The organism is Streptomyces sp. NPDC107498, from assembly GCF_055582805.1.
On record NZ_JBVJPE010000008.1, the window covers coordinates 1 to 54,614 of the forward strand.

56 protein-coding genes and 1 rRNA gene (1 of these 57 running past the window's edge) are annotated in these 54,614 nt (G+C 71.7%); 33 read left to right on the top strand and 24 right to left on the bottom strand.

All coding sequences use genetic code 11. The annotated features are described in order from the left end of the window. Positions 1-132: 132 nt before the first annotated feature. The 9 genes from rrf to ACZ66Z_RS15945 all read left to right on the top strand — a co-directional run bounded on the left by rrf (position 133) and on the right by ACZ66Z_RS15945 (position 7,192). Positions 133-249 (top strand): 5S ribosomal RNA (rrf, locus tag ACZ66Z_RS15905). A gap of 67 nt (positions 250-316) precedes the next feature. Then, complete coding sequence (locus ACZ66Z_RS15910; RefSeq protein ID WP_469934563.1) at positions 317-964, top strand: HAD family hydrolase; 648 nt, start codon at positions 317-319, stop codon at positions 962-964. Between the two features lie 43 nt (positions 965-1,007). Then, positions 1,008-2,207, top strand: coding sequence for an MFS transporter (locus ACZ66Z_RS15915; RefSeq protein WP_469934564.1), 1,200 nt, complete (start codon positions 1,008-1,010; stop codon positions 2,205-2,207). Then, on the top strand, positions 2,176-3,351 hold the full coding sequence (locus tag ACZ66Z_RS15920; RefSeq protein ID WP_469934565.1) for an acetoin utilization protein AcuC: 1,176 nt from the start codon (positions 2,176-2,178) through the stop codon (positions 3,349-3,351). Before ACZ66Z_RS15915 ends, ACZ66Z_RS15920 begins: the two co-directional genes overlap by 32 nt. Before the next feature lie 95 nt (positions 3,352-3,446). Further along, on the top strand, positions 3,447-4,262 hold the full coding sequence (locus tag ACZ66Z_RS15925; protein ID WP_469934566.1) for a phosphatase: 816 nt from the start codon (positions 3,447-3,449) through the stop codon (positions 4,260-4,262). Positions 4,263-4,389: 127 nt separating this feature from the next. Further along, on the top strand, positions 4,390-4,599 hold the full coding sequence (locus ACZ66Z_RS15930) for a helix-turn-helix domain-containing protein (RefSeq protein ID WP_030223786.1): 210 nt from the start codon (positions 4,390-4,392) through the stop codon (positions 4,597-4,599). A gap of 162 nt (positions 4,600-4,761) precedes the next feature. Then, positions 4,762-4,860: a 30S ribosomal protein bS22 gene (locus ACZ66Z_RS15935; RefSeq protein WP_003948845.1), complete on the top strand. Its 99-nt coding sequence runs from the start codon at positions 4,762-4,764 to the stop codon at positions 4,858-4,860. A 184-nt stretch (positions 4,861-5,044) separates the two neighbouring features. Further along, positions 5,045-6,127: an NAD-dependent epimerase/dehydratase family protein gene (locus tag ACZ66Z_RS15940; protein WP_469934567.1), complete on the top strand. Its 1,083-nt coding sequence runs from the start codon at positions 5,045-5,047 to the stop codon at positions 6,125-6,127. A gap of 15 nt (positions 6,128-6,142) precedes the next feature. Continuing rightward, a complete protein-coding gene (locus tag ACZ66Z_RS15945) occupies positions 6,143-7,192 on the top strand; it encodes a lysophospholipid acyltransferase family protein (protein ID WP_469934568.1) in 1,050 nt (349 codons plus the stop codon). Between the two features lie 63 nt (positions 7,193-7,255). Here the strand turns inward: ACZ66Z_RS15945 and ACZ66Z_RS15950 are convergent, their stop codons facing one another. The 3 genes from ACZ66Z_RS15950 to ACZ66Z_RS15960 form a co-directional block, all read right to left on the bottom strand. Continuing rightward, the gene (locus tag ACZ66Z_RS15950) at positions 7,256-8,503 is read right to left on the bottom strand and encodes a DUF5667 domain-containing protein (protein WP_469934569.1); all 1,248 of its coding nucleotides are present in this window, start codon (positions 8,501-8,503) and stop codon (positions 7,256-7,258) included. 307 nt (positions 8,504-8,810) lie between these two features. Then, the gene (locus ACZ66Z_RS15955; RefSeq protein WP_093875499.1) at positions 8,811-9,596 is read right to left on the bottom strand and encodes an ECF subfamily RNA polymerase sigma factor, BldN family; all 786 of its coding nucleotides are present in this window, start codon (positions 9,594-9,596) and stop codon (positions 8,811-8,813) included. 438 nt (positions 9,597-10,034) lie between these two features. After that, on the bottom strand, positions 10,035-10,982 hold the full coding sequence (locus tag ACZ66Z_RS15960; protein ID WP_469934570.1) for an HAD family hydrolase: 948 nt from the start codon (positions 10,980-10,982) through the stop codon (positions 10,035-10,037). A 105-nt stretch (positions 10,983-11,087) separates the two neighbouring features. Between ACZ66Z_RS15960 and ACZ66Z_RS15965 the strand changes: the two genes are divergently transcribed. From ACZ66Z_RS15965 to hemB, 6 genes are all read left to right on the top strand, one after another. Then, on the top strand, positions 11,088-11,384 hold the full coding sequence (locus ACZ66Z_RS15965) for a glutaredoxin family protein (protein ID WP_469934571.1): 297 nt from the start codon (positions 11,088-11,090) through the stop codon (positions 11,382-11,384). Between the two features lie 272 nt (positions 11,385-11,656). Then, on the top strand, positions 11,657-12,463 hold the full coding sequence (locus tag ACZ66Z_RS15970) for a redox-sensing transcriptional repressor Rex (RefSeq protein WP_469934572.1): 807 nt from the start codon (positions 11,657-11,659) through the stop codon (positions 12,461-12,463). Continuing rightward, on the top strand, positions 12,460-13,815 hold the full coding sequence (locus tag ACZ66Z_RS15975; RefSeq protein ID WP_469934573.1) for a glutamyl-tRNA reductase: 1,356 nt from the start codon (positions 12,460-12,462) through the stop codon (positions 13,813-13,815). The genes ACZ66Z_RS15970 and ACZ66Z_RS15975 overlap by 4 nt, the downstream gene beginning before the upstream one ends. Further along, on the top strand, positions 13,812-14,798 hold the full coding sequence (gene hemC, locus ACZ66Z_RS15980; protein WP_469934574.1) for a hydroxymethylbilane synthase: 987 nt from the start codon (positions 13,812-13,814) through the stop codon (positions 14,796-14,798). Before ACZ66Z_RS15975 ends, hemC begins: the two co-directional genes overlap by 4 nt. Then, positions 14,795-16,465, top strand: a complete 1,671-nt coding sequence (locus ACZ66Z_RS15985; RefSeq protein WP_469934575.1) for a bifunctional uroporphyrinogen-III C-methyltransferase/uroporphyrinogen-III synthase — start codon at positions 14,795-14,797, stop codon at positions 16,463-16,465. Before hemC ends, ACZ66Z_RS15985 begins: the two co-directional genes overlap by 4 nt. 462 nt (positions 16,466-16,927) lie before the next feature. Continuing rightward, positions 16,928-17,932: a porphobilinogen synthase gene (gene hemB, locus ACZ66Z_RS15990; protein ID WP_469934576.1), complete on the top strand. Its 1,005-nt coding sequence runs from the start codon at positions 16,928-16,930 to the stop codon at positions 17,930-17,932. Between the two features lie 6 nt (positions 17,933-17,938). On the opposite strand, the gene ACZ66Z_RS15995 is transcribed toward hemB, so the two are convergent. Next, entirely contained in the window at positions 17,939-18,727 is a 789-nt protein-coding gene (locus ACZ66Z_RS15995; protein ID WP_469934577.1) for a DUF4253 domain-containing protein, read from the bottom strand. Positions 18,728-18,836: 109 nt separating this feature from the next. Here ACZ66Z_RS15995 and ACZ66Z_RS16000 point away from each other — a divergent pair, with 109 nt between their 5' ends. Further along, positions 18,837-19,106 (top strand): DUF1876 domain-containing protein, encoded by a 270-nt coding sequence (locus ACZ66Z_RS16000; protein ID WP_093878787.1) that lies wholly within the window; start codon positions 18,837-18,839, stop codon positions 19,104-19,106. Between the two features lie 68 nt (positions 19,107-19,174). On the opposite strand, the gene argS is transcribed toward ACZ66Z_RS16000, so the two are convergent. Continuing rightward, positions 19,175-20,944, bottom strand: coding sequence for an arginine--tRNA ligase (gene argS, locus ACZ66Z_RS16005; protein ID WP_469934578.1), 1,770 nt, complete (start codon positions 20,942-20,944; stop codon positions 19,175-19,177). Positions 20,945-21,141: 197 nt separating this feature from the next. On the opposite strand from argS, the gene lysS reads away from it, so the two are divergent. After that, the gene (gene lysS / locus ACZ66Z_RS16010; RefSeq protein WP_469934579.1) at positions 21,142-22,863 is read left to right on the top strand and encodes a lysine--tRNA ligase; all 1,722 of its coding nucleotides are present in this window, start codon (positions 21,142-21,144) and stop codon (positions 22,861-22,863) included. A gap of 90 nt (positions 22,864-22,953) precedes the next feature. On the opposite strand, the gene ACZ66Z_RS16015 is transcribed toward lysS, so the two are convergent. The 3 genes from ACZ66Z_RS16015 to ACZ66Z_RS16025 all read right to left on the bottom strand — a co-directional run bounded on the left by ACZ66Z_RS16015 (position 22,954) and on the right by ACZ66Z_RS16025 (position 26,192). Beyond that, complete coding sequence (locus ACZ66Z_RS16015) at positions 22,954-24,252, bottom strand: DUF2637 domain-containing protein (protein WP_469934580.1); 1,299 nt, start codon at positions 24,250-24,252, stop codon at positions 22,954-22,956. Between the two features lie 120 nt (positions 24,253-24,372). Continuing rightward, positions 24,373-25,110: a DUF3558 domain-containing protein gene (locus ACZ66Z_RS16020; RefSeq protein WP_469934581.1), complete on the bottom strand. Its 738-nt coding sequence runs from the start codon at positions 25,108-25,110 to the stop codon at positions 24,373-24,375. A 137-nt stretch (positions 25,111-25,247) separates the two neighbouring features. Beyond that, positions 25,248-26,192 (bottom strand): DUF3558 domain-containing protein, encoded by a 945-nt coding sequence (locus ACZ66Z_RS16025; RefSeq protein WP_469934582.1) that lies wholly within the window; start codon positions 26,190-26,192, stop codon positions 25,248-25,250. A 174-nt stretch (positions 26,193-26,366) separates the two neighbouring features. Here ACZ66Z_RS16025 and ACZ66Z_RS16030 point away from each other — a divergent pair, with 174 nt between their 5' ends. Further along, complete coding sequence (locus ACZ66Z_RS16030; RefSeq protein WP_469934583.1) at positions 26,367-27,560, top strand: RtcB family protein; 1,194 nt, start codon at positions 26,367-26,369, stop codon at positions 27,558-27,560. A 54-nt stretch (positions 27,561-27,614) separates the two neighbouring features. Here ACZ66Z_RS16030 and ACZ66Z_RS16035 read toward each other — a convergent pair whose 3' ends face one another. The 3 genes from ACZ66Z_RS16035 to ACZ66Z_RS16045 all read right to left on the bottom strand — a co-directional run bounded on the left by ACZ66Z_RS16035 (position 27,615) and on the right by ACZ66Z_RS16045 (position 29,792). Next, positions 27,615-28,484 (bottom strand): hypothetical protein, encoded by an 870-nt coding sequence (locus tag ACZ66Z_RS16035; RefSeq protein ID WP_469934584.1) that lies wholly within the window; start codon positions 28,482-28,484, stop codon positions 27,615-27,617. A 142-nt stretch (positions 28,485-28,626) separates the two neighbouring features. Further along, positions 28,627-29,391: an SDR family NAD(P)-dependent oxidoreductase gene (locus tag ACZ66Z_RS16040; RefSeq protein WP_469934585.1), complete on the bottom strand. Its 765-nt coding sequence runs from the start codon at positions 29,389-29,391 to the stop codon at positions 28,627-28,629. A 65-nt stretch (positions 29,392-29,456) separates the two neighbouring features. Continuing rightward, on the bottom strand, positions 29,457-29,792 hold the full coding sequence (locus ACZ66Z_RS16045) for a YnfA family protein (RefSeq protein WP_469934586.1): 336 nt from the start codon (positions 29,790-29,792) through the stop codon (positions 29,457-29,459). Between the two features lie 9 nt (positions 29,793-29,801). On the opposite strand from ACZ66Z_RS16045, the gene ACZ66Z_RS16050 reads away from it, so the two are divergent. Continuing rightward, positions 29,802-30,350, top strand: coding sequence for a hypothetical protein (locus ACZ66Z_RS16050; protein WP_469934587.1), 549 nt, complete (start codon positions 29,802-29,804; stop codon positions 30,348-30,350). 19 nt (positions 30,351-30,369) lie between these two features. Here ACZ66Z_RS16050 and ACZ66Z_RS16055 read toward each other — a convergent pair whose 3' ends face one another. After that, a complete protein-coding gene (locus tag ACZ66Z_RS16055) occupies positions 30,370-31,785 on the bottom strand; it encodes an FAD-dependent oxidoreductase (RefSeq protein ID WP_469934588.1) in 1,416 nt (471 codons plus the stop codon). A gap of 114 nt (positions 31,786-31,899) precedes the next feature. On the opposite strand from ACZ66Z_RS16055, the gene ACZ66Z_RS16060 reads away from it, so the two are divergent. Together ACZ66Z_RS16060 and ACZ66Z_RS16065 are read left to right on the top strand one after the other, a co-directional pair. Next, the gene (locus ACZ66Z_RS16060; protein WP_469934589.1) at positions 31,900-32,460 is read left to right on the top strand and encodes a TetR/AcrR family transcriptional regulator; all 561 of its coding nucleotides are present in this window, start codon (positions 31,900-31,902) and stop codon (positions 32,458-32,460) included. 67 nt (positions 32,461-32,527) lie between these two features. Next, positions 32,528-33,013, top strand: coding sequence for a MarR family winged helix-turn-helix transcriptional regulator (locus tag ACZ66Z_RS16065; RefSeq protein WP_469934590.1), 486 nt, complete (start codon positions 32,528-32,530; stop codon positions 33,011-33,013). Between the two features lie 50 nt (positions 33,014-33,063). Here the strand turns inward: ACZ66Z_RS16065 and ACZ66Z_RS16070 are convergent, their stop codons facing one another. Next, complete coding sequence (locus ACZ66Z_RS16070) at positions 33,064-33,801, bottom strand: Mut7-C RNAse domain-containing protein (RefSeq protein WP_469934591.1); 738 nt, start codon at positions 33,799-33,801, stop codon at positions 33,064-33,066. Positions 33,802-33,901: 100 nt separating this feature from the next. After that, a complete protein-coding gene (locus tag ACZ66Z_RS16075; protein ID WP_469934592.1) occupies positions 33,902-34,753 on the bottom strand; it encodes an NmrA family NAD(P)-binding protein in 852 nt (283 codons plus the stop codon). A gap of 111 nt (positions 34,754-34,864) precedes the next feature. On the opposite strand from ACZ66Z_RS16075, the gene ACZ66Z_RS16080 reads away from it, so the two are divergent. Further along, the gene (locus ACZ66Z_RS16080) at positions 34,865-35,311 is read left to right on the top strand and encodes a GNAT family N-acetyltransferase (protein WP_469934593.1); all 447 of its coding nucleotides are present in this window, start codon (positions 34,865-34,867) and stop codon (positions 35,309-35,311) included. Here the strand turns inward: ACZ66Z_RS16080 and ACZ66Z_RS16085 are convergent. From ACZ66Z_RS16085 to ACZ66Z_RS16095, 3 genes are read right to left on the bottom strand one after another with little or no spacing between them, the layout of a single operon-like run. Continuing rightward, positions 35,308-35,847 (bottom strand): GNAT family N-acetyltransferase, encoded by a 540-nt coding sequence (locus ACZ66Z_RS16085; protein ID WP_469934594.1) that lies wholly within the window; start codon positions 35,845-35,847, stop codon positions 35,308-35,310. The two genes, ACZ66Z_RS16080 and ACZ66Z_RS16085, sit on opposite strands and share 4 nt — an antisense overlap. Positions 35,848-35,861: 14 nt before the next feature. Then, positions 35,862-36,797 carry a DUF6597 domain-containing transcriptional factor gene (locus ACZ66Z_RS16090; protein ID WP_469934595.1) on the bottom strand — a complete coding sequence of 312 codons (936 nt, stop codon included), beginning with the start codon at positions 36,795-36,797 and terminating at the stop codon, positions 35,862-35,864. Between the two features lie 30 nt (positions 36,798-36,827). Continuing rightward, on the bottom strand, positions 36,828-37,076 hold the full coding sequence (locus ACZ66Z_RS16095) for a hypothetical protein (protein WP_469934596.1): 249 nt from the start codon (positions 37,074-37,076) through the stop codon (positions 36,828-36,830). Positions 37,077-37,332: 256 nt separating this feature from the next. Here ACZ66Z_RS16095 and ACZ66Z_RS16100 point away from each other — a divergent pair, with 256 nt between their 5' ends. After that, positions 37,333-38,295: an ABC transporter substrate-binding protein gene (locus ACZ66Z_RS16100; RefSeq protein ID WP_469934597.1), complete on the top strand. Its 963-nt coding sequence runs from the start codon at positions 37,333-37,335 to the stop codon at positions 38,293-38,295. 16 nt (positions 38,296-38,311) lie between these two features. Here ACZ66Z_RS16100 and ACZ66Z_RS16105 read toward each other — a convergent pair whose 3' ends face one another. Continuing rightward, the gene (locus ACZ66Z_RS16105) at positions 38,312-38,716 is read right to left on the bottom strand and encodes a MerR family transcriptional regulator (protein WP_469934835.1); all 405 of its coding nucleotides are present in this window, start codon (positions 38,714-38,716) and stop codon (positions 38,312-38,314) included. Between the two features lie 160 nt (positions 38,717-38,876). Then, positions 38,877-39,479, bottom strand: coding sequence for a hypothetical protein (locus tag ACZ66Z_RS16110; protein ID WP_185094935.1), 603 nt, complete (start codon positions 39,477-39,479; stop codon positions 38,877-38,879). A 231-nt stretch (positions 39,480-39,710) separates the two neighbouring features. Here ACZ66Z_RS16110 and hemL point away from each other — a divergent pair, with 231 nt between their 5' ends. The 8 genes from hemL to ACZ66Z_RS16150 all read left to right on the top strand — a co-directional run bounded on the left by hemL (position 39,711) and on the right by ACZ66Z_RS16150 (position 48,152). After that, positions 39,711-41,057: a glutamate-1-semialdehyde 2,1-aminomutase gene (gene hemL, locus ACZ66Z_RS16115; RefSeq protein WP_469934836.1), complete on the top strand. Its 1,347-nt coding sequence runs from the start codon at positions 39,711-39,713 to the stop codon at positions 41,055-41,057. Next, complete coding sequence (locus ACZ66Z_RS16120; protein WP_469934598.1) at positions 41,054-41,758, top strand: histidine phosphatase family protein; 705 nt, start codon at positions 41,054-41,056, stop codon at positions 41,756-41,758. Before hemL ends, ACZ66Z_RS16120 begins: the two co-directional genes overlap by 4 nt. A gap of 324 nt (positions 41,759-42,082) precedes the next feature. Further along, positions 42,083-43,360 carry a polysaccharide deacetylase family protein gene (locus ACZ66Z_RS16125; RefSeq protein ID WP_469934837.1) on the top strand — a complete coding sequence of 426 codons (1,278 nt, stop codon included), beginning with the start codon at positions 42,083-42,085 and terminating at the stop codon, positions 43,358-43,360. A gap of 77 nt (positions 43,361-43,437) precedes the next feature. Further along, the gene (locus ACZ66Z_RS16130) at positions 43,438-44,055 is read left to right on the top strand and encodes a TlpA family protein disulfide reductase (protein WP_469934599.1); all 618 of its coding nucleotides are present in this window, start codon (positions 43,438-43,440) and stop codon (positions 44,053-44,055) included. 1 nt (position 44,056) lies between these two features. Beyond that, positions 44,057-44,794, top strand: coding sequence for a cytochrome c biogenesis CcdA family protein (locus tag ACZ66Z_RS16135; protein WP_469934600.1), 738 nt, complete (start codon positions 44,057-44,059; stop codon positions 44,792-44,794). Between the two features lie 4 nt (positions 44,795-44,798). Continuing rightward, positions 44,799-46,511 carry a cytochrome c biogenesis protein ResB gene (gene resB, locus ACZ66Z_RS16140; RefSeq protein ID WP_469934601.1) on the top strand — a complete coding sequence of 571 codons (1,713 nt, stop codon included), beginning with the start codon at positions 44,799-44,801 and terminating at the stop codon, positions 46,509-46,511. Continuing rightward, positions 46,508-47,584 carry a c-type cytochrome biogenesis protein CcsB gene (ccsB, locus tag ACZ66Z_RS16145; RefSeq protein ID WP_469934602.1) on the top strand — a complete coding sequence of 359 codons (1,077 nt, stop codon included), beginning with the start codon at positions 46,508-46,510 and terminating at the stop codon, positions 47,582-47,584. Before resB ends, ccsB begins: the two co-directional genes overlap by 4 nt. Before the next feature lie 37 nt (positions 47,585-47,621). After that, complete coding sequence (locus ACZ66Z_RS16150; protein WP_469934603.1) at positions 47,622-48,152, top strand: SRPBCC domain-containing protein; 531 nt, start codon at positions 47,622-47,624, stop codon at positions 48,150-48,152. 13 nt (positions 48,153-48,165) lie between these two features. On the opposite strand, the gene ACZ66Z_RS16155 is transcribed toward ACZ66Z_RS16150, so the two are convergent. From ACZ66Z_RS16155 to ACZ66Z_RS16165, 3 genes are all read right to left on the bottom strand, one after another. Further along, positions 48,166-49,710, bottom strand: coding sequence for an ABC transporter substrate-binding protein (locus ACZ66Z_RS16155; RefSeq protein ID WP_469934604.1), 1,545 nt, complete (start codon positions 49,708-49,710; stop codon positions 48,166-48,168). A 4-nt stretch (positions 49,711-49,714) separates the two neighbouring features. Beyond that, complete coding sequence (locus tag ACZ66Z_RS16160) at positions 49,715-51,778, bottom strand: hypothetical protein (protein ID WP_469934605.1); 2,064 nt, start codon at positions 51,776-51,778, stop codon at positions 49,715-49,717. A 265-nt stretch (positions 51,779-52,043) separates the two neighbouring features. Further along, positions 52,044-52,496 (bottom strand): nucleoside deaminase, encoded by a 453-nt coding sequence (locus tag ACZ66Z_RS16165; protein ID WP_469934606.1) that lies wholly within the window; start codon positions 52,494-52,496, stop codon positions 52,044-52,046. A 193-nt stretch (positions 52,497-52,689) separates the two neighbouring features. On the opposite strand from ACZ66Z_RS16165, the gene ACZ66Z_RS16170 reads away from it, so the two are divergent. Further along, positions 52,690-52,881, top strand: a complete 192-nt coding sequence (locus ACZ66Z_RS16170; protein ID WP_469934607.1) for a hypothetical protein — start codon at positions 52,690-52,692, stop codon at positions 52,879-52,881. A 54-nt stretch (positions 52,882-52,935) separates the two neighbouring features. On the opposite strand, the gene ACZ66Z_RS16175 is transcribed toward ACZ66Z_RS16170, so the two are convergent. Further along, positions 52,936-53,148 (bottom strand): hypothetical protein, encoded by a 213-nt coding sequence (locus ACZ66Z_RS16175; protein ID WP_469934608.1) that lies wholly within the window; start codon positions 53,146-53,148, stop codon positions 52,936-52,938. A gap of 93 nt (positions 53,149-53,241) precedes the next feature. Here ACZ66Z_RS16175 and ACZ66Z_RS16180 point away from each other — a divergent pair, with 93 nt between their 5' ends. Then, positions 53,242-54,165 (top strand): DMT family transporter, encoded by a 924-nt coding sequence (locus ACZ66Z_RS16180; RefSeq protein WP_469934609.1) that lies wholly within the window; start codon positions 53,242-53,244, stop codon positions 54,163-54,165. On the opposite strand, the gene ACZ66Z_RS16185 is transcribed toward ACZ66Z_RS16180, so the two are convergent. After that, positions 54,068-54,614, bottom strand: the 3' portion of a protein-coding gene (locus ACZ66Z_RS16185; protein ID WP_469934610.1) for a LysR family transcriptional regulator. 338 nt of this gene lie beyond the right edge of the window; the window shows 547 of its 885 coding nt (coding positions 339-885); its start codon lies off the right edge, out of view; the stop codon is at positions 54,068-54,070. The two genes, ACZ66Z_RS16180 and ACZ66Z_RS16185, sit on opposite strands and share 98 nt — an antisense overlap.

Sequence of the window (54,614 nt, forward strand, 5' to 3'; positions counted from 1 at the left end):
ATGTGGAAGCCTCGTAAGGGGTGGAGCTGACCGGTACTAATAGGCCGAGGGCTTGTCCTCAGTTGCTCGCGTCCACTGTGTTAGTTCTGAAGCAATGAACTCCCGTGCCGGTTGAGTTCAACTTCATAGAGTTTCGGTGGTCATAGCGTTAGGGAAACGCCCGGTTACATTCCGAACCCGGAAGCTAAGCCTTTCAGCGCCGATGGTACTGCAGGGGGGACCCTGTGGGAGAGTAGGACACCGCCGAACAATTTTTAGCCTCAACCCCCGGACTCCGTCCGGGGGTTGAGGCATTTTTGCGTTCTAGGCTGTGGCCATGGGATACGACCTGGTCATCTTCGACAACGACGGCGTGCTGGTGGACAGCGAGCCGATCTCCAACACCCTGCTGGCCGGCTATCTGACGGAGCTCGGGCACCCCACCACGTACGAGGAGTCCGTACGGGACTACATGGGGTCGGCCATGCACCGCATCCATGAGCTCGTCCAGGAGCGGAGTGGGGAGAGGCTGCCCGAGGACTTCGACGAGACGTTCCACACGCGGGTCTTCGCCGCCTTCCAGGCCGAGTTGGAGGCCGTGGTCGGGGCCGCCGACGTGCTCAAGGGACTGGTCGACGCCGGCGTTCCGTACTGTGTGGCCTCCTCCGGGAGCCATGAGCGGATCCGGGTCGGTCACCGGAAGACCGGGCTCGACGTCTGGTTCCGGGACGAGATCGTGTTCAGCGCCGAGGACGTCGGCCGGGGGAAGCCCTGGCCCGACCTGTTCCTGCACGCCGCCGAGCGGATGGGGGTCGCTCCCGAGCGGTGTGTGGTGATCGAGGACAGCCGTCTCGGGGTGCAGGCGGCCCTGGCGGCCGGGATGGACGTGTACGGGTTCACCGCGATGACGCCGGAGGAGAAGCTCGCCGGGGCCAAGGGCTTCTTCGACAGGATGGACGAGCTTCCCGCGATTTTGGGGACGTGATCCATCTACCCATCGGTAGTCTCCGGCCGTACGCTGTGCCGCCATGACGGATGCGCGGTTGCGGCGTGGGCGGGGATCCCTGACGGTCAGTTTCTTCGTGCAGGGGGTCACCTTCGCCCTGCTCGTGACACGGATACCGGCGATCCAGGACCAGTACGGGATCTCGGACGGGTTGCTGCCGGCCTTCCTCGCCGCCGTGCCGATCCTCGCCGGGGTGGCGAGCGTGGTGACCGAGAAGGTCGTCGCCAGGGTGGGGCCCGCGATGGTCCTCCGGTGGGCGCAGCCCTTCGTGCTGTCGGCCCTCCTCGCGGTGGGGCTCGGTTCCGAGCTCTGGCACGCGGCGGTGGCGCTGGGGCTCTTCGGGATCGCGGTCGGCGCGCTCGACGCCTCCATGAACATGCTGGGGGTGAGCCTCCAGCGGGCGTACGGCCGGAGCATCATGCTCGGCTTCCACGCCTCGTACAGCCTCGGCGGGATCGCGGGGGCCTCGCTGGCCTGGGCGGGGGCGCACTGGCACCTGTCGTTGTTCGTGTCCTACCTGCCGGTGGTGGCCGTGCTGCTGCCCGTCGCGTTCGTCGGCAGCCGGTGGTACGTGGCCGGCGAGGGGGCCGTGCCGGTCGAGGCGGGGGAGGGCAGGGGGAGCGGTGTCGTCTTCAAGGTGCTGCTGCCGCTCTGTCTCGTGATGACCTTCGCGTACATCGGGGACTCGACGGTCTCCAACTGGAGTGCCAAGTACCTCCATGACGTGCTCGGCAGTTCCGAGGAGCTGGCGACCGTGCCGTACAACGCGTACATGGTGACGACGCTGCTCGGGCGGGTCGTCGGGGACTTCGGGGTGCGGCGGCTCGGGGCCGTCGCGGTCGTCCGGGCGGGGGCGGTGCTCGCGGGGCTCGGCTTCGCGCTGGTCGCGGTAGCTCCGGGCGCCTGGGTGGGGATCGCCGCGTTCACGCTGCTCGGGTTCGGGCTGAGCGTGGTCGTGCCGCAGACCTTCGCGGCGGCGGGACGGTTGTTCCCCGGGGCCAGTGACGCGGCGGTCGCGCGGCTCAACGTCTTCAACTACGTCGGGTTCCTCGTCGGGTCTCCCCTGGTGGGGGCGCTCGGGGACGCGTGGAGCTACCGGGGGGCCATGATGGTGCCGATGGTGCTGGTCCTGGTGACGGTGGTGTACGCCACGTCGTTCGGTTCGCGAGAGGCCCGATACGGTGGCGGGCATGAGCGGCCGCGCACTGTTGATGTGGGATGAAGCTGTCACGCAGTACGACTTCGGGTCCGAGCATCCGATGGATCCGGTACGGCTCGCGCTGACGATGTCGCTGGTGCGGGCCTACGGGCTCGACCGGTCGGTGGACGTGGTGGCGGCGAAGCCGGCCGGGGACTCGACGCTGCGGCTCGTGCACCGCGAGGACTACGTGGCGGCGGTGCGGGCGGCTTCGGCGGATCCGCGCCGGGCCGACCAGGCGTACGGGCTCGGCACGGTCGACGATCCGGCGTTCGCCGGGATGCACGAGGTGTCGGCGCTGATCGCCGGGCAGTCGGTGGGGGCGGCGGAGGCGATCTGGCGCGGAGAGGCCGCGCACGCGGTGAACTTCGCGGGCGGGCTGCACCACGCCATGCCGGGGTCCGCTTCGGGGTTCTGCATCTACAACGACGCCTCGCTGGCCATCGCGCGGTTGCTCGAACTGGGCGCCGAGCGGGTCGCGTACGTGGACGTGGACGTGCACCACGGGGACGGGGTGCAGGCGGCGTTCTGGGACGATCCGCGGGTCCTGACGGTCTCGTTGCACGAGCATCCGCGGACGCTGTTCCCGCAGACGGGCTGGCCGGAGGAGACGGGCGCGGCGGGGGCCGGTGAGGGCGGGGCCGTGAACGTGGCGCTGCCGGCCGGGACGGGGGACGCGGGGTGGCTGCGGGCCTTCCACGCGGTCGTGCCGGAGCTGCTCGCGGACTTCCGGCCGCAGGTGCTCGTGACGCAGCACGGGGCGGACACGCACTTCGAGGACCCGCTGGCGCACCTGGCGGTGTCGCTGGACGCGCAGCGGGCGGTGCAGGAGGCCTGTCACGAGCTCGCGCACGCGCACGCGGAGGGGCGCTGGCTGGCCCTGGGCGGCGGCGGGTACGCGGTGGTGGACGTCGTACCGCGGTCGTGGACGCATCTGGTGGGGATCGCGGCGCACGCCCCGGTGGATCCGGAGTCGTTGGTCCCGGCGTCCTGGCGGGACGAGGCGTACGCGCGGACCCGTCAGCCGGGGCCGCTGCGGATGACGGACGGGCGGTGGCCGGTGGGCTTCCGGGACTGGGCCGAGGGGTACGACCCGGCGGACCGGCTCGACCAGGCGGTGCTGGCGACCCGGAAGGCGGCCTTCCCGCTGCGGGGGCTGCTCGCCTAGGCACCCCTAGAACGTTCTCCTGGGTGTTACGCCGACGGTGGGGTGTCCGGGAGGTTCGGATCCCCGGGCGGTGGCGTTCCGGCAGCATCGGACGGGTGTGGAGTACCGGGGCGCTGCGGGCGCATCTGTTGGCGTCGGGGTTGGCCGGCACGGTGGCGACCTCGCGGGAGGAGAACCTGCGGAGCTATCGGCTCTTCGCCGCGCGCGATCCGCGGGTGCTGCTCGGGCTCGATCCCGACTGGGGGTGGGACGAGGCCGGTCTGCTGCGGCTGATGGCCGACAAGTGCGGGGTGTCGGGGGATCCGCGGCACCGGGAGGGGCCGGACGTCATCGATCCGGAGCGTACGGTGCGGGGGCTCGACGCCTTCGCCGCGCGCTTGGGGGCGGCGGCCGCGCGGCGGGTTCCGGTGCTCCTCGGGACGGGTCATCCGCACCGTCTGCTCGGTTTCTACGTCGCCCTCGCAGACGCTTTGTCGGCGGCGGGATGTCTTGTCCTCACACCGGCGCAGGGGAGATGTGTCGACATAACGACCCGGTTCGGCGTACGTACGTACCTCCTCGACTACGTACGCGGGGTCGCGCTGGTACGGGAACCCGGGCCGCCCGTGGACGGGCGCGTGCCGGGGGCGCACTCCCACTCGCCGCTGCCGGTCAGGGCCGCCCTGGAGAGCGCGGCCGAGAGCGGCGGGCCGCTGCCGGAGCTCGTGGTGGGGGACCACGGATGGGTCTGCGGGGCAGGTCAGCTGGGTATCGAGGCCATCGGTCTCGCCGATACGGATGATCCGGCGCTGTTCGTCGGGGAGGCCGAGGGGCAGGTGTCGGTGGCCGTTCCGCTCGATGACGGCGTGCGCTCCGCCTCGTACCTCCCGCTGACGCGCTATGTACTCAATCGAGCGCGTCTGTCACGGTAAACGGCCGATGGCAGCTCCTCTTCCCCACTCGTACCACCCGCCCCTAGTCTGGAGAGTGAGCGCTCGGCGACGAAGAGTCACCGGAGGGGAAGCCGGTGGGCGTCGCGGCGGAAGGTACAGGTGGGTCATGGCTGCTGGCGATCGACCTCTCAACGAGGTCAAGTTTCTGACCGTGGCGGAAGTCGCTTCGGTGATGCGTGTGTCGAAGATGACCGTGTACCGCTTGGTGCACAGCGGTCATCTGCCGGCGATCCGGGTGGGCAGGTCCTTCCGGGTGCCGGAACAGGCCGTTCACGAGTACCTGCGGGAGTCCTTCGTGGGGGTGGGGACCGCGTAGCGAGCGCGCGGGCGTAACGCCGGGAAAGCTCTGTACGGCCCTCGGATTACGAGCGCGGTCCTCGGGACGGTAGGCTAGGCCGACGTAGGTCGTGTGGGCCCAGACGCCCCGCACCGATCCCCGCCGAGGCGGGGATGTTCCGAGAAGTGAGCGAGGGTAGTCGTGGGCTCTGTTATCAAGAAGCGGCGCAAGCGGATGGCGAAGAAGAAGCACCGCAAGCTGCTCAAGCGCACGCGCGTTCAGCGTCGCAACAAGAAGTAAGCGACGGCTGCTTCGCAGCGTTCGTGCGTCAGGCGTGGGCCCCCACCGTTCGCGGTGGGGGGCCACGCCTCTGTGCAGGCCCGTGTCTCCGCGTGGGCCATGCTTTTGTCCCGCGGAAATGTGGAGGCGCTACGGTGTCGACCAACGGAAGCGACCGACGGAAGACCGACGGAAGGCGCTGATCTTGGGCAAGGTCGTGCTCGTCACCGGTGCCGCCCGGCATCTGGGCGGCCGCTTCGTGCGGCGGATCCAGCGGGACCCGGAAGTGGAGCGGGTGATCGCCGTGGACGCGGTCGACCCCGCGCACCAGCTCGGCGCCGCCGAGTTCGTGCGGGCGGACATCCGCCGTCCCGAAATCGCCAAGGTCCTCGCCGAGCACGACGTCGACACGGTGGTCCACCTCGACGTCACCGGCACGGCGCTCGGCGGCGGCGGCCGGACGTCGGTCAAGGAGACCAACGTCATCGGCACGATGCAGCTGCTCGGCGCCTGCCAGAAGTCGCCCCTGATCCGGCGGCTCGTGATCAAGTCCAGTACGAGCGTCTACGGCTCCGCGCCCCGGGACCCGGCCGTCTTCACCGAGACGACGTCCGCGAAGTCCCTGCCGAGCGGCGGCTTCGCGAAGGACGCCGTCGAGGTCGAGGGGTACGTCCGGGGCTTCGCCCGGCGCCGGCCGGACGTGGCGGTGTGCGTGCTGCGGTTCGCGAACATCCTCGGGCCCCGGATCGACTCCCCGCTCACCGAGTACCTGGCGCTGCCGGTGCTGCCCACCGTCCTCGGCTACGACCCGCGGCTGCAGTTCGTCCACGAGGACGACGTGATCGACGTCCTGCGCCTGGGGGCGCACGAGCCCCGCAGGGCGACCCAGAACAGCGGCACGTTCAACGTGGCCGGGGACGGGGTGCTGCTGCTCTCCCAGTGCGCGCGGCGGCTCGGGCGGCCGACGGTGCCGGTGCTGCTGCCCGCGGTCACCTGGGTGGGCACCGCGCTGCGCACGGTCGGGATCACCGACTTCGCACCCGAGCAGATCCGGCTGCTCACGCACGGCCGGGTCGTCTCGACGGTCCAGACGCGCGAGGTCCTCGGCTTCTCGCCGCGCTACTCGACGGCGGAGGCGCTCGCGGACTTCGCGCGCGGCCGGGGGCCGGGGCTGCTGCCGCCCGAGCTGCTCGCCGGCGCGGTGGACCGGCTCGCCGGGCGGCTGGCTCCGTCGGCCGCTCTTCCCACCGAAGCCGCCACGGCTTCCCCCCTTCACCCCGGCGCCTGAGGAGGCCCGACTGCGATGGCGGACGCCAAGGTCATTCCGTTCGACGACGACCGCTCACGGGCACGCCGGCGGCCGCCCAGGGCCGAGGGCGAGGCCGCGGCCGTGCGGGCCCTGCCCGGGCCGCAGCAGGCCCCGGGGGAGCCGCAGAGGGAGCCCGGGCGGGTCTCCGGGTCTCCTGGGCCGGAGGCGGCGGAGCCGGGGCCGGAGCGGGCCGCGGCCGGCGGGAGCGGCTGGGAGCGGCGGCTCGCGAGCGGGCTCGCGTTCCTGCGGCGGCGGGTCACCGGCGAGTACGAGGTCGACGAGTTCGGCTACGACGAGGAGCTCACCGACCAGGTCCTGATGTCGCTGCTGCGCCCGCTGTACGAGAAGTACTTCCGGGTCGAGGTGAAGGGCGTCGAGAACATCCCGGCCGAGGGCGGGGCGCTGATCGTCGCCAACCACTCCGGGACGCTGCCGCTGGACGGGCTGATGATGCAGGTCGCCGTCCACGACCACCATCCGGCCGGGCGGCACCTGCGGCTGCTCGCGGCGGACCTGGTCTTCGTCCTGCCCGTCGTCAACGAGCTGGCCCGCAAGGCGGGGCACACGCTGGCCTGTGCGGAGGACGCGGAGCGGCTGCTGCGCGCCGGCGAGATCGTCGGGGTGATGCCGGAGGGCTTCAAGGGGATCGGGAAGCCCTTCGGGGAGCGGTACAAGCTCCAGCGGTTCGGGCGGGGCGGCTTCGTCTCGACGGCGCTGCGGGCCGGGGTGCCGATCGTGCCCTGCTCGATCGTGGGGGCGGAGGAGATATACCCGATGCTCGGGAACGCCAAGACCCTGGCGCGGGTGCTCGGCTTCCCGTACTTTCCGCTCACCCCGACCTTCCCCTGGCTGGGGCCGCTCGGAGCGCTGCCGCTGCCGACGAAGTGGACGATCCAGTTCGGTGAGCCGATCGAGACGGACTCGTACGCGCCGGAGGCGGCGGAGGACCCGATGCTGATGTTCAACCTGACGGATCAGGTGCGGGAGCAGATCCAGCACACGCTCTACAAGCTGCTGGTGCAGCGGCGGTCGGTGTTCTTCTGACGGAGGGTTCTCCGCAGGCAGGAAGGAGGGGCGCCCCCGCTCGGGGGGCGCCCCTCCTTCCTGCTAGCGAGCGTCCTCGCTGTCGATGCCGAGGCCCGGAAGCAGGCCCGGCAGGATGGGCGGGATGGTCACGTCCGGCACGTCCGGCACCGGCCGGTCGTCCTGGGGGGCCGTCGGCGTGTCCGTCGGGGAGGGCTTGAGCAGTCCGCCGGTGCTGCCGCCGAGGAGGCCGTCGTCCTCGGTCGAGCCGGTGCTGCTGCCCGTGCTCGGGGTGGCTTCCGCGCTGGACCCGGACGGGTGGGGCGAGGCGGAGTGGCTGCCCGGGGGGGACGCCTCCTGGTCGGCCGGCGGCCGGTGGCTGCCCGTGCCCTGGGTGCCCTTCGGAGCGGAGGGGCTGCTGCGCGGTCCTTCGGAGCCGATCGCGCCCTTCTCGGGGGTGCGGGGCAGCACCGACTGGAGCGGCTCGACGTCCTCGTCTATGGCGTCGAAGACGTCCGTCACCTCGGTGCCGACGTCCGCCAGCTGGACGGGGAGCCGGTCGCGGAGGCCGTTCCAGGTGCTCCGGTGGGCCTGGGCGAAGGAGTTGAGCCGGGCCATCGGGCCGATCTCGCCGTCCCGCTCGTACGCCTCGCGGAGCAACCGGTGGCCCTCGGCGGCGTCGTGCTTCATGCCGCCCAGGACGCGGCGGATCTCGGCGAGGGACTCGTGGTCGAGGTCCCCGGCGCGGCCGCGCTCCATGAGCCGACGGGCCTCGCTGAGGCGGGTGGAGGCCTGGTCGAGGTAGATGCCGCCGCGGTCCGCGCCGTCGTCCGCCATGCCCAGTTTGATGTCCTCCATGCCCCGTTTGAGCCCGTAGAGCGAGTCACCGGGGAGGGCGTCGGAGCTGGCGGCGGCCACGCCGCCGAAGGCGCCCGCCGCCACGCCGACCGTGAGGCCGCCGGCGGCGAGGCCCTTGGTCCAGCGGGACCGGGGGCGCAGTTTCCTCAGGGGGGACGCCCGATGGGATCCCTTGCCGGTGGACGTCCGCTGCTCCGGCACCGTAGGGCCCGCGGCGGCGCTCCCCTCCAGGAGCATCGCTTCCATGGCGGCGACGAGCTGGGCTCGCTGCACCACCTTGACCTCGGGGTCGAGCTGTGGCTTGGGCAGCTCGCCGAGGCCGTTCGCCAAGGCCAACAGCCTTCCGCGCTCGGCGGGTTCGGCCGGCTCCGCCGGGGCCTCGGGCTGCTCGGCCGCCGCGTCCTCGGACGCCCGGTCCTCCAGGGCCTGGGCGAAGGCGTTCGCCCGCCTGTGCGCCGATACGTTCGCGATCACTGGCGGCACCTCCTCTCGTCATGACGGTCGACTCCCCGGGGTGTCCGGAAGGTTGCACGCCTTGAGCACGTCCACACGAAAGAGTGAGTGGCCGTGGACATGGCGTGACCACAGGGAGCCTGCATCCCGCACAACGAGCGGCGCGGCACTTGGGTTACGCGCGAAAGATGATCGGACCAGTGCGTCATCGAGGCGTCACCGACTGTCAGTTGGACGGGGATCGTGGGGATGGGGGTGGGGGACGTGCGGGGGACGGGCACGGGGGCGCGTACCGGGACGGGGGGTGCGTGTGGGGGGCGCGGAGCGGTCAGCGGGCGTCGTCCGGGAGGAGGCGGGCCAGGGTGCGGACGGCCCGGTACTGGAGGGTCTTGATCGCACCCTCGTTCTTGCCCATGACCCGGGCGGTCTCGGCGACCGAGAGGCCCTGCAGGAAGCGGAGCGTCACGCACTCCTGCTGCTGGGGGTTGAGGCGGCGGACCGCGTCGAGCAGGGCGGCGTTCGACAGGGACTCCAGGACGGAGTCCTCGGGGCTGCGCTCGACCTCGTTGGCGTCGAGCATCTCGCCGGTGGTGACTTCCAGGCGGAAGCGGCTGGACTTGAAGTGGTCGGCGACCAGGTTCCGGGCGATGGTGACGAGCCACGCGCCGAAGTCGCGGCCCTGCCAGGTGAAGGTGGAGATCCGGCGCAGGGCGCGCAGGAAGGTCTCGCTGGTGAGGTCCTCCGCCGTCGCCTTCCCGCCGACGCGGTAGTAGATGTAGCGGTAGACCGTGTCGCTGTACTGGTCGTACAGGCGGCCGAAGGCCTCGGCCTCGCCGGCCTGGGCGCGCTCGACCAGGTCCATCATGCGGGCGCTGTCGCTGTCCGCGGTGGGGCGCCGGGCGGGGGTCGAGGTTCCGGAACGGGTGCCCCGTCTGCCCACGGCGGCGCCGCCGTCGGCCAGGGCGTAGCAAGGGCCGGCGGGTGCCGGTGCGGCGAAGGCGAAGGCGGGGACGGGGCCGGCGTACGCGGTGGGGACGAAGCCGCGCAAGTGGTCGAGGACCGTTGCGCGCAGCGTAGCCAGGCCCGAGGTGTCAACCCCGACGTGTGGGTACACGGGACTCCCAGAGGCAGAGCTTCCATCACGTGCAGTGCGGGACCGTTCACTCGTCGTGGCGACGCGAGGGGTCCTTTGTGCGTCTGAGGAGAATAACGCTTCGTACAGGCAGCGCTACACCCAGTTGCTCAAATCACCGGTTCCGTCGTATCTGTTACTGCTTGTAGTCGCATCAAGTAGCAGTTCGTGACCGTTTGTTGATCGGTTTGCTTTCGAGTGTGACTGCGCGGGCGATGCGTTGTGCTCAAGTCCGGGACGCGTGAGTGAGCGGGGCCGCTGCGGGGTAAGGAAGCGGGAATGCCCGGGCGTCGACCTGTGCGGTGCTGTTCGACCACGGACGGGTGAGCGCGCCTGGTCCGGGGTTGTCGCAGATGATCGCAGCCGAAACGTATCGGCAGACCGGCCGACGAGCCGGGAGCCCGGCCTCGCGGGGAGCGGTCAGTGACGGCGGCGGTGCAGGGCGACCGCCGCGGCGGTGCCGCCGGCCAGCGCGCCCAGGCCCGCGGCGGCGGGGATGCCGACCTTCGCGGCCTTCCGGCCGGTCCGGTAGTCGCGCAGCCGCCAGTCCCGGTCCTTCGCGTGCTTGCGGAGCTTGGCGTCCGGGTTGATCGCGTACGGATGCCCCACCAGCGACAGCATCGGGATGTCGTTGTGCGAGTCGCTGTACGCGGCGCAGCGGCCCAGGTCGAGGCCCTCGGCGGCGGCGAGGGCCCGCACCGCCTCGGCCTTGGCCGGACCGTGCAGGGGCTCGCCGACCAGCTTGCCCGTGTAGACCCCGTCGATCGACTCGGCGACCGTCCCCAGCGCTCCGGTCAGGCCGAGCCGACGGGCGATGATCGTGGCCGTCTCGACCGGCGCGGCCGTCACCAGCCAGACCTTCTGGCCCGCGTCCAGGTGGGCCTGGGCGAGGGAGCGGGTGCCGGGCCAGATGCGGTCGGCCATGTACTCGTCGTAGATCTCCTCGCCGATCGACATCAGCTCGGACACCCGGTGGCCCTTGACGATGGACAGGGCGCTGTCGCGGGCGTCCTGCATGTGCTCGGGGTCCTCGACGCCGGCGAGCCGGAACCAGGCCTGCTGCCAGGCGAAGCGCGCGAGTTCGCGGCGCTGGAAGAACTTCCGCTTGTACAGGCCGCGGCCGAAGTGGAAGATCGCGGCGCCCTGCATCACGGTGTTGTCGAGGTCGAAGAAGGCCGCCGCGTGCACGTCGCCGACGACCGGGAACTCGGGCTCGGCGGCCTCGGGTCCGGTGGCGGCGGCCTCCTCGCGCTCCTGTTCCAGCTGGAGCGAGGACTTGCGCGCCGCCTCGGCGGCGGCCTCGCCTGCCAGGACGCTGCGCGCGGTGGCGGAGCGCCTACGGGGGGTGAGCCATCCCAGAGCGGCCATGCCGTTGAGCATAGCCAGTCTGTTCGGTACTTCCCGACTTGTGGGGATGCCGGGGCGTGAACAGTCGGCGTCGGCCGTGTCGCCGGGGACGCAGGGCCCCGCAGAATGGACGTCATGTTCGGACGTGCGAAGAAGAAGGACGGCGGGGCGGGGAAGGACGCCGCCTCGCGCGTGGTGACCCTGATCGGCAAGCCGGGGTGTCATCTCTGCGACGACGCCCGCGCGGTGGTCGAGGCCGTCTGCGCGGAGACCGGGGCCTCCTGGGAGGAGAGGGACATCACCCGGGACGAGGAGCTCCACCGGGCGTACTGGGAGCAGATCCCCGTCGTCCTGATCGACGGCGAGCAGCACACCTTCTGGCGCGTGGACGCCGGACGGCTCCGGCGCGAACTGGGTGCGTGACCGGAAGGCGGTTACCATCGGGGACGTTTTGTTGGGTTCCGGGGGCGGCTTCGTGAGGAGAGTGTGCGGCTTTGCCCCCTTCGGGATCTCAACGCTCCGACGCGCTCCGCGGTTCCACGACGAGGAGAACCGGCCGCGTGACCCCGGTCACTTTGGGTGGACAAAACGGACACCATCTTTGTGCACGCGTTCACAAAGACATAGCCTGCATTCGACGGGGCGGTCTTGGGACATATGGCCGCCTGCAGCCCCGCTCATCCCGCAGGAGCACCGTGGCAACTGGCCGAACTCACCGACCGGCGACCCGTAGCCGAGGAATTCCCGAGGCCACCGTCGCCCGGCTTCCGCTGTATCTGCGCGCACTGACCGCGCTCTCGGAGCGCTCCGTACCCACGGTCTCCTCCGAGGAGCTCGCGGCCGCGGCGGGGGTCAACTCCGCGAAGCTGCGCAAGGACTTCAGCTACCTCGGCTCGTACGGCACCCGCGGTGTCGGCTACGACGTCGAGTACCTCGTCTACCAGATCTCCCGCGAGCTGGGCCTCACCCAGGACTGGCCCGTCGTCATCGTCGGCATCGGAAACCTCGGCGCGGCCCTCGCCGGCTACGGCGGCTTCGCCTCCCGGGGCTTCCGCGTCGCCGCGCTCATCGACGCCGACCCCGCCATGACCGGCAGGCCGGTCGCCGGGATCCCCGTCCAGCACAGCGACGACCTCGAGAAGATCATCAACGAGGACGGCGTCTCCATCGGCGTCATCGCGACCCCCGCCGGCGTCGCCCAGCAGGTCTGCGACCGGCTCGTGGCCGCCGGAGTCACCTCCATCCTGAACTTCGCCCCGACCGTGCTCTCCGTGCCCGACGGCGTGGACGTGCGCAAGGTCGACCTCTCCATCGAGCTCCAGATCCTCGCCTTCCACGAGCAGCGCAAGGCCGGCGAGGAGACGAGCGCCGAGGAGGCCCCCGACACGGGCGCCGAACCCGAGGCCGCCGCGGCCGTCGTGCCGCCGGCCCCCCGCGGCGCCACGGCCGACACCGGCCGCAAGGGACCCGACGGGGACGTCCCCGCGGTGATGCCGGCATGAGCCTCCTCGTCGTCGGACTGAGCCACCGCAGCGCCCCGGTCTCCATCCTGGAGCGGGCCTCGCTGTCGGCGGACACCCAGGCCAAGCTCCTCCAGGACACCCTCGCCGCCGAACCGGCCGCCGAGGGCACCGTCCTGGCCACCTGCAACCGCATCGAGCTCTACGCCGACGTGGACAAGTTCCACGCCGGCGTCGCCGAGCTGTCCACGCTCCTCGCGCAGCACAGCGGCGTCGGCCTGGACGAGCTCACCCCCTATCTCTACGTGCACTACGAGGACCGGGCCGTCCACCACCTCTTCTCGGTGGCCTGCGGCCTCGACTCCATGGTCGTCGGCGAGGGCCAGATCCTCGGCCAGATCAAGGACGCCCTCGCCCTCGGCCAGGACCTCCACACCGCCGGCCGGCTCCTCAACGACCTGTTCCAGCAGGCCCTGAGGGTCGGCAAGCGCGCCCACAGCGAGACCGGGATCGACCGGGCCGGACAGTCGCTCGTCACCTTCGGCCTGGAGCAGCTCGCCCAGGACGCGGACGTCGAGACCTGGGCCAAGGGCAAGAAGGCCCTCGTCATCGGCGCCGGCTCGATGTCCTCGCTCGCCGCCGCCACGCTCGCGCGCTCCGGCGTCTCCGAGATCGTCATCGCCAACCGCACCCTGGCCCGCGCCGAACGCCTCGCGCAGATCCTGACCGAGCCCGGCAGCACGGGAGTCGCCGCACACGCGGTCGAGATGGTTGCCGTCGGCGACGAACTGACACGTGCCGACATCGTCGTCTCCTGCACCGGCGCCACCGGACTCGTCCTCACCGGCGAGGCCGTGGAGGACGCGGCACGGGACCGCACGGCCCCGCTGTTCCTGCTCGACCTCGCCATGCCCCGCGACATCGACGCCGCCGCCCACCGCGTCCCCGGCGTCCGCCTCGTCGACATCGAGTCGCTCGCCGAGGCCTCCGCCGACGCACCCATGGCAGCCGACGTCGACCAGGTGCGCGGCATCGTCTCCGACGAGGTCGCCGCCTTCGGCGCCGCCCAGCGCGCCGCCCACATCACCCCGACCGTGGTCGCCCTGCGCACCATGGCCGCCGACGTGGTGGCCAGCGAGGTCGCCCGTCTGGAAGGCCGCCTCCCCGGCCTCGACGACAAGCAGCGCGCCGAGATCACCCAGACCGTGCGCCGCGTCGTCGACAAGCTCCTGCACGCGCCGACCGTGCGGGTCAAGCAGCTGGCCAGCGAGCCCGGCGGCGCCGGGTACGCGGACGCGCTGCGGACACTCTTCGACCTCGACCCGGAGACGGTGGCTTCCGTCAGCCGGGCCGACCTGAATGACGCCGACGTCAAGAACCGAGGGCGAGTATGACCGAGAGGGCACTGAGGCTCGGGACCAGGCGCAGCAAGCTCGCCATGGCCCAGTCCGGGCACGTGGCCGACGCCGTCCGGCAGCTGACCGGCCGGCCCGTCGAGCTCGTGGAGATCACGACGTACGGGGACACCTCACGGGAGCACCTCGCGCAGATCGGCGGCACCGGCGTCTTCGTCGCCGCCCTGCGCGACGCACTGCTCGCCGACGAGGTGGACTTCGCCGTGCACTCCCTGAAGGACCTGCCGACCACCCGGCACCCCGACCTGGTGCTGGCCGCGATCCCCCGCCGCGAGGACCCGCGCGACGTACTGATCGCCCGCGCGGGCCTGACGCTGGACCGGCTGCCCGCGGGCGCCCGGGTCGGCACCGGCTCCCCGCGGCGGATGGCGCAGCTCCACGCCTACGCACGCAACCACGGCCTGGACATCACCTGCGTCCCCATCCGCGGCAACGTCGACACCCGCGTCGGCTACGTCCGCAAGGGCGAGCTGGACGCGGTCGTCCTGGCCGCGGCCGGACTCAACCGCATCGGCGGCACCGACGAACTCCTCGACGGGCTCTCCGCCGAGCCGCTGGCCGTCGACACCGTCCTGCCCGCCCCCGGCCAGGGGGCCCTGGCCGTCGAATGCCCGGCGTCGAACACCGAACTCGTCGCCGCGCTCGCGCCCCTCGACGACCCGCACACGCGGGCCGCCGTGACCGCCGAGCGATCCCTGCTCGCCGCCCTGGAGGCCGGCTGCTCCGCACCCGTGGGTGCGCTGGCCGACCTGCTGGCCGACGACCCCGGTCACGGGCAGGTTGTCACCGAGATGCGCCTGCGCGGCGTCGTCGGCACCACCGACGGCTCGACGCTGGTGCAGCTGTCCACCACCGGACCCGTACCCACCTCGCACGACGAGGCCCTGGCGCTCGGACGCGAACTCGCGGACGAGATGCTCGCCAAGGGTGCGGCCGGTCTTATGGGGGAGCGAGCACTTTGAACCCCACCAGCCCGACCACCAGCCCGCTGTCCCCGGCCCTCGCGGGCCACGGGCACGTCACGTTCCTCGGCGCAGGCCCCGGTGACCCCGGACTGCTGACCCTCAGGGCCGTCGAGGCCCTCGCGGGGGCGGACGTCCTGATCGCCGAGCCCGAAGTGCTCGAGGTCGTTCGCGGCCATGCGCGTGCGGGGGTGAGCACGCCTGAGCTGACGGTCGTTGACGAGGCGTCAACAACCGCCGGAGTCCCCGTGTTGAGGGACGCCGCCAATCTTGTCATGGAGGCCGCGCGGGGCGGCAGGCGGGTCGTCCGTGCGGTGACCGGCGACCCCGGCCTCGACGGGAACGCGGGCGCCGAGATGCTCGCCTGCGCCGCCGAGGGCATCCCCTTCGAGGTCGTGCCCGGCGTCGCCACGGCCGTCGGCGTACCCGCGTACGCCGGTGTGCCGCTGCGCGACGCACAGGGCACCGACGTGCGCTTCGTCGACGCCCGGACCGCCGACGAGCGGTGCTGGACCGAGGTCGGAGCCTCCGACGGGACCGTCGTCGTCTCCACGTCCTTGGACTCGGTCGCCGCCGCGGCCGGTGAACTGGTGGCGGCCGGCCGTAAGCCGGACACCCCGCTCACCGTCACCATCGCCGGTACGACGACGAGGCAGCGCACCTGGAACGCGACCCTCGGCACGATCGCCCAGGTCTTCAAGCAGGGCAAGGTCCTCCCCTCGCCCGAGGGACACCGGCCCGTCATAGCCGTGGTCGGCGAGCGCAGCGCCCCGGCGCAGCGGGACCGGCTGTCGTGGTTCGAGTCGAAGCCGCTCTTCGGGTGGCGGGTCCTCGTGCCGCGCACCAAGGAGCAGGCCGCGTCGCTCTCCGACCAGCTGCGCTCGTACGGCGCCGTGCCGCACGAGGTGCCGACCATCGCCGTCGAGCCGCCGCGCACCCCGCAGCAGATGGAGCGGGCGGTCAAGGGACTCGTCACCGGCCGGTACGAGTGGATCGCCTTCACCTCGGTGAACGCGGTCAAGGCCGTACGGGAGAAGTTCGAGGAGTACGGGCTCGACGCCCGCGCCTTCGCCGGGATCAAGGTCGCGGCGGTGGGCGAGCAGACCGCGGCGGCGCTGGTCGACTTCGGTGTGAAGCCGGACCTCGTGCCGTCGGGCGAGCAGTCCGCCGCGGGCCTGTTGGAGGACTGGCCTCCCTACGACCCCGTCTTCGACCCGATCGACCGCGTCTTCCTGCCGCGCGCCGACATCGCGACCGAGACGCTGGTCGCGGGCCTGATCGAGCTCGGGTGGGAGGTCGACGACGTCACCGCCTACCGGACCGTACGGGCCTCGCCGCCGCCGGCGGACACGCGGGAGGCGATCAAGGGCGGCGGCTTCGACGCCGTGCTCTTCACGTCCTCCTCGACCGTCCGGAACCTCGTCGGGATCGCCGGCAAGCCGCACAACGTGACGGTCATCGCCTGCATCGGGCCCGCCACCGCCAAGACGGCGGAGGAGCACGGCCTGCGGGTCGACGTCCTCTCGCCCGAGCCGTCCGTCCACAAGCTCGCCGAGGCCCTCGCGGACTTCGGCCTCCGGCGCCGGGAGTCCGCGCTGGCGGCGGGAGACCCGGTGACACGGCCGAGCGAGCGGCGGCCGGGGGCGCGGCGACGACGCACGACGTAGCGACGCGGGGCGCGGGGCGCGGGGCGCTTCCGTGCGGGGTGCGGGGTGCGGCTGGGCGGCGCCCGGCCCGCACCCCCGTGTGGGCGCGCGCCCGGCGGGGCGGTGCCGCCCCGCCCCCTGCCCGTGTGGGCAATCGTCCCGCTGGGGCGAAGGGGGTCCCCCCTGCTCGAGCGGAGCCGAGAGCTTGGGGGAGGGCGGGCACACGGGACGGCGCCCCTGGCGGCGCCTCCGCGTTCCGCGCCTGGGCCCGCACCCCGTGTGCGACGCACGTTCCGGTGCGGGTCAGGGCAACGGGAGCCTCGGGCGCCGGCAGGGGCACCGTTCCGTTGTGCCCACCCGTTCCGCCCCAGCGGAACGATTGCCCACAACGGGGGTGATCGAAGCCCGCGGCCGGTGGGGGGTGGGCTTATGCCCACAGTTCGTCGGTAAGGGCACCGCGCGCACGGGCGTAGCCTCGGATTCATGAACTCGTACGGATCCTTTCCCGGGGCGCGGCCGCGGCGGCTGCGGACGACTCCTGCCATGCGCCGGATGGTGGCCGAGACACGGCTGCATCCCGCCGACCTGATCCTGCCCGCGTTCGTGCGCGAGGGGATCACCGAGCCCGTGCCGATCCGGGCCATGCCCGGGGTCGTGCAGCACACCCGGGACACCCTGCGGAAGGCCGCCGTGGAGGCGCTGGAGGCCGGGGTCTCCGGGATCATGCTCTTCGGCGTGCCCGAGGACGCGAAGAAGGACGGCGCCGGGACGGCCGGCACGGACCCCGACGGGATCCTCCAGGTCGCCATCCGGGACGTGAAGGCCGAGGTCGGCGACGACCTCGTCATCATGTCGGACCTGTGCCTCGACGAGTTCACCGACCACGGCCACTGCGGCGTCCTGGACGCCGAGGGCCGCGTCGACAACGACGCCACGCTGGAACGTTACGCCGAGATGGCCCAGGTCCAGGCCGACGCCGGCGTCCACGTCGTCGGCCCCTCCGGAATGATGGACGGCCAGGTCGGAGTCGTCCGCGACGCCCTGGACACCATCGGCAAGGAGGACGTGTCCATCCTCGCGTACACCGCGAAGTACTCCTCCGCCTTCTACGGCCCCTTCCGCGAGGCCGTCGGCTCCTCCCTCAAGGGCGACCGCAAGACCTACCAGCAGGACCCCGCCAACCTCCGCGAGTCGATGCGCGAGCTCGCGCTCGACCTGGAGGAGGGCGCCGACATGGTCATGGTCAAGCCGGCCGGACCCTACCTGGACGTGCTCGCCAAGGTCGCCGCCTCGGTCGACGTACCCGTCGCCGCGTACCAGATCAGCGGCGAGTACTCGATGGTCGAGGCCGCCGCCGAGAAGGGCTGGATCGACCGCGACAAGGCGATCCTGGAGACCCTCACCGGCATCCGCCGCGCCGGCGCGCAGATGATCCTCACCTACTGGGCCACCGAGGCGGCGCAGAACCTGTCCCGCGGGCATCGATAGTCCGGGCTAGTCCCACCAGAAGCTCCACACCGGAGCGTCGAGCAGGGCCTTCCGGGCGTACCCGCGCAGGGTGGCAGTGTCACGGCTCCCCTGCGTGATGTTGTCCGGACAGAAAGCGAAGTGCTCCGCCGCCACCGCCTCGGCCTCCTCCACGGTCCGGGGCGGTGCCGCCACCGACACCACCAGCCGGTCGAAGGTGAGCGCGACGACACGGACGCCGAAACGGTCCTCCCAGGAGCGCAGCACCGCGCACAGGCGGGCCACGTCGTTCTCGTGGTTCAGCGGCCCGCCCCAGCCGATGACCGCCGGTATGTCGGCGCTCCGCCGGGCCGGCACCAGCGCCGGACGCGCGTCCGCCAACCAGAAGCCCGGCTCCGTCAGCAGCTCCGCGACATCGGCCGCCGCCCGGTCCGGGTCCGTGTCCAGCGGCCGCGCCGGAGCCAGGCCCGGCCAGCCGGCGGCGGCCGAAGCCCCGACCTCGTCCGCCGCGTAGTACCCCCAGAACCCGGCGAGCACCTCGTCCGCGTCGTGGTCCGCCGGGTCGCTCATCCGCCCCGGCTCCAGCTCCCACCTCTCCAGGCCCCACCCACCGCCCAACAGCACCGGCAGCAGCCCCGCCGTCCGCGCCGCCGGACGCAGCGCCGCCCAGGCGGCGGGCCCCGCCGCGCCGTGCCCCGACCAGAGGTACGGGGCGTCCGCCGGACCCGTGAGGGCACCGGGCGGCAGGTCGAGGCCGAGGGAACGGCCGGTCGGATCGGACACGAGCCTGGGCAGCTGGTTCGGGATCATCGCCATGACCAGAAGGTAGGGCGAGCCACTGACAACGGGGCGAGTGGTAGGGCGGCACCGGGCGGCGCACCCTGGAGTGGTAGCCGACAGGTCCTCGGTGGAGGTGGTCCTCATGATGCACACGCTCGTCGGATGGCACGTGGAGATGGAGTTCCAGGAAGAGGGCGACCGGACCCGCGCCGCGGCCATGGTCCGGCTCGGCGACGGCACCGAGTTCCGGGCCCACGGCACCGCCAACCGCCACCCCTCCGACCCCGACCAGCTACGGGTGGGCGAGGAGATCGCCGGCGCACGCGCCCTCATGGACCTCGCCTCACAACTCCTCCAGAAGGCCCACAAGGAGATCGACGAGGTGTCCGGCCGGACCTCGCACGAAATCCGCTGACGACCCGGTGACAAGACGACGAAGCCCCCGGCACGGCGCACCGTACCGGGGGCTTCGTACCGGACGTCTCAGAGGCGCTCGGGCGTCCGGATGCCCAGCAGCGCCATGCCCTGGTGCAGCGTGCGGGCCGTCAGGTCGCAGAGGAAGAGACGGTTCTCCGCGACCTCCCGCGCCGGCTCCGGCTTGATGACCGGGCACTGGTCGTAGAACGTCGTGTACAGCGAGGCGAGCTGGTACAGGTACGCCGTGAGCTTGTGCGGCGCGTACTCCTCGGCCGCTTCGAACACCGTCTCGGCGAACCGGTCCAGGTGCAGACCGAGCGCCCGCTCCGCCGGAGCGAGCTCCAGCTCCCGGTGGGCGACGGGAGTGCGGTCGCCCGCCTTGCCGAAGATCGACTTGATGCGGGCGTACGCGTACTGCAGGTACACCGACGTGTCGCCGTTCAGCGACACCATCTGGTCCAGGTCGAACTTGTAGTCACGCGCCGCGGACGTCGACAGGTCGGCGTACTTCACCGCCCCGATGCCGACGTACCGGCCGTTCTCGACGATCTCCGTCTCGGACAGGCCCACCTTCTCGGCCTTCTCGCGGACGACCGCCGTCGCCCGGTCCACGGCCTCGTCCAGCAGGTCCACCAACCGCACCGTCTCGCCCTCGCGGGTCTTGAACGGCTTGCCGTCCTTGCCCAGGACCGTGCCGAAGGCCAACTGGACGGCCTTCACCTCGTCGTTCAGCCAGCCGGCCCGACGGGCCGTCTCGAAGACCATCTTGAAGTGCAGCGACTGGCGGGCGTCCACCACGTACAGCAGGGAGGTCGCCTTCAGGTTCTGCACCCGGTCCCGGATCGCCGACAGATCCGTCGCCGCGTACCCGAAACCACCGTCCGACTTCTGCACGATCAGCGGCGTCGGATTGCCGTCCGGGCCCTTCACGTCGTCGAAGAACACGCACAGCGCACCCTCGGAGCGGACCGCGACGCCCGACTCCTCCAGGATGCGGCAGGTCTCCACCAGCATGTCGTTGTACCCGGACTCGCCGACGACGTCGCCGTCCCGGATGTCCATGTCCAGCTTGTCGAAGACCGAGTAGAAGTAGATCTTCGACTCGTCGACGAACCGCTGCCAGAGCGCGAGCGTCTCCTCGTCCCCGGCCTGCAGGTCCACCACGCGCGCACGGGCCCGCGTCTTGAACTCCTCGTCCGAGTCGAACAGCGCACGCGAGGCCTTGTACAGCCGGTTCAGGTTCGACATGGCCTCCTCACCGGAGACCTCGGCCTCCGACGAGTGGTCCAGCTCGTGCGGATGCTCGATCAGGTACTGGATGAGCATGCCGAACTGGGTGCCCCAGTCGCCGATGTGGTGACGCCGGACCACCGTCTCGCCGGTGAACTCCAGGATCTCGACCATCGCCGCGCCGATCACGGCCGACCGCAGGTGACCGACGTGCATCTCCTTGGCCACGTTCGGCTGCGCGTAGTCGATGACCGTCGTGCCCGCCGACTCGTCGAACGGCACGCCGAGACGCGCGTCCGCCGCACGGGCCGCCAGGGTGTCGACGATCGCCGCGTCCGTCACCGTGATGTTCAGGAAGCCGGGGCCCGAGACCTCGATCTCCTTCAGGACGTCATTGGCCGGGATCGCCTCAACGACCTTCGTCGCCAGCTCGCGCGGATTGCCCTTGAGCCGCTTCGCCAGCGCCAGGATGCCGTTGGCCTGGAAGTCGGCCCGGTCGCTTCGTCGCAGCAGCGGGTCGGCGGACGCGGCGTCCGGCAGAGCCGCCGAGAGGCCGTCCGCGAGACGCTGCTGCACGGTCGAAGCGAGGGAAGGGACCGAGGCCATGAGCTTCCGTTCCTGTAGTGAGGTGTTCGGTGGTCTTTTTCGCTTGTGCAAGTGTCCCATGGGAGAGCAACGTGTTTTCTCCGCCTGTGGACGACCCCGGGCTGTGGACAACCTCCGAGCGCGCCGATCCGTCTGGGACAATGACAGACGTAGAGCTGTAAGGCTTCGAGGCTTTCAGGAAAGAAGGACGTACGACCGTGGCTCAGAGCAGCACCGAGACCGACTGGGTCTCCCGTTTCGCGGACGAGGTCATCGCCGAGTCGGAGCGACGTGCGCCTGGCAAACCGGTCGTCGTCGCCTCCGGGCTCTCCCCGTCCGGCCCGATCCACCTCGGCAACCTCCGCGAGGTCATGACCCCGCACCTGGTCGCCGACGAGATCCGCCGCCGCGGACACGAGGTCCGGCACCTCATCTCCTGGGACGACTACGACCGCTACCGCAAGGTGCCCAACGGCATCGAGGGCATCGACGCCTCCTGGGCCGAGCACATCGGCAAGCCCCTGACCTCCGTCCCGGCCCCCGCCGGCTCGCCCCACCCCAACTGGGCCGAGCACTTCAAGGCCGCCATGGTCGAGTCCCTCGCCGAACTGGGCGTCGAGTACGACCCCATCAGCCAGACCGAGCAGTACACCGCCGGCACCTACCGCGAGCAGATCCTGCACGCGATGAAGCACCGCGGCGACATCGACGCCATCCTCGACCAGTACCGGACGAAGAAGGCCCCGAAGAAGCAGTCCCAGAAGCCCCTCGACGAGGCCGAACTGGAAGCCGAGGAGGGCTCCGGCGCCGCGGGCGAGGACGACGGCTCCGGCGGCGTCTCCGGCTACTTCCCGTACAAGCCCTACTGCGGACAGTGCGAGAAGGACCTCACCACCGTCACCTCGTACGACGACGACACCACCGAGCTCGCCTACACCTGCACGAACTGCGGCTTCGCCGAGACCGTCAAGCTCAGCGAGTTCAACCGCGGCAAGCTGGTCTGGAAGGTCGACTGGCCCATGCGCTGGGCCTACGAGGGCGTCGTCTTCGAGCCCTCCGGCGTCGACCACTCCTCACCCGGCTCCTCCTTCCAGGTCGGCGGCCAGATCGTCCGCATCTTCGACGGCGTCCAGCCCATCGGCCCCATGTACGCCTTCGTCGGCATCAGCGGCATGGCCAAGATGTCCTCCTCCAAGGGCGGCGTGCCCACCGCGGCCGACGCCCTGAAGATCATGGAGCCCCAGCTCCTGCGCTGGCTCTACGCCCGCCGCAGGCCGAACCAGTCCTTCAAGATCGCCTTCGACCAGGAGATCCAGCGGCTCTACGACGAGTGGGACAAGCTGGAGGCCAAGGTCGCCGACGGCACCGTCCTGCCCGCCGACGCCGCCGCCCACTCCCGCGCCGCCCGCACGGCCGCCGGCGAACTGCCCCGCACCCCGCGCCCCCTCCCGTACCGCACCCTCGCCTCCGTCATGGACATCACCGCCGGCCACGACGAGCAGACCCTGCGGATCCTCACCGAACTCGACCCCGAGAACCCCGTCACCTCCCTCGACGAGGTCCGCCCGCGCCTCGACCGCGCCGAGAACTGGATCACCCACCAGGTCCCGGCCGACCAGCGCACCATCGTCCGAGAAGAACCCGACACCGCACTCCTCGGCTCCCTGGACGACGAGGGCCGCGAATCCCTCCGACTCCTCCTGGAAGGCCTCGACACCCACTGGTCGCTCGACGGACTCACCACCCTCGTCTACGGCGTCCCGAAGATCATGGCCGGACTCGACCCCGAGGCCAAGCCGACCCCGGAACTGAAGCTCGCCCAGCGCGCCTTCTTCGCCCTGCTCTACAAGCTCCTCGTCAGCCGCGAGACCGGCCCCCGCCTGCCCACACTGCTGCTCGCCGTGGGCGCCGAACGGGTGCGCAAGCTGCTCGGCGCCTAAGCGCCCGAGCACGTGACCTGAACACGTGAAAAGGGGCCGCCACCCGGAGAGATCCGGGCAGCGGCCCCTTTCACACGCGCACCCCGTGCCCTACGGAGCGTCCACGTCGGCCCTCGCCTGCTGGACCCGCTCCTGCGCACCCGGCACCGCCTGCCGCAGCAGATCGATGTCGGACACCGGAAACTCCGGCATGCCGTACTGCTCGGCCACCAGCTGAGCCAACTCGTCCTCGGCCGGGAACCGCCCGTGCTCCAGCACGTACGACCCCATGACCTTGTAGACGACGTCCTCGAACTCGTTGACCTGCGGCTCCGGCTGCTCCACGTACTCCGGGTACTCCACGAACTCCTCCGGACCCGCCGGAGGCACGTCCTCCGGCCCCTGCGGCACCGGAACCGGCATCGGCTCGAGACCCTCCACGATCTGCGGGTTGTACGTACCCTCGTACGCCTCCGGAGAGACCTGCGACGCGTCGAACCACGGACTCTCGTGATTCACCGGCCCACCCGGCCCCTGCACCGCACCCGGCCCCTGTGCCTGACCCGGCACCTGCACCTGACCCGGCACCTGCGCCTGACCCGGCACCTGCGCCTGCGCCGGAAGCTGAGCCTGCGGCGCCACCGACTGCCCGGGCTGCCCGACCGACACCGCCTGCGCCGAAACCGGCACCGCCTGGGAAGACCCCGGAGGCAACACGGCCGGCTCGATGCCCGCCGCCGCCAACCCCGCCGGAGCCGTCTCCGCCAACGGCACCCCGTACCGGGCCAACCGCAACGGCATCAACGCCTCCACCGGAGCCTTGCGCCGCCAACCCCGCCCGAAACGCGCCTGCAACCGGGCCTGATAGATCAGCCGCTCCTGCTCCAGCTTGATGACCTGCTCGTACGAACGAAGCTCCCACAGCTTCATCCGACGCCACAGCCGGAACGTCGGCACCGGCGAAAGCAACCAGCGGGTGATCCGAACACCCTCCATGTGCTTGTCGGCCGTGATGTCCGCGATCCGACCCACCGCGTGCCGCGCCGCCTCCACGGCCACCACGAACAGCACCGGAATCACCGCGTGCATCCCCACACCCAGCGGATCCGGCCAAGCGGCCGCACCGTTGAAGGCGATCGTCGCGGCCGTCAGCACCCACGCGGTCTGACGCAGCAACGGGAACGGGATCCGCAACCAGGTCAGCAGCAGATCCAGCGCGAGCAGCACACAGATGCCCGCGTCGATGCCGATCGGAAAGAAGTACGAGAAGGTGCCGAAGCCCTTCTGCAGAGCGAGCTCGCGCACGGCGGCGTACGAACCCGCGAAACCGATCCCCGCGATGATCAGCGCACCGCCGATGACGAGGCCGATGAGTATTCGGTGTGTGCGTGTCAGCTGCATCGCGGCCACCCGCGATCCCCTCCCGTCATTCGACATCCCGCGCGCACAGAGTGGCACACGTGAGCGAAGCCCGGCCCCCGGGGGAGGGACGGGCTCCACGCTCACACGACACTCTGCGCTGGTTTGTGACTACTTGTTGGCTGCCGCGACCGCCGCGACAGCCTCCTTGACCGCCTTCACCGCACCATTCGTGACGGTCTTCTCCGACGGAGTGTCCGCACCCGCGTAACCCGCACCGTTGTACGACAACAGGACCAGCACATTGCCCGTACGCGCCACCACCGACGCGTACACGAAGTCCTCGCCCGTCTTGCGCAGCCGGTACGTGACCGTCTTCGCCTCGTCCCCGATGCCCGCAGACGTCACCGTCCGCAACTGCTTCGCACCCGGAGTCGCCTGAACCTTCGCGAGCTCCTTCGCGAGATTCTCCTGCGCCCGCTCCTGACCGCTGCCCAGTGCGGCATCGGACTCGTACCGGTAGAAGGACACGTCCAGCCAGCGGTACTGCGAACCCTCCACACCCTTGTCCTCGAGCCCGTTCCACGAACAGCCGCCACGACTGGTCAGATCACTGGAGGCGGCCGGCGTGCCGTTCTTCGTCTTCGCCTTGGGCACCAGGGACGCCGTCGTCTTCGCGGAGACCGACTTGCACACCACCGGCAGCTTCGCGAACCTCGCCGGCTCGACCGCCTTCGTCGTCTGCGAGGGCGACGGCGTCACGGACGCCGACGCGGACGGCCCGGCCGACCCCTCCGCCTTGCCGGAATCACCGGAGCCCGAAGAGCACCCCGCGGCGACGAGCATCACCGGGACGGCGGCACAGGCGAGTATGCGGGAGAGTCGCGTTCGCGGAGCTGATCGCTGCATGGTTCCTTCAGTCGCTTGTCGTACGGTCCGGCCGACGACCCGCCGGCCGCAGCCACGGGCACACGGCCATGGATACGGCCACGGGTACGCCGACACGTTACGTGGTCGCCACCCGCTCACGGAGCGGATGCGAACGGCTACTCCTCCAGCCGATCGGCGAGCTGCCGAGCCAGATTCCGGGCCTTTTCCTGCAGTTCCGCACTGCCGGGGGCCTCGACGGAACCCGTCGTCTGCACCCGGTACCAGACCGTCACGATCACGTTCGATGTGCGGAAGACCACGCTGACAGCACGCTGATGACTGTTCGCACCGACCGCGCTGGGCACGTCGTCGAGATACGCGACGTCCCCCAGGCCGTCGAGGACACGCGGCTCCAGACCGGTCGCGGACGAATCGACACCCGGGGTGGCGGAGCCGGTGGGGGAGCCCGTGGGAGCACTGGTGGGCGACCCCGTGGGAGTGCCGCCCGCCGACGGCGCCTTGCCCGCCAGGGCGACGGTCCCCACGGACGGCTTGGCCGTACCCGCGGCCGTGGCCGTGGCGGAAGGGGTGCCCGTCGCCGGAACCGCCGGGGTCGTCGTGGCAGTGGGCGGCGGCGTGGGCACCGGGATGCCCGCCGCGAGCTGCTTGCGGACGTACACCTCCTGCGCCCGGTCGTCGTCGCTGACGGCCGCGTCGTACGACACCACCCGCTCGACGTCCAGGGAGAGCCGGTGCGAGGTCTCCGGGGTGTCGGCCTTCCACGTGCAGCCGACGCGCCGGTCGGTGTCGTACGTGACGGCCGCGACGCCCCGGTACGCCTTGTCGCGCTCGGCGTCGGGCAGCGCGGCGGCGCCCGGGAGCAGGTCCTTGAGGGTGGCCTGCGGGACGGCGCCACAGGGCTCGAAGAGGGTGCTGTAGCGGCCGGGGGGCGGGACGGCGGCGGCGGCCTGGCCGGCCTTGGCGTCGACGGCGACGTCGTCCGCGGGGGTTCCGGCGGAGCACGCGGTGAGGCCGGCCCCCAGGCCCAGGCCGAGTGCGAGGGCGACGGCGGTGCGAGCCGTGGGCCCGGTGCGGCCGGGTGCGTACCTCTTTCGCTGCACGGTCCCAGGCTCCCTTCACCCGAAGTCTTTCCCGAAAACTGTTTGCCGCGCGAACCCGGCCGATGGACACAATGTCTATCGCACACGCAGCCGTTGATGTCGCTCCCCTGTCACCTGTACGGGCTTTGGCTCCGGTTTTTGCGTTATCAGACTTTTCGGGGGAATTGAGGAAGTATGTCGTACGTAGAGGTACCGGGCGCGAAGGTGCCGATCAGGATGTGGGCCGACCCCGCCTCGGTCGAGGGCGGCGCCATGCAGCAGCTGCAGAACGTGGCGACGCTGCCGTGGATCAAGGGCCTCGCCGTGATGCCGGACGTGCACTACGGCAAGGGCGCGACGGTCGGGTCCGTGATCGCGATGCAGGGTGCGGTCTGTCCGGCGGCGGTCGGTGTGGACATCGGCTGCGGGATGTCGGCGGTGAAGACCTCCCTGACGGCGAACGACCTGCCGGGCGACCTGTCCCGCCTCCGCTCGAAGATCGAGCAGGCGATCCCGGTGGGCCGGGGGATGCACAGGGAGATGGTGGACCCGAAGCGGCTGTACCAGTTCCCGACGGCGGGCTGGGACGACTTCTGGTCGCGGTTCGACGGGGTCGCGGACGCGGTGAAGTTCCGGCGGGAGCGGGCGGTTACGCAAATGGGAACCCTTGGCCAGGGCAACCACTTCGTGGAGCTTTGCGTTGATATGTACGATTCGGTATGGCTCATGCTGCACTCCGGGTCCCGGAACATCGGCAAGGAGCTGGCCGAGTACCACATCGGCGAGGCGCGGAAGCTTCCCCACAACCAGGGTCTCGTCGATCGTGACCTGGCAGTGTTCGTCGCGGACACCCCGCAGATGGCGGCCTACCGGCACGATCTCTTCTGGGCGCAGGAATACGCGAAGTACAACCGTGCGATCATGATGGCGCTCTTCCAGGAGGTCATCCGAAGAGAGTTCCGCAAGGCCAGGGTGACCTTCGAGCCGGTGATCTCCTGCCACCACAACTACGTGGCGGAGGAACAGTACGAGGGCATGGACCTGCTGGTCACGCGGAAGGGCGCGATCCGGGCCGGCTCCGGGGAGTTCGGGATCATCCCGGGCTCGATGGGCACGGGCTCGTACATCGTGAAGGGCCTCGGGAACGCGGCGTCCTTCAACTCCGCCTCGCATGGCGCCGGCCGGAAGATGAGCCGGAGCGCGGCGAAGCGGCGCTTCTCGACGCGGGACCTGGAGGAGCAGACGCGGGGCGTGGAGTGCCGGAAGGACTCGGGCGTCGTGGACGAGATCCCGGGCGCCTACAAGCCGATCGAGAAGGTGATCGACCAACAGCGGGACCTGGTGGAGGTCGTCGCCAAGCTGAAGCAGGTCATCTGCGTGAAGGGCTGAGAGCGAAAAGGGGCGGGGTGCGCGTGTGGCACCCCGCCCCTGCTTCGTGCTGGGTTACTGGGCAGGCATGGGTGTCCGGCCGGTGCTGAGACGCCACAGGCGCATGTTGCAGCTCTGCTCGGTGCGGTCGAGCGCGAGGGCTGCGGCGGCGGGGTCGCCGAGCCGCAGCAGCTCGCGATCGTCTGCTGCTGTCCAGCGTCGGCGAGGGGGTGCGATCTTCATGTCTGCCGGACGTACCCAGGTCTGGATTGCGGCCGCATTGGCCTTCTTGTGGTCCAGGGCGAGGCAGCCGGGGTAGTAGAGGTGCTTGGCGAGTTGCTGCGCCTGCTCCTTGAAGTACGTGATGACGTAGACCTGGTCACGGGTGTTGCGGCGGGCGAGGCGCTCGGTGCCCGTGATCTTCTTCGCGTAGTGGCACAGATATGCGGCCAGGGCCGTACTGGCCGACGTGAACGAGAGGAACGGGAGGCCCTTCGAGGTCCAGCCGAGCGATCCGTCGGCGTCGATGACGCCGCGGAGGTAGTCCGGCCGGGAGAACTCGAAGCGGGGCGGCCGGATGACCCGTGACTTCTTGCCGTAGGGGATTCCGAGCTCGTTGATGATGGTTCTGGCTTCGAGTGCGCACAGGGTCCACGTGGCCGAGTGGTGCTGCTCGGCGAAGTTGGTGGTGCGGACCCGCTCTGTGACGGAGCTGTAGTACGGCGTCAGGCGCTGGAACTCGCGGAGGATGTGGATGTCCCGCGCATTGATCTCGGCGGTCAGCTTTCCCTTCTGGCCCGCGCCGCGGGCCAGGTGCCCGTCGGCTTGCAGGAAGCCGTACATGTAGGCGTAGTCGGGGTCCTTGAGGTCCATGAAGGACGGCGCGGTGGGGGTGAGGGCGCTGATGTCGAACAGTGTGGGCGCGCTAGTGTCTGGTTCAGCCATGGGAAGAGTTGCCTTCCTGATGGTGAGGCCCTCGGCCGGGACTGCAATCCCTGCCGAGGGCCGTTCTGTATGGAGTTGTTTTCGACGTTAGGGCGCGTCTTCGGTGGACGTGTGGGTGATCGAGGGGGTTCACCCGGACGTGTCAGAGCTCGCGGTGGACCTTCGTGTTGGAGGCCTGGGCTCGGGGGCGGACCACCAGGAGGTCGATGTTGACGTGCGGGGGGCGGGTGCAGGCCCAGGTGATGGTGTCGGCCACGTCGTCGGCGGTGAGGGGTTCGGCGACGCCCGCGTAGACCTTGGCGGCCTTGTCGGTGTCGCCGCGGAAGCGGGTGGTGGCGAACTCGTCGGTCTTGACCATGCCGGGGGCGATCTCGATGACGCGGACGGGGGTGCCGACGATTTCCAGGCGGAGGGTTTCGGCGAGGACGCGGGCGCCGTTCTTGGCGGCGACGTAGCCGGCGCCGCCCTCGTAGGTGGAGTGGCCGGCGGTGGAGGAGAGGACGACCACCGTGCCGTCGCCGCTGGCGGTGAGGGCGGGGAGCAGGGCTTGGGTCACGTGGAGGGTGCCGAGGACGTTGACCTCGTACATCCGGCGCCAGTCCTCGGGGTCGCCGGTGGCGACGGGGTCGGCGCCGAGGGCGCCGCCGGCGTTGTTGACGAGGACGGCGAGGGTGCGGAAGGCGGTGGCGAAGTCGTCGACGGCGGCGCGGTCGGTGACGTCGAGGGCGTAGGCGGTGGCTTGGTGGCCGGCTTCGTTGATCTCGGCGGCGAGGGCTTCGATGCGGTCCTTGCGGCGGGCGGTGAGGACCACGCGGTAGCCGGCGGCGGCCAGTTGTCGGGCGGTGGCGGCGCCGATTCCGCTGCTTGCTCCGGTGATGACGGCGATGGGGGTACCGGGGCCGGTCATGACGTGCTCCTCGCGCGGGTGGTCGATTACGTCGGTCGCCCGGTCAGGATAGGTGGGGGTGTGGGTCAGCGGCCTCGTGGGGCGTACATGATCACGGCCATGCCGGTGAGGCAGATCAGGGCGCCGACGACGTCCCAGCGGTCGGGGCGGTAGCCGTCGGCGGCCATGCCCCAGGCGAGGGAGCCGGCGACGAAGACTCCGCCGTAGGCGGCGAGGACGCGGCCGAATTCGGCGTCGGGCTGGAGGGTGGCGACGAAGCCGTAGGTGCCGAGGGCGATGACTCCCGTGCCGATCCAGATCCAGCCGCGGTGTTCCCGTACGCCTTGCCAGACGAGCCAGGCGCCGCCGATCTCGAGGAGGGCGGCGAGGACGAACAGGGCGAGGGAGCGGGCGATCGACATGGGGGCAGCGTGTCATGGGACACGCGGGCTGATGGGTTGTCAGAAGATGTGATGATTGCTGGGTATTTTTGCCCCATGCGTGGATTGCGGAAGGGTGTGCTCGGGGTCGTTCTCGCGGCCGTGGTGGTGGGTGTGGGGACCGGTGCCGGTGCTGTGGGGCCGGTGGTGAGCGGGGAGGAGGCGGATCTTTCTCATCACGGGCACGTGTCCCTGTGGGACGGGAGGGTCGGTGTCTGGTTGGTCAGTGAGAACCGCGGGCCTTCCGACGTCTCCCAGGCGACGGTCCGGCTCGCCTTCTCCGAGCCGATGGCGGGCGGTCGGGAGCTGCCGCCGGCCTGTCTGTGGAGCAGTGACCGGGTGGTGTCCTGTCGGACGGGCGCGCTCCGGGCCGTGGGGGGCGTGGGTGAGCTGGCGCTCGATCTGCGGACCGCGGCTTTTCCGGAGGAGATGACGGTCGAGATCAGCACGCCCTGGCGGGACGGGGTGGCCGACCGGAATCCCCGGAACGACCGGCACCGGGTTCTGGTGCTGGCCACCGGGGATCCCTATGTCTTCTGAGTCGGGCCGGGGCTGATCTTCAGTTGCTCGCCCAGTGGACGTATCCGTCCGGGCGGACCAGGACCGCGGCCTTCTTCGTCGGGTCCGTCCAGGTGGCCCGCACGGGGTGCTTCGGGGTGACGGGGGCGGTCGCGGGTGGTGTCGGGGTCGTTCCCTCCGGGGCGATCAGGACGAATTCGCCGCGTCGGAGCAGTTCGTGGAGTCGTCCTTCGCGCAGGTGGAGGTCGGGTGCGCGGCGGCCGGAGGGGCGGCCGGTGCCCGGTGCGGGGGCGTAGGAGATCCCGATGCCGCTGATCAGGTCCATGGCGCGGGCCGAGGCGGGCGGGACCGCGCTCAGGAGGCGGGTGGCGAGGGAGCGGGCGGCGCGGGTGAGCGGGGTGCGGGCCATCGCGAGGCGGACGAGGGCGCCGCTGCTGCGGAGCACCATGGTGCCGACGGGGTGGCGCTCGGACTGGTAGCTGTCGAGGAGGGCTTCGGGGTCGGGCGTCTCGCCGCGGAGTGCGGCGGTGAGTTTCCAGGAGAGGTTGGCGGCGTCCTGGAGGCCGGTGTTCATGCCCTGGCCGCCGGCGGGGGAGTGGACGTGGGCGGCGTCTCCGGCGAGGAAGGCGCGGCCGACGCGGTAGGCGGGGGCCTGGCGCTCGTCGCTGTGGAAGCGGGAGATCCAGCGGGGGTCGTGCATGCCGTGGTCCGTGCCGAGGGCCTTGCGGGCGATCTCGCGGACCTCGTCGAGGTCGACGGGTTCGCTGTCGGCGACCTGGCGGGTGCGGGTCCAGCCCATGACCCGGTACCAGCCGTCGCCGAAGGGGGCGAGGAAGGCGAAGGTGTCTCCGGAGCCGGCGACGCTGAACGAGTCGGTGGGTTCCTCGGTCAGGCGCACGTCGGCGAGGACGATGGAGCGGATCACGGAGTGGCCGGGGAAGGGCAGGCCGAGGGCGGTGCGGACGGCGCTCCGGACGCCGTCCGTGCCGACCAGGTAGCGGGCGCGGAGGGTGAGCGGGGTGCCGTCGGGGTCGGTGAGTTCGGCGGTGACGCCGTCGGCGTCCTGGCGCAGTCCGCGGAGCTCCGTCTCGTGCCGGAAGGTGACGCCCGCGGCGACCGCCCGGCGTTCCAGGAGGCGTTCGACCTCGTACTGGGGGGTGACGAGCAGGTGGTTGAAGCGGGTGGGCAGTCGGGTCAGGTCCAGGTCGAGGCGGCCGAAGAGTCGTGCGGTGGTCAGGGTGGTGCCGGTGGTGAGGAGTTCGTCCGCGAGGCCGCGGGCGTCGAGTTGTTCCAGGGTGCGGGCGTGGACGCCGAAGGCGCGGGTCATGTTGCCCAGGGCGTGTGGGCGGCGCTCGACGAGGGTGACGTCGATGCCGGTGGTGGCGAGGTCTCCGGCGAGCAGGAGGCCGGTGGGGCCCGCGCCGATGACGAGTACGTCCGTGTCCGTGGTGCTCATGGCTGCCTCCAAGGTGCCCACGACCGTTTGCCAACAACTGTTGGTCAACGCTTGTTGGCAACGGTAGGGCGGCTCGAATGGCGTGTCAACACCCGTTGGCCTACAGTTGTTGACATGACGACCGTCCGCCGCTCCGACGCCACCCGGGCCGCCATCCTGGAGGCCGCCCGCGAGCGCTTCGCCTCCGACGGGTACGAGCGCGCCACCATCCGGGCCATCGCCCGCGACGCCGGGATCGACCCGTCGATGGTGATGCGCTACTACGGCAACAAGGAGGGGCTGTTCGCCGCCGCCTCCGAGGTGGAGATCGGCCTGCCCGAACTGGGCGCCCTGCCCGCGCGGCACGTCGGGGCCGTCCTGGTCACGCACTTCCTGGAGCGCTGGGAGAGCGACGAGGTCCTCACCGCGATGCTGCGGGTGGGGGTCACCAACGAGGCCGGGGCCGCGCGCATGCAGGCGATCTTCGCCCAGCAGCTCGGACCGGTCACCCGGGGCGTCTGCCCCGACCCGGCGGACGCCCCGCGCCGGGCGGCGCTCGTGGCGTCCCAGATCCTCGGCATGGCCCTCACCCGGTACGTGCTGCGCCTGCCGCCGGCCGTCGAGATGTCCGCCGAGGAGATCGTGGCCTGGCTGGGGCCCACCGTGCAGCGCTACCTCACCGCCGAGGCGCCCTGAGCGGCCGGAGTCCGCCGGGGCCGACCCGTTTCGTGACGCGGGAGTGCCCGGCTCGTACGATCTCTGCATGACGCAGAAGAGTTCCGTCCGGCGCGAAGCGCTCATGAGCGAGCTGCACGGCGAGGCCCGCCGCTACATGGCCGCCTACGTCCTGTTCAACCAGGCCGTCGCCGATCACCTGGGGCTCCACCCGACCGACGTGCAGTGCCTGAACCTGCTCAGCCTGGAGGAGGGGCCGGTGACCACCGGGCGCGTCGCCGAGCTGACCGGGCTCACCACCGGCTCCGCCACCCGCCTCGTCGACCGGCTCGAACGCTCCGGCTACGTGACCCGCGAGCGCGACACCGAGGACCGGCGCCGGGTCCTGGTGGCCCTCGCCCCCGAGCGGATGGCGGAGCTCGGCGACCTCTGGCGGAAGCTCAACAGCACCTGGGGCACGATGTTCGACGTCTACAGCGACGCCGAGGTCGCGCTGCTCATCGCCCACATGCGGCGCACCGTCGAGGTCAGTGCCGCGCAGATCGAGCGGTTGCGCGGGGGCGAACTCGGCTGACGGGGCGGCGGAGGTGGTGCCGGGTGGTGCCGGGGCGGTGACGACAGGCCCTAGTGGGCCGCCGCCCCGCCGAACTCCCGCACCGCGTCGGAGACGATCGCCTCCAGGCGCGCGTGGTGCGCGCCGCGCCAGTAGACCCGGCCGCACTCCACGCACTCGGCGAACACGTCGTAGGTCTTCTCGGTGCCCCGCTCCAGACGCTCGCGCACCGTGTCCTTGTCGGCGTCGCTCAGCTCCCCGTTGCACGCCGTGCAGCGGGTCCAGGGCGCCAGCGGCGGGGCGAAGCGCTCCAGTACGTCCCGGAGCTGGTCGTCCGGCCGGTCGCTGTAGACATAGGCGCCCGCCCACAGTTCGCGGCGGCGCAGCAGACCGCGGTCCCGCGAGAGCATGACGCGCCGCTCGCGCGCGGAGAGCGCGGCGAGGGCGGGGTCGCCGATGTCCTCGCTCTCGTACGCCGCGTCCACGCCGAGCAGGCGCAGGCGCCGGGCCAGCGTGCCGAGGTGCACGTCCAGCAGGAACCGGAGCGGTGCGCCCGGCACCGGCTGCGGGCGGACCACGTCCTCCACCTCGACGGTCTCGCCCGCGCCGGGGACGTGCGAGGCGTCGACGGGCCGCCCGTCCACCAGGAGCCGGCCGGCCTCGGTGAGCGGCACGCCCAGCGACTCCACGACGTGGCCGAGCGACGAGGTGCCGTCGGTGGTCAGCGGGGTGCGGCCGGAGCGGCGGTCCGCCGGGACGAAGAGGTGGAGGGCGGGGGCGAAGCTGATCTGGATCTGTGGTCCGTTCACGGGGACAGGATGGCATCGGGGGTCGGGGGTGGCCAGGGAATTCGGTTCCGGAGGGGGCGTGCGGGGGCGGCGTCCGGCGGGACGGTCGCCCGTGAGGGGGTCACCGGCGGAAGGCCTCCGCGTGGTCCGTGGCCCAGGTGGTGAAGGTGCGGGCCGGGTGGCCCGTCAGGTCTTCGACCGTTCTGGTCAGGGGGACCGGGCGGCCGTCGTGGGAGGCCCAGTGGGAGAGCAGGGCGTCCGCGAACGGCTCCGGGACGAAGGCCGCCACCGACTCCTTCCACTCCTCGGGGGTGACGGTCGTGTACGGCGCCGGCCGGCCCGTCACCTCCGCCAGGATCGCCAGCTGCTCGGTGAAGTCCAGCGACTCGGGGCCGGTCAGCAGGTACGAGGAGCCGCGCAGCCGGGGTTCGGTGAGCACCGCGAGGGCGGCTTCGGCGACGTCCCGCTCGTGGATCGGGTCGCCGTGCGCGTGGGGGTAGGGCAGCGCCGGGCCGTGGCCGTCCTCGAGGGCCCGCGCCCACTGCAGGGCGTTGGTGGCGAAGGCGCCCGGCTGGAGGTGGGTGGCTTCGAGGTCGCCGGACTCCGCGGCGGCCGACAGGGCGCGCTCGGCCGCGAGGTGCGAGGCCGCGACGGCGTTCTCCGCGGCGTCCGGTGCGAGGACGGAGCTGGAGGAGAGCAGGACGACGTGCTCGACTCCGGCGGCGCGGGCCCGGTCGGCGAAGGTGGCGGCGTGCGCGGCCTCGGCGTACAGGAAGACGGAGTCGACGCCCTTCAGGGCGGTGTCGAAGGTGGCCGGATCGGTGAGATCGCAGCGCACGGTGTCGACGCCCGGCGGTGGGGACAGGTCCGCGGGGTTCTTGGATCCGGCCCTGACCTCGACGCCCGCGGCGTCCAGCAGGCCGATCAGGGTGGCGGCGACACGGCCGCGGCTTCCGGTGACGAGGACGGTCATGAGGGGCCTCCAGGATTCTCTGCCTTGCGCATTCTCTTCGTGTTGCAGATAAATATCCGTGAGGGCGTCTTGTCCGTCAACCCTGAGAAAACCTGGGGTACTGTCCCCGGCATGAAGATCATCGACCTCGCCCCCGGCGACCCCCGGCTGGAGAGCGACCTCCTGCCGGTGCTCCGCGAGCTCCGCCCCCACCTCACCCCGGAGCTCTTCCGCGAGGTCTACGAGGCCGGTCACCCCCAGGGGCTGCGGTTCAGCGCCGCCCACACGGACGGCGGCCGCTGCGTCGGCGCGGCGGGCTGGCGGATCGTCAACAACACCAGCTCCCTGCGCAGTCTCTACGTCGACGACCTGGTGACCGCCGCCGACGACCGCTCCACCGGTGTCGGACACGCGCTCGTCGCCCACCTGGAAGGCCACGCCCGCGCGGCCGGGTGCCACGAGCTCACCCTCGACTCCGGCACCCACCGCACCGGCGCCCACCGCTTCTACCTGCGCGAGCGCTTCGACATCGTGGCCTTCCACTTCGCCCGGTCGCTCACCGCCCCGGACGCGGGCTAGCCGAGGTCGGACGCCGGCCGGCCGAGGTCGAACCGCCAGTCGTTGCAGCGCATCGGATTCCCCGGCGGATACTCGAACTCCCGCTCACCGAGCAGTTCGAACCCCGCCTTGCGGCACACCGCGTTCGACGCGGCGTTGTCCGCGGACGGGAACGCGTGCAGCCCGCGGCGCAGCCCCGCGGCCCGGGCCTCGGCGACCACCGCGCGCGTGGCCGCCGTCGCGAGGCCCCGGCCCTGGAAGCCCGGCAGCACCGCCCAGCCCGTCTCGTACACGGGCTCGCCGTCCCAGGTCCGCGCCCAGAAACCGATGCTGCCCACCACGACCTCCTCCGGCAGCAGCACGATCCGGAACATGCGCCCCGCGCCCGTCCCGTCGGCGCTCAGGTCCACGTACCGCCGGTGTCTTCCGACGAGCTGCTCCTCGGTCTCCGGGCCGCCGAGGTGGTCGGTCAACTCCGGTGCGTTCAAGGCCCGCAGCAGGCCGGCGTCCGCCTCGGACCAGGCTTCCAGCCGTACGGATGAGGTGTCGTAGTCCATGCTCGTACGGTAGGTCAGGGTGCTGACACCGCGCGGGCGTACGCGGTGGGCGACACCCCGATCGTCGCCGTGAAGTCCCGTACGAGATGGGCCTGGTCGCTGTAACCCAACTCGGCGGCGAGCACGGCCCAGTCGGGGCCGGCCGCCGACTCGGCCCGCTCCAGGGCCTCGTGGAAGCGGTAGCGCAGGATCACCCACTTCGGACCCACGCCGACGTGGCCGGCGAAGAGGCGCTGGAGCGAACGCGCCGACAGTCCGCTCGCGGCGGCCAGCCGGGACACCCTGCGGACCGTGCGGTCCGAACGGATCAGGTCCACCAGCTCCATGGCCTGCCCGGCGGCCGGGTCGGGCTCCGGTCCGCGGGCCAGGAGGAAGGCGTCGAGCGCCGCCACGCGCGCGTGGTCGCCGTCGGGGGACAGCACGGCGGCCAGGGGGGTGGGGGCGGGGGCGGTGCTCGCGCCCCCGCTCCCGCCCCCGCTCGCGCCCCCGCTCGCGCCCCCGCTCGCGCCCCCGCTCGCGCGCCCGGCCGCGCGTCCCTCCGGGAACACCTCCTCCAGCGGCACCCGCCGGCCCGTCCAGGCCGACACCGGCCACGCGGGCGCGAAGGGCCGGAAACCGCCCGGGCGGAACTGCACCCCGCAGACCCGGCCCGTCCCCGTCAGCTCCTGCGTGAACAGGCCCAGCCCCACCCCCGCCACCTCGGCCCACGCGTTCGCCGCCGGGGCGCCCGGCGGCCCGTACCGCTGGAAGACGACGTTCACCGACGGGTGCGGGACGAGACGGCTCGCGTACGGCTCCGGCAGTTCCCAGTCGATCAGCCAGTAGTGCTCCAGGTACGGCCGCAGCTCCGGTGCCGGGAGGCGACGGCGGAAGCGGATCCGGGAGAGCAGCTCGGCGGGGTCGACGATGCCCCGGGTGTCCCGGCGGGGGCGGGGAGCTGAGGCGGGCATGGTCCGCATGCTAGGGCCGGGACGGGCTGGTCAGCGCGGGTGGTCCGCGGGGCCCGGGGTGAGCCGGGAGGCGACCTGGCCGAAGGCGTGCTCCTCCTCGGGTGTCAGGGGCACCGACTCCTGCGGGTGCCAGACCCGCTCCAGCAAGGTGTCCGCCGGTTCGCGGCGGGCGCGGGACCGGGCCCGCAGGCTCAGCGTCAGCCACGTCACCGTCGAGACGGCGAGCAGGCCGACGAGCGTGATCACGCGGGGGTCCGAGAACGGGCCGGGCACGGACATGGCTCACTCCAGGGCGTGAGGGCCGCTCGTGTCCGGCGCGCCCCGGCAGGTGACGCGCGCGTGCACGACGGAACTGGCGATTCCCACTGCTTCCTCCCGATTCGTTCAGTTAACACCACCCGGGGGTGATTTCGGCAGGGGCCCCGGGGCGGAGTCCCGGCTCGTCGACGGTGGGCGGCAGGCCCTCTTGTGCGGTCCTGGGAAGCCCTCCAAGGTGGCGGACGAGGGAGATTCCGGCCGGGGAGGGAGCAGCCGCATGTCCGGGACAGAGGGATGGGGATTCACGGACGACAGGGGGACGGAGCTGAGGGCGGCCCGCGTGCCGCTGCGCGTCGTCGCCTACGTACGGGCCGGCGCGGCCCTGCTCGACCTCGGGGTGGCGCCGGTCGCCGTGTACGGCTCCGGGCACGACGGCGGGGCGCTCGATCCGGCCAAGGCCGGTGGTCTCCGGGCGGCCGGGGTGCCGTACCTCGGGCCGGGCCGGACCCTGGACGAGGCGGCGCTGGGCGAGCTGCGGCCGGACGTGATCGTCGACGTGACCTACGACGGCAAGAGCCCGTACGCGCTCGACGGGGCGGTCGCCGAGCGGCTCGGGATTCCGCTCGTCGCGCTCTCCGTCGGCAACGACCTCACCCTGCCGGCGATCCTCGACCGCTTCGCCGCGCTGGCGGCGAGCCTCGCCGCCGAGCCGGCGCGATCCGCTTCCGGCGCGGACGCCGGAGCCGCCGGACCCGTCGCCGGGCCCGACGCCCGATCCGCGCGGTCCGCTTCCGCCACCGAGCCCGCCACCGGACCCGCGCCCGTCGCCTCAGCCACCGCCCCCGTCTCGGCCCCCGCCGAGTTCGCCGCCGCCGAGGACGTCCTCCGGGGGGTCGCCTCCAGGTCCGGGGGCGCCGTGCTCGCGCTCTCCGGGGCGGGGGACGAGCAGGTGCACCTCGCCCGGCCGCGGGCCTGGCCCGAGCTGGCGCACCTCGCCGGCCTGGGCGTCCGGTTGCTCGACCCCGGTCCCGGGCCCGGCGCCAACTGGCTCACCGGTGACTGGGCCCGGGTCGCCGAACTCCGTCCCGACCTGGTCCTCTTCGACGACCGGGAGCACGCGACCCCGCCGCACGGCCTTCCCTCCGGGGTCCGCCTCGCCCCCTGGAGCCCCGAGACCCCGCCCAGCCCCGCCGCGTACGCCCGCTTCTTCCGCGACCTCGCCGAGGCCCTGGCGCCATAGGTCCGCCGGGCGGGTCCTACCCGAGGTGGGCGCGGAGGGAGGCGGCGAACTCCTCCGCGCGGGCGAGCTGGGTCCGGAGCTCGGCGACGCGCTCCGCCGCGGCCTCCTCGTAGCGGTGGACGCGGTCCACCAGGGCGGCCCGCTCGCCCGGTTCGAGTTCGGTGGCCGTGCCCGGGCGGTCGGCGGACAGCCGGTCCACGGCCCCGAGGAGCTCGCGGGTCTCGTCGAGGGTGAAACCGAGCGGCCCCATCCGGCGCACCACCATCAACCGGGACACGTCCGCGTCCGTGTAGAGGGGGAAGCCGCCCGGCGAGGCCGCGGACGGGACGACCAGGCCGCTGTCCTCGTACTGCCGGATGGTCCGCAGCGGCAGTTCGGTCCGCGCGGCGACCTCGCCGATCTGCATGGGCCGGCCGGTCATGCGTACTGCGCTCACGCGTCTGGCTCCTTCCTCGTACGGGGAGTCGTCAGGGCGTACGGACTCCCTGGGGGCGCGACTTCCGTGCATTACATACCATTCGTCCTAATTTCAGCATCTATGAGGGAGGGAAGCGTGGCGAAACGCCTGCGCGCCGGTCGGCTCAGGGCCAGACCAGGCAGTACGGCTGGTGTCCCGCCTCGTGGAGGCGGACCGAGAAGTCCTGCCACTCGTGGAGGAGCCGGTAGACGTCGAAGGCGTCGCGCGGTCCGCCGCGGTCCGGGACCGTCGACCAGATGAAGGCGGCGGCGCCGACCGACTCCTCGCCGATCCCGCGCAGCGGGTCGACCACGGTCATCGGCAGCTTCACCACGGCGTAGTCCGGGTGCAGCACCACCAGCTCCAGCGGCGGCACCTTGTGCAGGGGCATCCCCTGGATGCCGGTCAGGACCATGGCCGCTATCGTCTCGGGCTTGATCTTGGTGAACATGCCGCCCATGCCGAGCTCGTCACCGCCGAGCTCCTCGGGGCGCATCGAGATCGGTACCTGGGCCGCGGTGGCGCTGTTGGGCGCGCCGAAGTACTTGTACGTCACCCCCAAGCTCCGGCCCCCGGTCGTCGGGGCCGAGTCCGCAACGGGCTCCGGCTTCGGCCGGTGCTCCGAAGCGGTCGGCTCCTCGGATCGCCTGCGCCGGTGCCTCCCCCGCCGGGCAGACTCCGGACCCAGGTCGTCCGTCCCCTCGCCCGGTCCGCCACCGCGATGCATATCTCCACCCGACTGCTTTTTCTCGGCAACACGACCCCGCCGCGCAACCCGATCATCGTGTCAGTGACCTCCCCCGCGTTCGTACGGTGAAACACCTGTCCGCAAGAACGCCGTGGCCTCTGACACCATGGATTCCGTGAGTCATCCCTATGACGCCCCAGTTTCGCAGACGCGGACGGGGAGCGCCCCGGCGTAACAGACAGGATGCTCACCGCCGTCCCTCCGTTCCCGATGTCGTGCCCGAAGTCGTTCTCGCAGGTCAGGATCACAGTGCCGTATTCATACGAAGCCCCAGTCTCACAGACGCTTTTCGACCGCGCTTCCCTCGTGACGCCCGGCGGCGTGAACTCACCGGTGCGTGCCTTCCGGGCCGTGGGCGGAACGCCCCGGTTCATGGTGTCCGGTTCCGGTCCGTACCTCACCGACGCGGACGGTCGTGAGTACGTCGACCTCGTCTGCTCGTGGGGACCGATGATCCTCGGCCACGCGCACCCCGAGGTCACCGCCGCCGTGCAGGCCGCCGTGGCCCGCGGCACCTCCTTCGGGACGCCCGGCGAGGGCGAGGTCGCGCTCGGCGAGGAGATCGTCGCGCGGATCGAGCCGGTCGAGCAGGTCCGGCTCGTCTCCTCCGGCACGGAGGCCACGATGTCCGCGATCCGCCTGGCGCGCGGCTTCACCGGGCGCGCCAAGGTCGTCAAGTTCGCGGGCTGCTACCACGGCCACGTGGACGCGCTGCTCGCCGCGGCCGGTTCGGGTCTGGCGACCTTCGCCCTGCCGGACACGCCCGGGGTGACGGGCGCGCAGGCCGGCGACACGATCGTGCTGCCGTACAACGACCTGGAGGCCGTGCGGGCGGCGTTCGCCGCGCACCCGGGCGAGATCGCCTGTGTGATCACCGAGGCCTCGCCGGGCAACATGGGCGTCGTCCCGCCGGCGGCCGGCTTCAACCAGGGCCTGGCGGACCTGTGCCGGGAGAACGGCGCGCTGTACGTCTCCGACGAGGTCATGACCGGTTTCCGCACCTCGCGGGCCGGCTGGTACGGCGTCGACGGCGTGAAGCCCGACCTGATGACCTTCGGCAAGGTCATGGGCGGCGGCTTCCCGGCGGCCGCGTTCGGTGGCCGCGCGGACGTCATGGGGCACCTGGCGCCGGCCGGGCCGGTCTACCAGGCGGGCACCCTCTCCGGGAACCCGGTCGCGACCGCCGCCGGGCTCGCGCAGCTGCGGCTGCTCGACGAGGCCGCGTACGACAAGGTGAACGCGGTCTCGGAGGAGATCCAGGGCCTGGTCACGGGCGCGCTGGCCAAGGAGGGCGTGGCGCACCGGCTGCAGACCGCGTCCAACATGTTCTCGGTGTTCTTCACCGCCGACGAGGTGCGGAACTACGACGACGCGAAGAAGCAGGAGGCGTTCCGCTTCAACGCCTTCTTCCACTCGATGCTGGCCGACGGCGTGTACCTGCCGCCGTCCGCCTTCGAGTCCTGGTTCGTGTCGACCGCGCACGACGAGCGGGCGGTCGAGCGGATCGCCGCCGCCCTTCCGGCCGCGGCCCGCGCCGCCGCGGAGGCCACGGCATGAGCGACGCGACGAGCCGCCCGAAGGGCGCCGAGGACATCACCGTCGTCCATCTGATGCGCCACGGCGAGGTCCACAACCCCGACGGGGTGCTGTACGGCCGCCGGGCCGGCTACCACCTCTCCGAGCTGGGCCGGCGGATGGCGGACCGGGTCGCCGAGTCGCTGGCCGACCGGGACGTCACGTACGTCGTCGCCTCCCCGCTGGAGCGGGCGCAGGAGACGGCGACGCCGATCGCCAAGTCGCACGGTCTGGACCTGGCCAGTGACGAGCGGCTGATCGAGGCGGCGAACGTCTTCGAGGGCAAGACCTTCGGCGTCGGTGACGGGGCGCTGCGCAAGCCGGCGAACTGGAAGCACCTCACCAACCCGTTCCAGCCGTCCTGGGGCGAGCCGTACGTCGAGCAGGTCGTGCGCATGATGGGCGCGCTCGACGCGGCGAAGGACGCGGCCCGGGGGCACGAGGCGGTCTGCGTCAGCCACCAGCTGCCGATCTGGATCGTCCGCAGCTTCGTGGAGAAGCGGCGGCTCTGGCACGACCCGCGCCGCCGTCAGTGCACGCTGGCGTCGCTGACCTCGTTCACGTACCGCGGTGACAAGATCGTCTCGGTCGGGTACAGCGAGCCGGCCCGGGACCTCGTCCCGGTGCACCTGCTCGCGGGCGCGAAGCCGGTCAAGGGGAAGTCGAAGGCCTTCGGGGCGTAGCTCCCGGAGCCTTCCCGCGGTCCTCGCCGGACGGCGCCGTGCGGTCCCCATCGGCGGCGCCGTGCGGTCCCCATCGGCGTCGTCGTGCGGTCCCACCGGTGGTGCCGCGCGGTCCCACCGGTGGTGCCGCGCGGTCTCCACTGGACAGCGCGGTGGAGAGGGGCCACAGTTCAGGGCGGTCGGATGATGTTCATGTCATCCGTCCGCCCTAAAATTTTTGTGCGATTTTCCGGAACCTCCGTGTTCCTCCCGGCATCTCACTCATTGTCGGTTTGGATGACGTTCAGGTCATACGTCAGCGCGAATGGGGATGTCATGCGCGGGATCAGTGGGATCAGTCGAAGGGGGCTGCTCGGAGCGGGCGTTGGGGCCGCTGCGGCGATGGGGCTTGCCGCATGCAATACCGGAAACCAGGACAAGCCTGGGCGTTCCGGACCCGGCAAGGGGGGTGACGTCTCGGCGGACCCGGGCACGCCCACCCCGACCAAGGACGACGCCCGGCTCATCGGCGACGGTTCCACCGCCGACACCGGCAAGCAGCCGCACCAGCCCGACGCCCCCGTCCCGCTCGAACCCGGCCAGACCCCGCCCCAGTTCGTGATCTTCTCCTGGGACGGCGCCGGCGAGGTCGGCAACGGCCTCTTCCCGCGCTTCCTCGAACTCGCGAAGAACAACGACGCGGCGATGACCTTCTTCCTCTCCGGGATCTACCTCCTCCCCGAGTCGAAGAAGAACCTCTACCGCCCGCCGAACAACCGCGTCGGCGCCTCCGACATCGGCTACCTCACCGACGGGCACATCAAGGAGACCCTGAAGCACGTCCGGCAGGCCTGGCTCGACGGACACGAGATCGGCACCCACTTCAACGGACACTTCTGCGGCGGCTCCGGCTCCGTCGGCAACTGGACCCCGGCCCAGTGGCAGAGCGAGATCGACCAGGCGATGAAGTTCGTCACCGAGTGGAAGACCAACAGCGGCTGGACCGACCTCGACCCGCTGCCCTTCGACTACTCCAAGGAGCTCGTCGGCGGTCGCACCCCCTGCCTCCTCGGCCAGGAGAACCTGCTCCCCACCGCCAAGCGCCTGGGCTGGCGCTACGACGCCAGCTCGCCCGGCGGCCGTCAGATGTGGCCGACGAAGCGCCAGGGGATCTGGGACCTCCCCCTCCAGGCCGTGCCCTTCCCGGGGCACTCCTTCGAGGTCCTGTCCATGGACTACAACATGCTCGCCAACCAGTCGAAGAACACGACCAAGGGAATGCCCTCGCGCTACCCGGGCTGGCGCAAGCAGGCGGCCGAGGCGTACCTCTCCGGCTTCACGCGCGCGTACGAGTCGAATCGCGCGCCCTTCTTCATCGGCAACCACTTCGAGCAGTGGAACGGCGGCATCTACATGGACGCCGTCGAAGAGGCGCTCAAGGGAATGGCCGGAAAGAAGGACGTGCGGCTCGTCTCCTTCAAGCAGTTCGTGGACTGGCTCGACGTCCAGGACCCGAAGATCCTGGAGAAGCTGCGCTCGCTGGAGGTCGGACAGAAGCCCGCGGGCGGCTGGAACGCCTTCCTCAGGCCCGCTCCCACCCCCACGTCCACCCCGACCGCTTAGCCGATCTTGACAAGGGGCTTTACGGGCACGTAGGGGGGTGCCCAAGATCCCCCAAACGCCCATGCGAAACTTTTCACATGAGCCTTAGCCGTGCCCCCCGAAGCACCCGGCGCACCCTGGTCGCCGTCGGCATGCTGTCCGTCGCCGCCCTCACGCTCTCGGCCTGCGGCGGCGGCGACAACGGCAAGTCCGGCGGCGGCGGCAACACCAACTTCGTGACCAACACGGGCGGCATCTCCACCGCCGCCAAGGGCGAGCGCACGGCACCGAAGGAGATCGCCGGCGAGACCCTCGAAGGCAAGCGGCTCGACGTCGCCGACTTCAAGGGCAAGGTCGTCGTCCTCAACGTCTGGGGCTCCTGGTGCGGCCCGTGCCGTGCCGAGGCCTCGCACTTCGTGAAGGTCGCCAAGGACCTCAAGGGCCGGGGCGTCGAGTTCGTCGGCCTCAACACCCGCGACTTCAACAAGCAGCAGGCGCTCACCTTCGAAGAGGACTACGGGGTGCCCTACCCCAGCCTCTACGACCCCAACGGCAAGCTGATCCTCTTCGGCTTCCCCAAGGGCACGCTCAACCCCCAGTCCATCCCCTCCACCGTCGTCCTCGACAAGGAGGGCAAGATCGCCGCCCGCTCCCTCATGGCGCTCGACGAGAAGAAGCTCCGGTCGATGATCGAGCCGCTGCTCGCGGAGAAGTGACGTGAACCAGACGGTCTTCAGCGGCGCCCTGCTGCTCGCCCTGCCCATCGCGGTCCTCGGCGGCCTGGTCTCCTTCTTCTCCCCCTGTGTCCTGCCGCTCGTCCCCGGCTACCTGAGCTATGTGACCGGCGTCACCGGCACCGACCTCGCCGAGGCGCGGCGCGGCCGGATGGCCGTCGGAGCCACCCTCTTCGTCCTCGGCTTCTCCGCCGTGTTCGTCTCCGGGGGCGCGCTCTTCGGCTACTTCGGATGGACGCTCCAGGAGCACCGCGAGCTGCTCGGCAAGGTCCTCGGAGCGCTGATGGTCCTCATGGGCCTCTTCTTCATGGGGCTCGTGCCCGGCGTCACCCAGCGCGAGTTCCGCATCCACCGCAAGCCCGTCGCCGGCCTGCTCGGCGCCCCGCTGCTCGGCGCGCTCTTCGGCATCGGATGGGCCCCGTGCATCGGTCCGACCCTCGCCGCGGTCAACGCCCTCGCCACGGAGCAGGCCAGCGCCGGCCGGGGAGCGCTGCTGACCTTCGCGTACTGCGTCGGCCTCGGGCTGCCGTTCATCCTCGCGGCGGTCGCCTTCCGCAAGGCGCTCGGCGCCTTCGGGTGGGTCAAGAAGCACTATGTGTGGGTCATGAGGATCGGCGGCGGCATGATGATCCTGACCGGACTGCTCATGCTCACGGGCGTGTGGAACGGCATGGTGTCCACGATGCAGGGCTGGTCCGACGGTTTCACGGTGGGGATCTGAGTTCATGAGCACGACCGACTCTCCGGAGACGACGGAGCAGCAGGAGGGCCTCGGCAGCGCCGGGGCGCAGCTGTCGACCGCCCCCCAGGAGGACACCGCCGTCGGCGGCCCCGCCCTCGGGGCGATCGGCTGGCTCCGCTGGTTCTGGCGGCAGCTGACCTCCATGCGGGTCGCGCTGATCCTGCTGTTCATGCTCTCCCTGGGCGCCGTCCCCGGCTCCCTCGTCCCGCAGAACAGCGCGGACGAGCTGAAGGTGCGGGCGTTCAAGGACGCCCACGAGACCCTCACCCCGCTGTACGAGAAGCTGCAGTTCTTCGACGTCTACAGCTCGGTGTGGTTCTCCGCGATCTACATCCTGCTGTTCGTCTCCCTCATCGGCTGCATCGTGCCGCGCAGCTGGCAGTTCGTCGGCCAGCTCCGCAGCCGCCCGCCGGGTGCCCCCCGGCGCCTCGACCGGCTGCCCGCCTACACCACCTGGCGCACCGGGGCCGATCCCGAGCAGGTCCGCGAGGCCGCGCTCGCCGTCCTCAAGGGCCGCCGCTTCCGCGCCCACACCGCCGGGAACGCGGTCGCCGCCGAGAAGGGCTATCTGCGCGAGGCCGGGAACCTGGCCTTCCACGTCGCCCTGATCGTGATGCTCGTCGCCTTCGCCTGGGGCCAGCTCTTCAAGTCCGAGGGCGGCAAGCTGATCGTCGAGGGCGACGGCTTCTCCAACACGCTCACCCAGTACGACGACTTCAAGTCCGGGTCCCAGTTCGGCACCGACGAGCTGGAGCCGTTCAGCTTCACCCTGGACTCCTTCACCGGCACGTACGAGAAGAACGGCCCCCAGCGCGGCACCCCGCGCACCTTCGAGGCGGCCGTCACCTACTCGCAGGGCGGCGCCGACAGGAAGAAGGTCATCCGGGTCAACGAGCCGCTGGAGGTGGGCGACTCCAAGGTCTACCTGATCGCCCACGGCTACGCGCCCGTCGTCACCGTCAAGGACGGCCGCGGCAAGACCGTCTTCCACGGCGCCGTGCCGATGCTGCCCATCGACAACAACATCACGTCGACCGGCGCCGTCAAGGTGATGGACGGCTACCGCGACAAGAACGGCAAGAAGGCCCAGCTCGGCTTCACGGCCCTCTTCGTGCCGACCTTCGCGGGCGAGGGCAAGGGCACGATGTTCTCGCAGTTCCCCGCGCTCGACTTCCCGGTCATGGCGCTCACCGGCTACCACGGCGACCTGCGCGTGAACTCCGGCCTGCCGCAGAACGTGTACCAGCTCGACACCTCCAAGATGAAGCAGTTCAAGATCGACAAGGGGACCGGGGTCGCGCAGCGCATGCTGCCCGGCGAGAGCATGACGCTCCCCGACGGCGCCGGCTCGATCACCTTCGAGAAGGACATCAAGGAGTGGGCGAGCTTCCAGATCTCGCAGCAGCCGGGGAACGGTCTCGCCCTCGCGGGCGCGATCGCCGCGATCGCCGGTCTGACCGGCTCGCTCTTCATCCAGCGCCGCCGGGTCTGGGTCCGGGCCGTGCGCGGTGAGGACGGCGTCACCGTCGTCGAGATGGCCGGGCTCAGCCGCAGCGAGTCCGCCAAGCTGCCGGAGGAGCTGGGCGACCTCGCGGTCGCGCTCACCGCGCAGGCGCCGCCCGCACCGGAAGACGTACCGGAACCCGCGGAAGAACCCGCAGAAGACCCCGCCCCTTCTGGAGAGGCCGACAAGTGATCCTCGCCGCCACGACCAACGAGAGCCTGGCGCAGATGAGCGACCTGCTCGTCTACTCCTCGATGGCCGTCTACACCCTGGCCTTCTTCGCCCACATCGCCGAGTGGGTGTTCGGCAGTCGCAGCAAGGTCGGCCGCACCGCCGCCGCCCTCACGCAGCAGGCCCCGGCCGCCGCCGTGACCGTCCGGGTCAAGCAGGCCGGGGGCACCGCCGTCCTCGACAAGCCGAAGGTCGTCACGCGCTCCGCGGCCGGCGCCCGTGACGTGCCGGACGGCCCCGGCGCGGCCGGCGGCACGGTCAAGGGCGACCTGTACGGCCGCATCGCCGTCTCGCTCACCGTCCTCGCCTTCGCGGTCGAGGCGGCGGGCGTGGTCACCCGGGCGCTCTCCGTGCAGCGGGCCCCCTGGGGCAACATGTACGAGTTCTCCACGACCTTCTCCACGGTGGCCGTCGGCGCGTACCTGGGCTTCCTCCTCGCCAAGAAGGACATCCGCTGGATCGGCCTGCCGCTGGTGACCACGGTCCTGCTCGACCTGGGCATGGCCACCACCTGGCTGAAGACCCCCAGCGACCAGCTGGTCCCGGCGCTCGACTCGTACTGGCTGTGGATCCACGTCTCCACCGCGATCTTCTGCGGCGCGGTCTTCTACATCGGCGCGGTCGGGACCCTGCTGTACCTCTTCCGCGACTCGTACGAGAACAAGCTCGCGACCGGCGGGAACCCGGGCTCCTTCGCCCGTTCGGTGATGGAGCGGCTGCCCTCCGCGGCCTCGCTCGACAAGTTCTCGTACCGGGTCAACGCGGCCGTCTTCCCGCTGTGGACCTTCACGATCATCGCCGGTGCGATCTGGGCCGGTGACGCGTGGGGCCGTTACTGGGGCTGGGACGCCAAGGAGGTCTGGTCCTTCATCACCTGGGTCGGTTACGCGGCGTACCTGCACGCGCGCGCGACGGCCGGCTGGAAGGGGCGGAAGGCCGCGTACATCGCGCTCATCGCCTTCGCCTGCTTCCTCTTCAACTACTACGGCGTCAACATCTTCGTGACCAGCAAGCACTCCTACGCCGGCGTCTGAGCTGGCACGGGACCTGTCCCGGGGTGACGCTGGAGACATGAGCGAGATCTCCCGGGGCAGGAGCGAGACCCACGACGGCGACCGGCACCTGCTGCACTTCGTCGTGGACCTCCCCCAGCCGGTGCCGGCGGTCTGGGCGGCCGTCGCCTCGCCCGAGGGCCTGCCGGCCTGGCTCTGCGAGGCGGACCCGCTGGAGCCGCGGCTCGGCGGGCGGGTGACCCTCCGCTGGCTCAACAGCGACACCGAGGTCTCGGGGCGGGTGACCGCCTGGGACCCCGACCGCGTGGCCGAGTACACGGTCGGCCCGACGCACGGCCGGATCCGGTTCCATCTGGAGCCGGGGTCCGGGGGCGGCGGGTCGACCGTGCTGCGTTTCACCAACGAGCTGCGGGGGTCCGCCGAGCACCGGCTGGACTGTCTGGCGGGGTGGCACGACCACTTCGAGCGGCTCGCGGCTTCCCTGGACGGTCACCCCGTGGACTGGCGGGACTGGTCGCCGGAGCGGTGGCGGCATCTGCGCGAGCTGTACGAGCGCGACGAGGCCCCCTGGCCCAAGTGGGTGCCGTAGGCGGCGCGGCGGCTCACCCCCGCTTCGGCGGCAGGCAGGTCTCCGTGGGCGGGCGGCCCTCCGGCCAGGCCGTCTGGACGAAGCGCTGGGTGCCGTCCTGGGCCAGTTCCACGATCGGGACCGCCTTGTTGTAGGGGTTGCCGTAGTTGTCCAGGCAGATCCAGCCGCTCGCGCCCTCCACCCGCAGGGAGCCCTTGACCTGCGGCCACTGCGTCCCCACGTCCTCCTTCGCCGGGTAGACCGCGCCGTCCGGGGTGGCCTGGCGGATCGCGTGGACCGCCGTCGCCATCGCGTCGTACGCGATGATCGCCTGGCCGTCCGCGAGCGCCACCGGCTTCTTCGCGGCGCGGGCGATGTCCGTCAGGAACGTCGAGTACGCCACCACCGAACCGCCCGTCGCCGGGATCCGACGCCCGGCCGCCGGCTTCCAGGCGTCCGGGTGGGCGAGCGAGGCGTACCGCACGGTCAGCCTCGCCTTCAGCGCCTTGCGGTCGAGCTTCTCGTCCGCGCCCAGGTAGGAGCCCTCGTCGCCGGTGAGGACGGTGAAGGCGCGGTCGACGCAGCCGCGCGAGCCGAGTGCGTTGATGAACTGCCGGAGCTGGGTGTGGCGGCCCGCGAAGAAGACGGTCTCGGCGCGGGTGTCGCAGATCAGATGGGTGATCTGGCGGAAGGTGTTGGCGGTGGTGCCCTCCTCGGTGGGGTCGGCGGGCGAGGTGAAGAGGCCCGGCTCGTGCGGGGCGCCCTTGAGGTTGGCGGCGAAGGCGGCCTTGAGGGTGTCGGTGTAGTGGTCGCCGGTCCGGGTGTCCTGGACGAGGAAGGCCTTGGTGGCGTCCACCCGGCCGAAGTGCGAGAGGGCCTTGGCCTCGTCGGTGTTGGTGGGGGAGACGCGGGCGAGCCCCGGGTAGCGGTTGTGGCCGGCCCCGGGGCCGTTGGCGATGTCGTCGGCGGTGATGGTGGTGCCGACGACGGCGATCCCGGCGGCGGTGAGGGCGGCCACCGACTCCCGCACCTCGGTGGAGGAGGTGGCCACGCCGGAGACGGCCCGCAGCCGGTCGGGGGTGTCCGTCATGGCGACGAGCCGGTCGACGGTCTCGCGCCAGTGGGCGTTGCCCTTGCCGGTGTTGGCGAGGACCAGGCGGATCTTCGGGGTCTCGCTGTTGGACTCGTGGTTGGCCCGGTACTGGTAGGCGTACGCGCCCTGGACCTCGTGCAGGACCTTCTCCCGCATGCCGCTGTCGGAGGAGGTCAGCGGCAGGAGCACGGCGACGGTCGCGTACTCGCCGGCCTTCAGCGTGGCGTTCTCGCGGCCGATGGCCCCGGCGACCTCGTCGAGGTCCGCCATGCCGAAGGCGTGGCCGTCGCCGTTGACGCCGACGCACTCGGAGCTGCCGACGGGACGCGCCACGCCGGTGGCGCAGGAACGGTCCTCCGGTGTGGTCAGCCGGGAGACGCCGTAGCCGCCGAGACCGAGGACGACGGCGGCGGTGACGAGCGAGGCGACGAGCTTCTGGCGGGGGGTGCGGACGCGGCGGCGCAGCGTGGTGAAGCGAGGGGACATGGCGTCAGACTCCGTTCTCACGGCCCGGCGGCAGCGACGGCTCCCGCCAGGCACGGATGTCGCGCGGCCAGGTGCTCGCCGCGTCCCAGAGCGAACCGCTGCCCGTCAGATGGCGGCCGGAGAGCCGGCGCAGCTCGTGCGCGAGCCGGTCGGCGACCTCGTCGTCGGGCAGGGCGAGCGGATCGGTGAGCAGCCACACGGCGTGCAGCAGCCGTCGTACGGACAGGTGGAGTTCGGTGGTGTCGGGATCGAGGCCGGAGGGGACGGCGCCGGGCGGCTCCTGGCCGAGGGCGACCGCCCGGCGCGGGTCGGGGCCCGGCCGGCCCCGCTCGCGCGGGTACGGGGCGGCGCCGATGAACCGGAGCCGGTCGAGCCAGCCGAGGACGTCCTGTCCGGGGAAGGTCTCCCGCAGGTGCGTGACGGCCTCCTCGACGCGGCCGAGGGCGAGGCCGTGGTGGAGGCGGTACGGGCCCGGGCCCGGGCCGTAGTGCCGGTACAGCGTCTCGTGGACGGCGTGCCAGGCGGCGTACCGCGGATGGTCGTCGTCCTCGAAGCGCAGCCGGTACAGGAGCAGGGTGCGCAGCAGGGGGTCGGCGACGAAGTGGCCGGGTCCCTCGCCCCAGTCCTCGGCGCGCAGCTGGTCGCGGACCCGCAGCGCCACGTCCCCGTCCAGGGACTCCGCCTGGAGCCGGGCGTGGGCGAGCATCCGGGCGGAGTCCTCGTCGTGGGTCGCGGCCAGCACGGCGTACGGCCCCGGCCTGCGCACCGGCAGGAGTTCGGCGAGGAGCGTGGGGGCGACGGGCACCGGCGGGGCGTCCTCGCGCAGCTCCACCGTCAGGTCGAGGAGCCGGCCCGGGGTGAGACCGGCCCGCAGCTCCGCGGGGGCCTCGCCGGCGGCCCGGCCGAGGAGGGCCACGCCGAGCGGGCGGCCGCCGGTCAGCCGGTGGACGGCGCGGGCGAGCTCGGCGGGGGTGCGGCCCGCCGGGTCGTGGTGGTCGAAGGCGGACCGGGTCTGGGCGGGGGAGAGCGGTGTCAGCTCGACGGCGAGGATGCCCGAGCCGACGCTCGTCCCGCGCGGGCAGGGCGCCCGGTGCGCGGTCTCCGGCAGCCGGGTGCGGGTGGCCTGCCGCAGGCCCTCGTGGTCGCGGACCCGGGAGGTGGCGAGGACGACGACCCGGTCGCGGCGGCCCTCGGCGGCGCGGGCGCGCAGGATCGGCTCGACGAGCCGCCGGCCGAGCGGCTCGTGGGCGTTGTCGAGGAGGAGCAGGGGCCGGCCGATGCGGGCGCCGCGCTGGAGCCCGGTGTAGGCGTGGCGCAGGTCCTCGGTGAGGGCGCCGACGAGGAAGTCCTCGGCCTCGCGGCGGCGCCGGCCGCCCTGCTCGAAGTCGATCGCGAGCTGCTGGAGGCCGGCCTTGGCGCGCCCGCCGGCGTTGCGGTAGCGGCCGTACCAGCTCTCGGCGCCGCGCTGGAGGCGGCCGAACACCTCCTCCAGGACGGTCTCCACGGTCGCCTCGGCGAGCAGCCCGGCGAGCGGGACGGCGGCGTCGGCGAAGGTGGCGGCGAGCTTGGCGAGGACCTTGCCGACCCAGTTGGCGGCGGCGCCCCGGGTCGCGTCGACGGTCGCGAGGAGCGGCCCGAGCCGTTGGAGGTCGCGCCGGGCCCGCTCGTCGTCCTCCTGGGACCAGGCGAGGGAGGCGACCGCGACCAGACCGAGCGAGAGCCGGGGGAAGCGCACGGGCCGGGCGCCCAGCACCTTCGGCGACAGCTGCACGGCCAGCTCGGCGAGGGCGCCGGTGACCGGGGTCCAGCCGGGGCCGTGGTCGGCGGGCGGTTCGATGCGGGCGCAGTCGAGGAGGGCGAGCGGCGTGTAGCCCTTGTAGCGGTTGCGGACCTCCTTGAGCAGGGCGGTCTTCCCCATGCCGCGCCCGCCGGTGAAGACCGTCACGGGCGGGTCGTCCCCGTGCTCGTACGCGATGCGCGCGGCCCCCTGTCGGCTGAGCCCGACGAGCCGGGCGACGAGCCCGCCCTCGTCCAGGGCCGCCTCGCGGCCGTACAGCTCTCTGTCCACGCCCCCGCCACCCCCGTCACAGTCAACTCAAGGATATCGACGGCGTGTTGGGAAAGCGGTCGGCTTTTCGACTCTGTTGTGGACCTGTTCCCAGTCCGTGGCGACGGCGTCGAGCCGGCCCCGCAGGCAGGAGTGCGACTCCTTCGGGCCGGGGTCCACCCCGTGCCCGGTGACCAGCAGGAACCCGGCCTCGCGCGGGGCGCGGCCGACGGCGGGCAGCTGCGGGGCGGGGCCGCGGCGCAGGTCGATCGTGGGCAGGCTCGCTTCACCCGTCGCCGATGTCCTCGTTCCACAGGGCGGGGCGGTCGGCGATGAACTCCCGCATGATCGCCACGCATGCGGCGTCGTCGAGCACGACGACCTCGACGCCGTGCCCGGCGAGCCAGTCGTGCCCGCCGCGGAAGGTCACCGCCTCCCCGACGACCACCCGCGAGATCCCGAACTGCCGGACGAGCCCGGAGCAGTACCAGCAGGGCGACAGGGTCGTCACCATCGTCGTCCCCCGGTACGAGCGCTGCCGGCCGGCCGCCCGGAAGGCGTCGGTCTCGGCGTGCGCCGAGGGGTCCCCGTCCTGCACGCGCCGGTTGTGCCCGCGCCCGAGCAGCGCGCCGTCGGCGCCGTAGAGGGCCGCGCCGATGGGGATCCCGCCTTCGGCCAGCCCGAGGCGGGCCTCGTCGAGGGCGGTGGCGAGCCACCGGTGGGCCTGTTCCCGGTCCATGGGGGGAGGCTTCCCCGGTGGGGCGCCCGCGTCACGCCCGGTGCCGGCTCTCCTCCGTCGGGAGGGGCCTCCACCGGTCGGGCTGCCGCCGATCGGCTGAGGCCCGGGGCCGCACCGGCCGGGTTCGGGAGGGCGGAGGACCGGAAGCCTTAGCTTGCGGAGTGTTCTGTCGTTCCACCGAGAGGTCTCTGTCATGCGTTCCCTGCTGACCGCCCTTGCCGTCGGGGCCATCGTCTTCGGCTCCGCCGGCTCCGCGAGTGCCGATGTGAACGTCGAGATCGAGCCGGAGGGCTCGTACACCGTCGTCTTCGGCGACTGGCTCCAGTTCGCGCAGGACGACGTGTTCAACGCCGGCCACGACAACACCGTCGGCTCCGACAACTGACGTCCCGCGTCCGGCCGCCCGCCCGGGGAGACGGCTTCCCCCGGCGGGCGGGTCTCACGCGACGGCGCCGACCTCCTCGTAGGGGAACCGGGCGGGCGGGGTCTCGCCCCGGAAGAAGGTCTCGGCGCGGAGCATCGCCCGCTCGTCGGCCCGGATCCGGCCCGGGCGGGAAGCCGTTCCCGTCAGGACTCCGAGGAGCGAGCGGTCCGGGCCGTGGACGGCGTCGAGAGTCGTGTCCGGTGCCGACTCGGCCCCGCGCCGAGGCATTCCGGCCCCCATCGGCCCCGTCGATCGGCCCCATCGGGAGGACGCCCCACTGGCTCGTGGACCGCCCGCGGCTCCGTTCGTAGCGTCGTTCCCATGAGAAACGAGACCAGGGGAACCCTCGAACTGACCCTCGCCATGGTGCTCTCCGGCACCCTCGGCGTCTTCGTCGTCGAGTCCGGCGCCTCCCCCTTCGAGGTGGTGTTCTTCCGGTGCCTCTTCGGGGCCGTCGCGCTCGGGGCCTACAGCCTGGTGCGGGGGTTCTTCACCGGGCACGGGTTCACGGCGAGGAAGCTGGGGCTCGCCGCGCTCGGCGGGGTGTTCATCGTCTTCAACTGGGTGTTCCTCTTCGAGGCGTACGAGGCCAGTTCCATCTCCCTCGCCACCGTCGTCTACCACACGCAGCCGTTCTTCCTCGTGCTCCTCGGAGCCGTCCTCCTGCGGGAGCGGATCTCCGGCGCCAAGCTGGGGTGGCTCGCCCTCGCCTTCGTCGGGCTCGTGCTCGTGTCCGGCGTCAGGCCCGGGGACACCGCCTCCCTCAAGGGGCTCGGCTTCGCGCTCGTCGCCGCCGTGCTCTACGCCCTCGCGACCTTCGTCACCAAGCGGATCACCGGCGTGCGGCCCCATCTGATCGCGCTCGTCCAGGTGCTGGTGGGGATGCCGCTGCTGCTGCCCTTCGTCGATTTCGGGGGCGTCGGCGGGGTCGGCTGGGGCTGGCTCGTCGGGCTGGGGTTCATCCACACCGGGCTCATGTACGTGCTCATGTACGCGGCCTACGCCAAGCTGCCCACCGCCAAGATCGCCGTGCTCGCCTTCACCTACCCGGCCGTCGCCATGGGCGTCGACTGGGCGGTGTACGGGCACCACATCGGGCTCGTCCAGGCGCTCGGCGTCCCGCTGATCGTCCTCGCGAGCCTCAGGGTCACCCTCGCTGCTCGGACACCAGCCGCCGCGCCTGCTCCACGAACAGCCGCACATGGGCCGGAAGCCGCTTCCCCCGCCGCCAGGCGAGCTGCGTGAAGAGGGTGAAGGGGGCCTCCCAGGAGAGCTCCACCAGCACCCCGGACGCCAGCTCCTCCGCGACCGTCACCCTCGGCAGCAGCGCCGCCCCCAGGCCCGCCCCCGCGCCCCGCTTCGTCGCCTCGATCGTGCCGAACTCCATGAACGACGGCGCCCACTCCCGCAGTTCCGCCTCGAACAGGTCGCGGTACGCACAGCCCGGCTCGGTGCCCAGGAGCCGGGTGTCCGCCAGGTCCGCGCTCGTCAGGGACGCGCGGTCCGCCAGGGCGTGGCCCGGGGCCGCCACCAGGACCAGCGGCTCCGGGGCGAGGACCTCCGTCTCCAGGCCCTCGTGCTCCGTCTCCGGCTCCATCAGGAAGCCGACGTCGTACGTGCCCTGCCGCAGCGCCTTCCGGGTCTCGTCGCCGAGCGTGGGCCGCAGCGTCAGCCGCACCTTCGGGTAGCGGTGG

Excerpts from the sequence above, each read along its gene's own strand:
- ACZ66Z_RS16150 (WP_469934603.1), top strand. The coding sequence starts at position 47,622 with ATGAGCGAGATCTCCCGGGGCAGGAGCGAGACCCACGACGGCGACCGG.
- ACZ66Z_RS16130 (WP_469934599.1), top strand. The coding sequence starts at position 43,438 with ATGAGCCTTAGCCGTGCCCCCCGAAGCACCCGGCGCACCCTGGTCGCC.
- ACZ66Z_RS16110 (WP_185094935.1), bottom strand. The coding sequence starts at position 39,479 with ATGCATCGCGGTGGCGGACCGGGCGAGGGGACGGACGACCTGGGTCCG.
- ACZ66Z_RS15930 (WP_030223786.1), top strand. The coding sequence starts at position 4,390 with ATGGCTGCTGGCGATCGACCTCTCAACGAGGTCAAGTTTCTGACCGTG.
- ACZ66Z_RS16165 (WP_469934606.1), bottom strand. The coding sequence starts at position 52,496 with ATGGACCGGGAACAGGCCCACCGGTGGCTCGCCACCGCCCTCGACGAG.
- hemL (WP_469934836.1), top strand. The coding sequence starts at position 39,711 with ATGTCGTGCCCGAAGTCGTTCTCGCAGGTCAGGATCACAGTGCCGTAT.
- ACZ66Z_RS16040 (WP_469934585.1), bottom strand. The coding sequence starts at position 29,391 with ATGACCGGCCCCGGTACCCCCATCGCCGTCATCACCGGAGCAAGCAGC.
- ACZ66Z_RS16170 (WP_469934607.1), top strand. The coding sequence starts at position 52,690 with ATGCGTTCCCTGCTGACCGCCCTTGCCGTCGGGGCCATCGTCTTCGGC.
- ACZ66Z_RS16175 (WP_469934608.1), bottom strand. The coding sequence starts at position 53,148 with ATGCCTCGGCGCGGGGCCGAGTCGGCACCGGACACGACTCTCGACGCC.
- ACZ66Z_RS16120 (WP_469934598.1), top strand. The coding sequence starts at position 41,054 with ATGAGCGACGCGACGAGCCGCCCGAAGGGCGCCGAGGACATCACCGTC.
- ACZ66Z_RS16155 (WP_469934604.1), bottom strand. The coding sequence starts at position 49,710 with ATGTCCCCTCGCTTCACCACGCTGCGCCGCCGCGTCCGCACCCCCCGC.
- ACZ66Z_RS15975 (WP_469934573.1), top strand. The coding sequence starts at position 12,460 with ATGAGCCTCCTCGTCGTCGGACTGAGCCACCGCAGCGCCCCGGTCTCC.
- ACZ66Z_RS16105 (WP_469934835.1), bottom strand. The coding sequence starts at position 38,716 with ATGACCGGCCGGCCCATGCAGATCGGCGAGGTCGCCGCGCGGACCGAA.
- hemC (WP_469934574.1), top strand. The coding sequence starts at position 13,812 with ATGACCGAGAGGGCACTGAGGCTCGGGACCAGGCGCAGCAAGCTCGCC.
- ACZ66Z_RS16045 (WP_469934586.1), bottom strand. The coding sequence starts at position 29,792 with ATGTCGATCGCCCGCTCCCTCGCCCTGTTCGTCCTCGCCGCCCTCCTC.
- ACZ66Z_RS16080 (WP_469934593.1), top strand. The coding sequence starts at position 34,865 with ATGAAGATCATCGACCTCGCCCCCGGCGACCCCCGGCTGGAGAGCGAC.
- ACZ66Z_RS16100 (WP_469934597.1), top strand. The coding sequence starts at position 37,333 with ATGTCCGGGACAGAGGGATGGGGATTCACGGACGACAGGGGGACGGAG.
- hemB (WP_469934576.1), top strand. The coding sequence starts at position 16,928 with ATGAACTCGTACGGATCCTTTCCCGGGGCGCGGCCGCGGCGGCTGCGG.
- ACZ66Z_RS15945 (WP_469934568.1), top strand. The coding sequence starts at position 6,143 with ATGGCGGACGCCAAGGTCATTCCGTTCGACGACGACCGCTCACGGGCA.
- ACZ66Z_RS15960 (WP_469934570.1), bottom strand. The coding sequence starts at position 10,982 with ATGGCCGCTCTGGGATGGCTCACCCCCCGTAGGCGCTCCGCCACCGCG.
- ACZ66Z_RS15920 (WP_469934565.1), top strand. The coding sequence starts at position 2,176 with ATGAGCGGCCGCGCACTGTTGATGTGGGATGAAGCTGTCACGCAGTAC.
- ACZ66Z_RS16000 (WP_093878787.1), top strand. The coding sequence starts at position 18,837 with ATGCACACGCTCGTCGGATGGCACGTGGAGATGGAGTTCCAGGAAGAG.
- resB (WP_469934601.1), top strand. The coding sequence starts at position 44,799 with ATGAGCACGACCGACTCTCCGGAGACGACGGAGCAGCAGGAGGGCCTC.
- argS (WP_469934578.1), bottom strand. The coding sequence starts at position 20,944 with ATGGCCTCGGTCCCTTCCCTCGCTTCGACCGTGCAGCAGCGTCTCGCG.
- ACZ66Z_RS16065 (WP_469934590.1), top strand. The coding sequence starts at position 32,528 with ATGACGCAGAAGAGTTCCGTCCGGCGCGAAGCGCTCATGAGCGAGCTG.
- ACZ66Z_RS15910 (WP_469934563.1), top strand. The coding sequence starts at position 317 with ATGGGATACGACCTGGTCATCTTCGACAACGACGGCGTGCTGGTGGAC.
- ACZ66Z_RS16095 (WP_469934596.1), bottom strand. The coding sequence starts at position 37,076 with ATGTCCGTGCCCGGCCCGTTCTCGGACCCCCGCGTGATCACGCTCGTC.
- ACZ66Z_RS16055 (WP_469934588.1), bottom strand. The coding sequence starts at position 31,785 with ATGAGCACCACGGACACGGACGTACTCGTCATCGGCGCGGGCCCCACC.
- ACZ66Z_RS16075 (WP_469934592.1), bottom strand. The coding sequence starts at position 34,753 with ATGACCGTCCTCGTCACCGGAAGCCGCGGCCGTGTCGCCGCCACCCTG.
- ACZ66Z_RS16030 (WP_469934583.1), top strand. The coding sequence starts at position 26,367 with ATGTCGTACGTAGAGGTACCGGGCGCGAAGGTGCCGATCAGGATGTGG.
- ACZ66Z_RS15915 (WP_469934564.1), top strand. The coding sequence starts at position 1,008 with ATGACGGATGCGCGGTTGCGGCGTGGGCGGGGATCCCTGACGGTCAGT.
- ACZ66Z_RS16085 (WP_469934594.1), bottom strand. The coding sequence starts at position 35,847 with ATGGACTACGACACCTCATCCGTACGGCTGGAAGCCTGGTCCGAGGCG.
- ACZ66Z_RS16180 (WP_469934609.1), top strand. The coding sequence starts at position 53,242 with ATGAGAAACGAGACCAGGGGAACCCTCGAACTGACCCTCGCCATGGTG.
- ACZ66Z_RS15965 (WP_469934571.1), top strand. The coding sequence starts at position 11,088 with ATGGACGTCATGTTCGGACGTGCGAAGAAGAAGGACGGCGGGGCGGGG.
- ACZ66Z_RS16020 (WP_469934581.1), bottom strand. The coding sequence starts at position 25,110 with ATGCAGCGATCAGCTCCGCGAACGCGACTCTCCCGCATACTCGCCTGT.
- ACZ66Z_RS15995 (WP_469934577.1), bottom strand. The coding sequence starts at position 18,727 with ATGGCGATGATCCCGAACCAGCTGCCCAGGCTCGTGTCCGATCCGACC.
- ACZ66Z_RS16035 (WP_469934584.1), bottom strand. The coding sequence starts at position 28,484 with ATGGCTGAACCAGACACTAGCGCGCCCACACTGTTCGACATCAGCGCC.
- ACZ66Z_RS16060 (WP_469934589.1), top strand. The coding sequence starts at position 31,900 with ATGACGACCGTCCGCCGCTCCGACGCCACCCGGGCCGCCATCCTGGAG.
- ACZ66Z_RS16090 (WP_469934595.1), bottom strand. The coding sequence starts at position 36,797 with ATGCCCGCCTCAGCTCCCCGCCCCCGCCGGGACACCCGGGGCATCGTC.